51 protein-coding genes and 1 tRNA gene (1 of these 52 cut by a window edge) are annotated in these 56485 nt (G+C 68.8%); 22 read left to right on the forward strand and 30 right to left on the reverse strand.

What is annotated here, in order from left to right; genetic code table 11:
• Positions 1 to 129: 129 nt before the first annotated feature.
• The 4 genes from AB1L88_RS24000 to AB1L88_RS24015 form a co-directional block, all read right to left on the reverse strand.
• The gene (locus AB1L88_RS24000) at positions 130 to 555 is read right to left on the reverse strand and encodes a hypothetical protein (RefSeq protein ID WP_367099237.1); all 426 of its coding nucleotides are present in this window, start codon (positions 553 to 555) and stop codon (positions 130 to 132) included.
• Positions 556 to 718: 163 nt separating this feature from the next.
• Positions 719 to 1984, reverse strand: a complete 1266-nt coding sequence (locus AB1L88_RS24005) for a VCBS repeat-containing protein (protein ID WP_367099238.1) — start codon at positions 1982 to 1984, stop codon at positions 719 to 721.
• 5 nt (positions 1985 to 1989) lie between these two features.
• On the reverse strand, positions 1990 to 2895 hold the full coding sequence (locus tag AB1L88_RS24010; protein WP_367099239.1) for a hypothetical protein: 906 nt from the start codon (positions 2893 to 2895) through the stop codon (positions 1990 to 1992).
• Between the two features lie 99 nt (positions 2896 to 2994).
• A complete protein-coding gene (locus AB1L88_RS24015) occupies positions 2995 to 3705 on the reverse strand; it encodes an HAD-IA family hydrolase (RefSeq protein WP_367099240.1) in 711 nt (236 codons plus the stop codon).
• Between the two features lie 239 nt (positions 3706 to 3944).
• Here AB1L88_RS24015 and AB1L88_RS24020 point away from each other — a divergent pair, with 239 nt between their 5' ends.
• Positions 3945 to 5078, forward strand: a complete 1134-nt coding sequence (locus AB1L88_RS24020) for an aminotransferase class I/II-fold pyridoxal phosphate-dependent enzyme (protein WP_367099241.1) — start codon at positions 3945 to 3947, stop codon at positions 5076 to 5078.
• A 15-nt stretch (positions 5079 to 5093) separates the two neighbouring features.
• Here the strand turns inward: AB1L88_RS24020 and AB1L88_RS24025 are convergent, their stop codons facing one another.
• The 5 genes from AB1L88_RS24025 to AB1L88_RS24045 all read right to left on the reverse strand — a co-directional run bounded on the left by AB1L88_RS24025 (position 5094) and on the right by AB1L88_RS24045 (position 10397).
• Complete coding sequence (locus AB1L88_RS24025; protein ID WP_367099242.1) at positions 5094 to 5483, reverse strand: hypothetical protein; 390 nt, start codon at positions 5481 to 5483, stop codon at positions 5094 to 5096.
• A gap of 149 nt (positions 5484 to 5632) precedes the next feature.
• On the reverse strand, positions 5633 to 6415 hold the full coding sequence (locus tag AB1L88_RS24030) for a ThuA domain-containing protein (protein ID WP_367099243.1): 783 nt from the start codon (positions 6413 to 6415) through the stop codon (positions 5633 to 5635).
• 179 nt (positions 6416 to 6594) lie between these two features.
• Entirely contained in the window at positions 6595 to 8322 is a 1728-nt protein-coding gene (locus AB1L88_RS24035) for a serine/threonine-protein kinase (protein WP_367099244.1), read from the reverse strand.
• 65 nt (positions 8323 to 8387) lie between these two features.
• Positions 8388 to 9047: an ECF-type sigma factor gene (locus AB1L88_RS24040; RefSeq protein ID WP_367099245.1), complete on the reverse strand. Its 660-nt coding sequence runs from the start codon at positions 9045 to 9047 to the stop codon at positions 8388 to 8390.
• A gap of 117 nt (positions 9048 to 9164) precedes the next feature.
• Positions 9165 to 10397, reverse strand: a complete 1233-nt coding sequence (locus AB1L88_RS24045) for an A/G-specific adenine glycosylase (RefSeq protein ID WP_367099246.1) — start codon at positions 10395 to 10397, stop codon at positions 9165 to 9167.
• A 480-nt stretch (positions 10398 to 10877) separates the two neighbouring features.
• On the opposite strand from AB1L88_RS24045, the gene AB1L88_RS24050 reads away from it, so the two are divergent.
• The 3 genes from AB1L88_RS24050 (at position 10878) to AB1L88_RS24060 (ending at position 12427) form a co-directional block, all read left to right on the forward strand.
• Entirely contained in the window at positions 10878 to 11243 is a 366-nt protein-coding gene (locus AB1L88_RS24050) for a hypothetical protein (RefSeq protein WP_367099247.1), read from the forward strand.
• Positions 11244 to 11304: 61 nt separating this feature from the next.
• On the forward strand, positions 11305 to 11925 hold the full coding sequence (locus AB1L88_RS24055; RefSeq protein ID WP_367099248.1) for a sigma-70 family RNA polymerase sigma factor: 621 nt from the start codon (positions 11305 to 11307) through the stop codon (positions 11923 to 11925).
• A 163-nt stretch (positions 11926 to 12088) separates the two neighbouring features.
• Positions 12089 to 12427 carry a hypothetical protein gene (locus AB1L88_RS24060; protein ID WP_367099249.1) on the forward strand — a complete coding sequence of 113 codons (339 nt, stop codon included), beginning with the start codon at positions 12089 to 12091 and terminating at the stop codon, positions 12425 to 12427.
• A 148-nt stretch (positions 12428 to 12575) separates the two neighbouring features.
• Here AB1L88_RS24060 and AB1L88_RS24065 read toward each other — a convergent pair whose 3' ends face one another.
• The 3 genes from AB1L88_RS24065 to AB1L88_RS24075 form a co-directional block, all read right to left on the reverse strand.
• Positions 12576 to 14096, reverse strand: coding sequence for a sulfatase (locus AB1L88_RS24065; protein WP_367099250.1), 1521 nt, complete (start codon positions 14094 to 14096; stop codon positions 12576 to 12578).
• A gap of 82 nt (positions 14097 to 14178) precedes the next feature.
• The gene (locus AB1L88_RS24070; protein WP_367099251.1) at positions 14179 to 15300 is read right to left on the reverse strand and encodes a hypothetical protein; all 1122 of its coding nucleotides are present in this window, start codon (positions 15298 to 15300) and stop codon (positions 14179 to 14181) included.
• Positions 15301 to 15506: 206 nt separating this feature from the next.
• Entirely contained in the window at positions 15507 to 16271 is a 765-nt protein-coding gene (locus AB1L88_RS24075; RefSeq protein ID WP_367099252.1) for a 1-acyl-sn-glycerol-3-phosphate acyltransferase, read from the reverse strand.
• 550 nt (positions 16272 to 16821) lie between these two features.
• On the opposite strand from AB1L88_RS24075, the gene clpX reads away from it, so the two are divergent.
• A complete protein-coding gene (gene clpX, locus AB1L88_RS24080) occupies positions 16822 to 18264 on the forward strand; it encodes an ATP-dependent Clp protease ATP-binding subunit ClpX (RefSeq protein WP_367099253.1) in 1443 nt (480 codons plus the stop codon).
• Positions 18265 to 18365: 101 nt separating this feature from the next.
• Here clpX and AB1L88_RS24085 read toward each other — a convergent pair whose 3' ends face one another.
• From AB1L88_RS24085 to AB1L88_RS24095, 3 genes are all read right to left on the reverse strand, one after another.
• Positions 18366 to 19058 (reverse strand): TrkA family potassium uptake protein, encoded by a 693-nt coding sequence (locus tag AB1L88_RS24085; protein ID WP_367099254.1) that lies wholly within the window; start codon positions 19056 to 19058, stop codon positions 18366 to 18368.
• Between the two features lie 44 nt (positions 19059 to 19102).
• The gene (locus AB1L88_RS24090) at positions 19103 to 20536 is read right to left on the reverse strand and encodes a potassium transporter TrkG (protein ID WP_367099255.1); all 1434 of its coding nucleotides are present in this window, start codon (positions 20534 to 20536) and stop codon (positions 19103 to 19105) included.
• A 153-nt stretch (positions 20537 to 20689) separates the two neighbouring features.
• The gene (locus AB1L88_RS24095; protein WP_367099256.1) at positions 20690 to 21718 is read right to left on the reverse strand and encodes an isocitrate/isopropylmalate family dehydrogenase; all 1029 of its coding nucleotides are present in this window, start codon (positions 21716 to 21718) and stop codon (positions 20690 to 20692) included.
• 412 nt (positions 21719 to 22130) lie between these two features.
• Here AB1L88_RS24095 and AB1L88_RS24100 point away from each other — a divergent pair, with 412 nt between their 5' ends.
• Positions 22131 to 22709 (forward strand): hypothetical protein, encoded by a 579-nt coding sequence (locus AB1L88_RS24100; RefSeq protein ID WP_367099257.1) that lies wholly within the window; start codon positions 22131 to 22133, stop codon positions 22707 to 22709.
• On the opposite strand, the gene AB1L88_RS24105 is transcribed toward AB1L88_RS24100, so the two are convergent.
• A complete protein-coding gene (locus tag AB1L88_RS24105; RefSeq protein ID WP_367099258.1) occupies positions 22631 to 22990 on the reverse strand; it encodes a PAS domain-containing protein in 360 nt (119 codons plus the stop codon). The two genes, AB1L88_RS24100 and AB1L88_RS24105, sit on opposite strands and share 79 nt — an antisense overlap.
• Here AB1L88_RS24105 and AB1L88_RS24110 point away from each other — a divergent pair.
• Complete coding sequence (locus tag AB1L88_RS24110; RefSeq protein WP_367099259.1) at positions 22924 to 23967, forward strand: diacylglycerol kinase family protein; 1044 nt, start codon at positions 22924 to 22926, stop codon at positions 23965 to 23967. The two genes, AB1L88_RS24105 and AB1L88_RS24110, sit on opposite strands and share 67 nt — an antisense overlap.
• 67 nt (positions 23968 to 24034) lie before the next feature.
• Here the strand turns inward: AB1L88_RS24110 and AB1L88_RS24115 are convergent, their stop codons facing one another.
• The 4 genes from AB1L88_RS24115 to kdsA all read right to left on the reverse strand — a co-directional run bounded on the left by AB1L88_RS24115 (position 24035) and on the right by kdsA (position 29129).
• The gene (locus tag AB1L88_RS24115) at positions 24035 to 25075 is read right to left on the reverse strand and encodes a hypothetical protein (RefSeq protein WP_367099260.1); all 1041 of its coding nucleotides are present in this window, start codon (positions 25073 to 25075) and stop codon (positions 24035 to 24037) included.
• A gap of 169 nt (positions 25076 to 25244) precedes the next feature.
• Positions 25245 to 26051, reverse strand: coding sequence for an ATP-binding protein (locus AB1L88_RS24120; protein WP_367099261.1), 807 nt, complete (start codon positions 26049 to 26051; stop codon positions 25245 to 25247).
• Positions 26052 to 26235: 184 nt separating this feature from the next.
• Entirely contained in the window at positions 26236 to 28038 is a 1803-nt protein-coding gene (locus tag AB1L88_RS24125) for a hypothetical protein (protein ID WP_367099262.1), read from the reverse strand.
• A 254-nt stretch (positions 28039 to 28292) separates the two neighbouring features.
• Entirely contained in the window at positions 28293 to 29129 is an 837-nt protein-coding gene (gene kdsA, locus AB1L88_RS24130) for a 3-deoxy-8-phosphooctulonate synthase (protein WP_367099263.1), read from the reverse strand.
• A gap of 275 nt (positions 29130 to 29404) precedes the next feature.
• On the opposite strand from kdsA, the gene AB1L88_RS24135 reads away from it, so the two are divergent.
• Positions 29405 to 30268 carry a fumarylacetoacetate hydrolase family protein gene (locus AB1L88_RS24135; protein WP_367099264.1) on the forward strand — a complete coding sequence of 288 codons (864 nt, stop codon included), beginning with the start codon at positions 29405 to 29407 and terminating at the stop codon, positions 30266 to 30268.
• Positions 30269 to 30279: 11 nt separating this feature from the next.
• On the opposite strand, the gene AB1L88_RS24140 is transcribed toward AB1L88_RS24135, so the two are convergent.
• A complete protein-coding gene (locus tag AB1L88_RS24140; RefSeq protein WP_367099265.1) occupies positions 30280 to 31050 on the reverse strand; it encodes a DUF4058 family protein in 771 nt (256 codons plus the stop codon).
• A 185-nt stretch (positions 31051 to 31235) separates the two neighbouring features.
• Between AB1L88_RS24140 and AB1L88_RS24145 the strand changes: the two genes are divergently transcribed.
• From AB1L88_RS24145 to AB1L88_RS24160, 4 genes are all read left to right on the forward strand, one after another.
• Entirely contained in the window at positions 31236 to 31715 is a 480-nt protein-coding gene (locus AB1L88_RS24145; RefSeq protein WP_367099266.1) for a TIGR03067 domain-containing protein, read from the forward strand.
• Between the two features lie 257 nt (positions 31716 to 31972).
• Complete coding sequence (locus AB1L88_RS24150; RefSeq protein WP_367099267.1) at positions 31973 to 33259, forward strand: 3-dehydroquinate synthase; 1287 nt, start codon at positions 31973 to 31975, stop codon at positions 33257 to 33259.
• Positions 33260 to 33350: 91 nt separating this feature from the next.
• Complete coding sequence (gene trmB, locus AB1L88_RS24155; RefSeq protein WP_367099268.1) at positions 33351 to 33989, forward strand: tRNA (guanosine(46)-N7)-methyltransferase TrmB; 639 nt, start codon at positions 33351 to 33353, stop codon at positions 33987 to 33989.
• An 87-nt stretch (positions 33990 to 34076) separates the two neighbouring features.
• Positions 34077 to 34742, forward strand: coding sequence for a lysophospholipid acyltransferase family protein (locus AB1L88_RS24160; RefSeq protein WP_367099269.1), 666 nt, complete (start codon positions 34077 to 34079; stop codon positions 34740 to 34742).
• Positions 34743 to 34767: 25 nt separating this feature from the next.
• Here AB1L88_RS24160 and AB1L88_RS24165 read toward each other — a convergent pair whose 3' ends face one another.
• On the reverse strand, positions 34768 to 35328 hold the full coding sequence (locus AB1L88_RS24165) for a Uma2 family endonuclease (RefSeq protein ID WP_367099270.1): 561 nt from the start codon (positions 35326 to 35328) through the stop codon (positions 34768 to 34770).
• A gap of 314 nt (positions 35329 to 35642) precedes the next feature.
• Between AB1L88_RS24165 and AB1L88_RS24170 the strand changes: the two genes are divergently transcribed.
• Both AB1L88_RS24170 and AB1L88_RS24175 read left to right on the forward strand, forming a co-directional pair.
• On the forward strand, positions 35643 to 36593 hold the full coding sequence (locus tag AB1L88_RS24170; protein WP_367099271.1) for a PIG-L family deacetylase: 951 nt from the start codon (positions 35643 to 35645) through the stop codon (positions 36591 to 36593).
• Positions 36594 to 36710: 117 nt separating this feature from the next.
• Positions 36711 to 37520 carry a glucosamine-6-phosphate deaminase gene (locus tag AB1L88_RS24175; protein WP_367099272.1) on the forward strand — a complete coding sequence of 270 codons (810 nt, stop codon included), beginning with the start codon at positions 36711 to 36713 and terminating at the stop codon, positions 37518 to 37520.
• On the opposite strand, the gene AB1L88_RS24180 is transcribed toward AB1L88_RS24175, so the two are convergent.
• The 3 genes from AB1L88_RS24180 to AB1L88_RS24190 form a co-directional block, all read right to left on the reverse strand.
• Positions 37517 to 37726 carry a hypothetical protein gene (locus tag AB1L88_RS24180; protein WP_367099273.1) on the reverse strand — a complete coding sequence of 70 codons (210 nt, stop codon included), beginning with the start codon at positions 37724 to 37726 and terminating at the stop codon, positions 37517 to 37519. The two genes, AB1L88_RS24175 and AB1L88_RS24180, sit on opposite strands and share 4 nt — an antisense overlap.
• Positions 37727 to 37923: 197 nt before the next feature.
• Complete coding sequence (locus tag AB1L88_RS24185) at positions 37924 to 38331, reverse strand: hypothetical protein (RefSeq protein WP_367099274.1); 408 nt, start codon at positions 38329 to 38331, stop codon at positions 37924 to 37926.
• Positions 38332 to 38431: 100 nt separating this feature from the next.
• A tRNA-Glu gene (locus AB1L88_RS24190) sits at positions 38432 to 38504 on the reverse strand.
• Positions 38505 to 38822: 318 nt separating this feature from the next.
• Between AB1L88_RS24190 and AB1L88_RS24195 the strand changes: the two genes are divergently transcribed.
• From AB1L88_RS24195 to malQ, 4 genes are all read left to right on the forward strand, one after another.
• Positions 38823 to 39623 carry an alpha/beta fold hydrolase gene (locus AB1L88_RS24195; protein WP_367099275.1) on the forward strand — a complete coding sequence of 267 codons (801 nt, stop codon included), beginning with the start codon at positions 38823 to 38825 and terminating at the stop codon, positions 39621 to 39623.
• Between the two features lie 84 nt (positions 39624 to 39707).
• Complete coding sequence (locus AB1L88_RS24200; RefSeq protein ID WP_367099276.1) at positions 39708 to 40616, forward strand: CHAD domain-containing protein; 909 nt, start codon at positions 39708 to 39710, stop codon at positions 40614 to 40616.
• A complete protein-coding gene (locus tag AB1L88_RS24205; protein WP_367099277.1) occupies positions 40609 to 41853 on the forward strand; it encodes a hypothetical protein in 1245 nt (414 codons plus the stop codon). Before AB1L88_RS24200 ends, AB1L88_RS24205 begins: the two co-directional genes overlap by 8 nt.
• 338 nt (positions 41854 to 42191) lie before the next feature.
• Entirely contained in the window at positions 42192 to 43793 is a 1602-nt protein-coding gene (malQ, locus tag AB1L88_RS24210) for a 4-alpha-glucanotransferase (protein WP_367099278.1), read from the forward strand.
• A 97-nt stretch (positions 43794 to 43890) separates the two neighbouring features.
• On the opposite strand, the gene treY is transcribed toward malQ, so the two are convergent.
• On the reverse strand, positions 43891 to 46995 hold the full coding sequence (treY, locus tag AB1L88_RS24215) for a malto-oligosyltrehalose synthase (protein ID WP_367099279.1): 3105 nt from the start codon (positions 46993 to 46995) through the stop codon (positions 43891 to 43893).
• 238 nt (positions 46996 to 47233) lie between these two features.
• Between treY and glgX the strand changes: the two genes are divergently transcribed.
• Positions 47234 to 49411, forward strand: coding sequence for a glycogen debranching protein GlgX (gene glgX / locus AB1L88_RS24220; RefSeq protein WP_367099280.1), 2178 nt, complete (start codon positions 47234 to 47236; stop codon positions 49409 to 49411).
• A 349-nt stretch (positions 49412 to 49760) separates the two neighbouring features.
• Positions 49761 to 49958: a CsbD family protein gene (locus AB1L88_RS24225; RefSeq protein WP_367099281.1), complete on the forward strand. Its 198-nt coding sequence runs from the start codon at positions 49761 to 49763 to the stop codon at positions 49956 to 49958.
• Positions 49959 to 50052: 94 nt separating this feature from the next.
• Here the strand turns inward: AB1L88_RS24225 and AB1L88_RS24230 are convergent, their stop codons facing one another.
• Both AB1L88_RS24230 and AB1L88_RS24235 read right to left on the reverse strand, forming a co-directional pair.
• Positions 50053 to 50442 (reverse strand): hypothetical protein, encoded by a 390-nt coding sequence (locus AB1L88_RS24230; RefSeq protein ID WP_367099282.1) that lies wholly within the window; start codon positions 50440 to 50442, stop codon positions 50053 to 50055.
• A gap of 174 nt (positions 50443 to 50616) precedes the next feature.
• Positions 50617 to 51642, reverse strand: a complete 1026-nt coding sequence (locus tag AB1L88_RS24235; protein WP_367099283.1) for a DUF1559 domain-containing protein — start codon at positions 51640 to 51642, stop codon at positions 50617 to 50619.
• Between the two features lie 722 nt (positions 51643 to 52364).
• Between AB1L88_RS24235 and AB1L88_RS24240 the strand changes: the two genes are divergently transcribed.
• A complete protein-coding gene (locus AB1L88_RS24240; protein WP_367099284.1) occupies positions 52365 to 53375 on the forward strand; it encodes an ABC transporter substrate binding protein in 1011 nt (336 codons plus the stop codon).
• A 521-nt stretch (positions 53376 to 53896) separates the two neighbouring features.
• Here the strand turns inward: AB1L88_RS24240 and AB1L88_RS24245 are convergent.
• Together AB1L88_RS24245 and AB1L88_RS24250 are read right to left on the reverse strand one after the other, a co-directional pair.
• Complete coding sequence (locus AB1L88_RS24245) at positions 53897 to 54364, reverse strand: hypothetical protein (RefSeq protein WP_367099285.1); 468 nt, start codon at positions 54362 to 54364, stop codon at positions 53897 to 53899.
• A 106-nt stretch (positions 54365 to 54470) separates the two neighbouring features.
• Positions 54471 to 55415, reverse strand: a complete 945-nt coding sequence (locus AB1L88_RS24250) for a DUF1559 domain-containing protein (protein WP_367099286.1) — start codon at positions 55413 to 55415, stop codon at positions 54471 to 54473.
• Between the two features lie 480 nt (positions 55416 to 55895).
• On the opposite strand from AB1L88_RS24250, the gene AB1L88_RS24255 reads away from it, so the two are divergent.
• On the forward strand, positions 55896 to 56485 hold the 5' end (the start) of the coding sequence (locus AB1L88_RS24255; protein ID WP_367099287.1) for a sigma-70 family RNA polymerase sigma factor. It continues 1240 nt past the right edge of the window; 590 of the gene's 1830 nt are visible here — the first part of the coding sequence; its start codon is at positions 55896 to 55898; the stop codon falls past the right edge of the window.

Raw genomic sequence — 56485 nt, forward strand, 5'->3', positions numbered from 1 at the left:
AACATGATTCTCGGGCGACTGGTGTCCGAGTTTCGCAGACCAGAGGAAGTCGCATCCCGGAGCGAGACGCCTGTGAGGCGTCCGTCCGGGATAATGGCTGGACTTGATCAATTGTCATCCTGGACTTGATCAATTGTCGTCGCTGCCACCGCTTCCCAGGAGAGCAGGGCGGCTCGCGGCTCGGATCTGGTCGAGTAGTTTGCGCTGGGCTTCAGTCAAGACGCTGACGCACTCGTCCATCTCCTTGCGTGACAGCTCTTCGATCCGGGCTTTTAGCTCGGCGATTTCCGACTGGTAACGCCCTCGGATGATGTAGATGTCTTGTTTTTGCTGGTTCGAAAGGCCGACCTTCCCGAAGTTGCTCGGGACGCGGCGATAAGGCGGATAGGTCTTCGGAGCGACCGGGGTCGGCTGATCGTCGATCGCACCTGGTGGAGGTGTTGCAACAGGTGCGGACGGTTTAGGGTCGTTTTCCTGAGCATGGCTCGTCGCGGTGACAAACGCGGCTGCACAGGTCAGGCAGAAGAGGGGGACGATTGAGCGGCTTCGCAACATCGTTCAGGGTCCTCAAAATCTACGAGGATTACGGAGGGTCTATGAGGCCCCTGGTGCTCAACGTCATTCTTCAGCATCGAAAATGATGATCGACATGAGGCATCCATGAGCCATTCCCGAATATAGTCGTGGCGTGATTGCATTGCAACGTGTGGGATTGGTTTCAACGACTCGGTTGCAGGGGTAGGGCGTCGGGGTCGGTCGGTCGCGGGCGGTACCAGATCAGATTCTGGGTCGTCCCACCGATGGCGACAACATCGGGGAGCCCATCGCGATTGAGGTCGCCGCCGCGTAGGTCCTGCGCGGCGATCGCGGCGTCGAGGATGGTTCGATTCCAGGCCTCGCCATCGAAGTGGTAGGCCGAGACGCGGTGATCTGCCCCGCGGTGGCCTGCGAAGACCTCGTCAATCCCGTCGTTGTTGACGTCGGCAAGCCAAAGGGCGTGACCGTCGTCGAGGGTCTCGTCCAGGATCGTCCGGGGGCCGATCCGGTCGGGTTCAATGGCTCCCGGCGTCAACGCGTCGAGGGGAATGGTCGCAACGGCCACGGTGGATCCGTGCCAGGGCTCGATGGTCGCGAGCAGGGCATGCTTCGGCCCGAACCGTCCGAGGTGGACCTCGCTGGCACCTCGCGCGGGGGGAGGACTGTCCGCGCCTGGCGTGAGTGTGAGGTTCCGCGATGTGTCTGGCGCACTGGGATGACGGGTGTCGAGACGACGATGGAGTGAGACGCCGAGATTGCTGGCCGACAGGATGGAGTCGCGGTCATCATCCGGAAGGCGGACGACGGCGATGGCGTGCGTGACGGGAGCGAGGGCGAGGGGGATGGCCTCTGGGCGGTCGGCCTCGATCGAAACCGAGGGGAAGACGACGAGCTGGGCCGAGTCTTCCTGGAAGGCGGGAGGTGTGGACCTGGGGCCGAAGATGGGGGCCACGATCAGGTCGGTGTGGCCATTGCCGAGGGTGTCAGCCCATCGAAGGCGATGAATGCTCGGTACATCGACGATCGTCCGGAATGACCATTCGTCGTCGGAAGAGCCGCCTGGTACGGCAAGCCCGAGCTTACCTCGACGGGGCTCACGCATGGCGAAGTCATAGGCGATGGCGACCTCGGCGCGGCCATCGCCGTTCAGGTCGGTGGTGGCCGAGGAAATGATGCCGGGGGTCCGATCGGGACCCGTGATGATGCGTTTCTTCCACGATGGGTTCTCGTACCAGGCGCAGGTGCCGCCGCCAACGGCGATGACGTCCGGCCGTGCGTCGCCGTTCACGTCGGCGACTTCGACCTGATAGCCCCCCGGGAACGCATCATCGATCACGATGCGATCGAATGCGGGAAGGGGGAGCGGGGGCGGCAAGCGGGGCTCGTCCGCGAAGCAGCAGCGAGGCGGGAGCACGAGCAGGAGCGCGAGCAGGGTGAGGGGTCGCATCGGGGTTAGCCTTCCAGGTCGGAGGGGGAATCGTCCAGGTCGGAGGCCTTGAGGCCCCAGTGGTCGGGGATCCCGGCGGTGTCCTCGGGACGCACTCGCAATTGATTCACGTCGATCTCGCCCTTGAGATCGACCTCAACGAGCTTGAGCCGGTTTTCGAGCAACTTGACCTGCTGCTCCAACAGGTTGAGGCGTGTCTCGGCCTCGTCCACCCGTTTCGGCCGGGGGACCTCGGGGTAGTTCAGCTGGCGCTGAAGGGCGGAGAAGAGGTAGAGGGGATCGCGGCCGTGGTTCGCCCGGGCGATCTTGCCCTCCTTCTCGCCGAAGAGGATGGGAAACTTGGGGGTGAAGCCGGGGTCGCGGCGACGCATCTGGGCGACGAGGAACTCGGATCGCGAGTAGATCAGGTCGGCAAAATCAACATCACCCAGGCGAGCGTTCAAGAGAAGGATATAATCACTCCAGGATTCGTCGTAAAACGGGTCGGCGGCCATGGCGTCGAGGCCGCCGGAATAGCCGAGGCGATTGCGGCTGATGGCCTCGAACTGATAGACGAACAATCCAGCTGGGGTGGGCTCGGAGGCGCGGTAGTTGGCTTCGCGTTCGAGGACGAGGAGGGCCTGGTCCATGGGGAAGCGGTTGTACGCTTCTTCTTCCGCCTTGCTGATGACATACGTCTGGAACGGCGAGAAGTAGTGGGCCAGCTGCTTCATGGCCGGCCCCATCAGGCCGCTGACCTTCACCTCGGAGTACATGAAGCCGACGGCCAGGGGGAGCCGAGTGGTCGAGAGCAATTCCTCGCCGATCCGAGAGAGGACGTCCTGAGACGGGATGCCGTCGAGCACCCGCTCCCGGAAGGCTCGGAAGAAATAGGCCTGCTCGATGTATTCCTCGCGGTCGAGCACGGGCATGTCAGGAGCCTCGGGAGGATGGAGGGGGGCCGGAACTCGCCTCAGGAGTCGCGTCCCGGGTCAACGTGCTGACGGTGGAATCGTTCACGGATCCCTTCGTCATTGTCCGTTCATGGTTCGAGCCGGAGCGGTGGGAGCGTCCTGGCCGTCCTGGTGCAGGGTGTCGAGCAGCGCGAGGAAGTCGGCGACGCGGGAGCAGGAGTAGTGGGGCGCCTCGGCCAGCAGGCGATCGGGCCGGAAGGCCGCCCAGGTGACGGCGCAGGTCAGGGCGCCCGCGGCCCGGCCGGCCCGAACGTCGGCGGGGCTGTCGCCGACCATGAGGATCCGCCGAGGTTCGACATCGAGCAAGCGGGCGGCCCGGAAAAGCCCGTCGGGGTCGGGTTTCGGGCGTTCGACGTCGTCTCCGGAGACCAGGCAGTCGATCCGGTCGACCAGTCCGAGCGCGGTCATCGAGAACTGGGCGGCCCGACGACCCTTGCCGGTGAAGACGCCGACCTTCCAGCCGAGGCCGCGGGCCCGGTCGATGACGGCGGGGATGCCGTCGAAGAGGCGGACCATACGCTCGTGTTCCTGTTCATAATGGAAGAAGAAGCGATCGAGGGCCTCGTCGAGGCGTGCTTCAGGGGCGAAGAGGCCCAGGCAGGCCCGCTCGGCGGGGCCGAAGCTGGCCTCGACTTGGTCGTCGGTCGGGAGGGGATCGATCCAGGGGGAGAGGGCGTGGCGGAAGGCGTCGAAGATCAACGGGAGCGTGTCGGCCATCGTGCCGTCGAAGTCGAGCAGCAGGGCTCGGGGCGACTGCGGGGAGCTCATGGAGGTGTCCGGCTGGAATGCGTGTTGGCGAGTGTTCGCGGAAATCACCATTGTATCGAACGACCAGGCGATTGCCGATGCCGGTGAACTCGCACGACGGGGCGGTGTCCGATAGAGTCGGTGGAGAGCGAGGGCCCGCGATTGACCGGGGCCAGGTCATACTATCAGGCAAAGCGGCTCGGGATGGCATCGAGGCTCGATGATCCGGGGGCCGGGGCCTAAGGGGGAGGATCGGAATCGTGAACGACGGCTGGATCGCGGACCGGATGACGAGGATCGAGGCATCGGGCATTCGCAAGGCCTTCGAGATGGCCAGGCAGATGACCGGCCCGATCAACCTGTCGATCGGTCTGCCGGACTTCGACGTGCCGGAGGTCATCAAGGACGCTGCCTGCGAGGCGATCCGGGGAGGACGCAACGCCTACACCGTGACCATGGGTGATCCCGGGTTGCGGGGCGAGCTGCAACAGAGGGTTGATGAGACGTATGGGCATGCCGACCGCCAGGTCATGGTGACCTCTGGGACGGCGGGGGGACTCTTGCTGGCCATCTGCTGCGCCGTGAATCCGGGGGACGAGGTGATCGTCTTCGATCCCTACTTTGTTATGTATCCAAATCTCGTTGCCCTGGCGGGCGGTACGACGGTGCTGGTCGAGACGTATCCGAGCTTCGGCGTGCCGATTGATCGCGTCGAGGCGGCCATCACGGCGAAGACGAAGGCGATCATCGTCAATAGCCCCGGGAACCCGAGCGGCGTGGTCGTGCCGCCGGCCGATCTGGAGGCGCTGGCCGAGCTGTGCAAGGATCGGGGGGTCTTGCTCATCAGCGACGAGGTGTACAAGGCCTTCTGCTATGACGAATCGTTCCATTCGCCCGCAGAATGGAATGAGGATGTGCTGGTGGTCGACGGCTTCAGCAAGACGTATGGGATGACCGGATGGCGGCTCGGGTTCGCGCACGGGCCAGGCCGACTGATGCAGGAAATGGCCAAGCTGCAACAGTTCTCGTTCGTCTGCGCCCCGACCCCGTTGCAGCACGCGGTGGTGGGGGCATCGAAACTCGACCTGACAGGTCAGATCGACGCCTACCGTCGCAAGCGGGACCGGGTGATTGAGGCACTCTCGGGACGGTACGAGCTGGCGAGGCCGACGGGGGCCTTCTATGCGTTCCCGAAGGTGCCGGAGGGTTGGCCGTCGGCAACCGTGTTCGTCGAGGAAGCCATCCGGCGGAATCTGCTTGTCATTCCGGGGAACGTCTTCAGCAAGACCGATTCACACGTCCGCATTTCCTATGCGGTCGATGATGCCGTCCTGGAGCGAGGGCTTGAGGTCTTGCGATCGCTGGCCGAAGCACCCGGGGGGGCGACCGCCTGAGCGGTCCGGACAGGTTCAGTCATCGATGAGGGGGTCGTCTGCGGCGTCTGGACGACCTTCCTGCAACCGTCGGAGCATCCGGCCGCGTTTGCGGGGCAATCGGACCCGCCCGAACTCGGCCAGGCGAGGCTCGAAGAGGGGCCAGGTGAGGACGGTCAGGCAGGCCGAGTCCTGCAGGATGGCCACGAGCATCCGGCCCCGGTGGAGCGCGAGGACGGCCACCGCGCCGTTCTCGGGGTTGCGGCCGAGTCGCCGGGTGCGGGCGAGGGCGTTCCGGAGCGAGCCTTCGGCCTCCGGTTCGGGGACGTGGAATCGCTCGATGAAGCGTCCGACCGCGTGCCGGGTCAGGCGAGCCTGGCTGTAGTCGCGCTGACCCTTGGGAGGAGGGGGAGGAGCATCGCTCATCGCCGTGTGTGTCCTCCCGAGAGGTCGCGATCCGATGGGTCGAAGGTCCGTTCGGCAGGCCACCCGAGCCGAGGGTAAGACCGCACGGGTGGCCATCTGGCCGAATCAAGTCTTCAATTGATTCTGATTCGATAAGGTGGGGTCGTGGGTCAGTCCTGGACCTCGCCGGTCGCGGCCCACTCGACGCCGCGTCGCATCCATTCCTGGTAGTTCGGGTTCGAGATGGCTTCGGGGTCGTGGCCGAGCACGTTGTTGTAGACACGGCCTTCGCCGAAGGTGTTCACCCAGACGACCGGCTCATCCTTGCCCGTCCCACGCGGCAGGTCGGGGTCGGAATAGGCGGTGGCGAGGACGACGTTGCCGTCGACCATGAGCGAGTTCTGATACAGTTCGTCGATCGTGTGATCGAACGATGCGGCGAGGCCTCGCGTGATCGGGTGGTCGACGTCGGTCTTCTTGACGGTGAACTCGTGCTTGGGGCCGTGGAAGCCCTGGGTGCGCCAGCCGCCGGCGATCATGCGCTCATATTCCTCCCAGTTGGGATCGGCGAAGGCGCTGGAGGCGAAGTGATAGACGACCAGGCCGGTGCCGTTCTTGACGACGTCGACCAGGGCGGCCTTGTTCTCGTCGGACCATTCGGTCTCGGCGGTGGCGCCGTCGGTCTGGCGGTAATTGAGGAGCAGGACGTCATACCTGGAGAGGTTTTCCTCGGTCAGGTCGCTGGCCGGGGTGGTGGTCACGTCGACCTTGATCCGGCCGCCTTCTTCGAGGAATCCCTTGATGATGGGGGTGGTTTCCTGCCAGGCGTGGCCGCGGTGGTCGCCCGTGATGATCAGGCACGAGATCTCGTCGTCCTGGGCGAGGGCAAGGGCGGGGCTGGACCCGGCGAGGGCGAGCAGACCGAGGCAGGAGAGGGCGAAGCGTCGAGTCATGGTTGAGCAACTCCGGTTTCGATCGATCGAGCGTTCGGTGGTCTGGGAAACGCGTGTCGGCCGACCCCCGGCCGAAGGCCCTTTGCCCGAACGCGATCGTCGCCCCCCAGCCTATCGCTTGATCGGCCGCGATGCGACGGGGATGCGAAGGTCCTGGCCATGAAGGCCGACGCGAGGGCTCAACGAAGATCGGGCCGACGTTCGTAGAATCGGCTCAGGGACCAGAGGCGGCGGACCTGATGCGAGACGATCAATGCCGTCACCAGCACCGACGCCACCACGATGTTGAGATAGGTGTTCGGTTGCGGACCCTTGGCGAACAGGCTCTCGAGCCAGATCAACGCATAGCTGAGAGAGCCCAGGCCCGCCGCGAGCCAGACGAGCCAATGGCGGGACCAGAGGCCCGAGGCGACGACCAGCATCGGATAGCCGATCACCAGGCCGCTGTCGGCGGCATCGAGCAGGCGGAGCGCGGCCGTGAGCGCCAGGACGTCGACGACGATCCATGCGGGCCAGAGGCGCTCGGGCCGGTCGGATCGACGGGCGATCATTTGAATGACGATGGCCGAGGCCATCCAGAGCAGTTCCAGGCCGGTGATTTGCAGGTGCAGCGTGTGGTGGCGGTCGGCCGGCTCATGGGCCAGGTAATTGGCCTGGGTGAGCAGGGTGATGCAGCCGATGGCGACCAGGCGGAAGGCCAGTTCCGGCTCGCGGCGGGCCCAGCGTCGGAGCCGGCCGAGCGGGCCGATCCGGCTGGCCGAGATCGGGTCGTTGCGGAGGAAGCGTTCCAGGTCGTCGGCCACCGCCTCGGCCGAGGGATAACGCCGCTGGGGATCGATTTCGAGGCAGCGGAGACAGATCGCCTCCAGTGCCCGGGGGACTCCGGGATTGAGCCGCCGGGGAGGATCGGGTTCACGTTCGCCGATTTGAACAAGCGTTTCCATCGGCGAGCCGGCCTTGTGGGGAGGGCGGCCGGTGAGCATGGCGTAGAGGACCGCCCCCAGGCCGTAGACGTCGGTCCGGGCGTCGATGGACCCGGCCCGGGCCTGTTCGGGGGCCATGTATTCCAGGGTGCCGACGATCGCCTCGGGACGGGTGATCCCCTGGTCCGACCCGGGGCCGATGCACTTGACCAGCCCGAAATCGGTGACGAAGGGGGTTCGGTGTTCGATCGGAGTTTCGGCGTCGCCATCGAGGAGAATATTGGCCGGCTTCAGGTCGCGGTGGACGAACCCGAGTTGGTGGGCGTGGTCGACGGCCCTGGCGATCTGAAGCAACAGATCGGCCACGACCCGAGGCTTCTCGCGCAGGGCGGGGACGACCCGAGAAAGCGTGCCGCCCTCGATCAGCTCCATGCTGAAGAAGTGTTCGCCCTGCGAGCAGCCGACGTCGAAGATCCGCACGATGTTCGCGTGCCGCAGGCCGGCCACCGCCTCGGCCTCGATCCGGAACCGGCGGGCCTCCTCGTCGGTCGCCAGTCGACCGACCCTCATCACCTTCAAGGCCACCAGCCGGTTCAGCCCCTCCTGCCGGGCCCGGTAGATGACTCCCATGCCCCCGCGGCCGAGTTCGCCGAGCAGCTCATAGCCGGCGATCGTCCTGGGCCTGGTCGCGCAGAAGATCTCGTCGACGAGGGGGGCGTCGTCCGGGAACCGGGCCAGGTATTCCGCCTCGGCCGGCTCCTCGCCGGATTCGCGGCGCAGCTCCAGCTCCAGGGCGATCAGCTCGTGGAGCAAGACCCGGCGCTCGATGCCCCGGGTCGCCGCCAGGAACGACTCGATCGAGGGGCGACGTCCGGACCGCCAGTCCGCCTCGAAGCGGTCGCAGGCGTCGTTGACGAACCGGGCGCGATCGATCGAGAGGGTGGGTTCAGGATGGAGCTGGGTTTCCGCGTTGCTCATCATCATCGGTCCCCAAGATCTTCGAGCGAGGCATCCCTGCCGGAGCTGCGGCAAATCGTCACATGCGGCGATTACTCGGGGTCATCTTCGTCGTCCGGGGCCGCCGATCGGTGCGCCTCCCAGATCTTGCGGATCAGGTCGAGCCGACGGGCGACGGTCCGGCGGGCGCAGCCGAGTCGGTCGGCGATCTCGTCGTTGGTCAGGCCCTCCAGCCGCCAGATGGCGACGCGACGCAGGTCGTCGTCGCCGAGCTGTTCGAGCAGGCGTTCATACGATTCGGCGACCATGACCGCGAACTCGGGAGACGGCTCGGTGCCGGCGATCTGGTCGAGGAGCATGCGGTCGTCGTCGGCCTCGGGGCCCTGGACGGTGTCGATCCGAAGGTGATCTCCCCCGCGTTTCTGGGCCCGACGGCGCTGGGCCTGGGCGCCGGCCTTGCGCGCGGTGATGACGACCAGGAGCCTCCAGAGGTCGTCTCGGTCGCCGAGCAGGGGGAAGCGGCCCCGGGCGGCTCCGGCGCAGAAGCTGTCGAAGGCGCTGAGGGCGGCGTCCTCCTCGTCCTCGTCGGCCCCTCGTCGTCGGCTGGAGGCGAGTTTCTGCCGGGCCAGGCGGACCAGGCGGTCGAAGTAGCGTTCCCAGAGGGGTTGCGCGGCCTCGGGGTCGCCGGCCTTCAGCTGGCCGATCCACCGGGAGACCGACCCGTGGTCGTCGCCGGGGGGGGGAGAAGTCATGAGCCTCGCCTCTGGGTTCGGTCCGATCGGCAAGCGATCCGCGCGGCGGTTGCGAACGGGTGTGATCCACGTATTCTCGTCCGAGAACGCGGACGGGTCCAGGACGATTTTTTTCCGTCAGGCGGAGGAGGGGTGGTCGGTCGCAGGCCCGGCGAGTGCCTCGGGATGCGAGGAGGCCCAGAGCGACAGCCGGCGCGTCGCCCCCGTGCGGGGCAGGGCATCGAGCTCGGCCATCGGGCGCCAGGCGACGGCCGAGAGGCCCGGCCCGGGTGTCGGGGCGCCGCCGATCGGGGTCGCGGCGATCGCCGAGAGGGTCACGCGGTGCTTGGTCACGGCATAGCGGAGGGTATGGACCGGCGGCCCAATCGCCAGCGAGACGCCGGTCAGGGCCCGGAAGCGGTGGTCGAGCGGATCGGCAAGCCCCTCGCCGGAGCCCCGGCCGGCGGGATCGACCCCCGACAGATGGATTGTCGGGAACTCCCAGAAGCCTTCCCAGAGCCGGCCGACGCCGCGCCTGACGACCAGGAAGCGCCGTCGGTCATCCACCGCCAGGAGACACGACTCGGACACCTCGAGCGGGGGGATCGGCGCCGACCGCTTCGGCAAGTCATCCTGCAGCCCGTCGCGGCGGGCGAGGCAGTCCTCGGCGACCGGGCAGGCCAGGCATCGGGGCGATCGAGCGGTGCAGACGGTCGCTCCCAGGTCCATGATGGCCTGATTCAACCTCCCGGGGTCTTCCGGCGAGACGACCCGGGTCGCGGCCTGCCAGAGCCGGGCCTGGGAGGCCGGGGAGCGGACGTCTTCGGCCCACCGGAGCCACCGGGCGAGGACGCGCTGGCTGTTCGCCTCGAGGATCGGCTCGGGCAGGTCGAAGGCGATCGAGGCGACCGCCCCGGCGATGTAGCGTCCGACTCCGGGCAGGCTCCGCAGCGCGTCGGGGTCGCCGGGGACCCGGCCGTCGTGCCGTTCGACGATCGCCCGGGCCGCCTGGTGGAGCAATCGGGCCCTTCGGTAGTATCCCAGCCCTTCCCAGGCCTTCAGGACGTCGGCCTCGTCGGCCGAGGCGAGCGCCTCGGGGGTCGGGAATCGGGCGAGGAACCGCTCGAAGAAGGGGCCGGCGGCGGCGACGGTGGTTTGAACGAGCATGACCTCGGAGACGAGGACCTTGTAGGGATCGCGGTCGCGCCTCCAGGGGAGCTCGGCCCGGCCCTCGCGGTCGTACCAGTCGAGCAGGGCGCGGCGGACGGTCGCGAGCCAGGAGGGGTCGAGGTCGGGCGACGGGTCGGCCGGGCTGCCCGGCTGGGGCTGGGGCCCGGGCTCGGGCCGTTGCAGTCGCTTTGATCGGCGCATGAAGACGATTCCTTGTATTCAGGACGAGACGTCAGCCGGTCCTCACCCGACGTCGAGTGGCCCTGGGGCCGCGCGTCCGGCGGCCTGAGTCGAGCGAAGTCGGACGTGTCTCGCGTGAGCAAGGCAGGGAACGAACAGGTCCAGATGCGGAGATGGCAGAATTTTCCGATCGGCGGGAGTTTTCCGGAGACGCCGGGCGATTCATGTCGTAAATCTCAGGTACAGGACGTGATAAGTCATCGTGGGAAGAGCTAAAAAAAGACGAGAGTTGGAATTTCGACCAGATTCCGGCAATAAAAAGCGGACATTCGGCAAACTTTCCCTTGACGGCCCAAATTACGGGTGCATACTTGGGGTGCAGGGAGGTGAGTGTTCGGGCGGGCAGCCAAAGCGGACTCGATGACGAGCGCACGAGTGAGCTGCCATGACCCGAGGGAGTTTGCCGAAGCTGGCAACACGTTCTCACCGGAACATTCCACGATGGTATCCTCGCTATTCGAATCGCTCGCCGGCAATGCGACTGCCGGCGACGCGGAGCACGTGATTGGCCTCGATGTCGAGGTGCGATCCGATCGCGCTCCCGTGACGGACTTCCGGCGGCTGGTCCGCCTGGTCCACGAGAATGAACGGCTCCTGGCGGAGCTGGAGACAGTCCGGACGAAGATCCGGCAGGCCTGGGCGTACGTGTCGGAACCGGGGAGCAATCCGGCCCTGGGGATGGCGCACCTGGAACGGCTTCGGATGAAGCGTTCGGCATTGCTGGCGCACCTGAGATCCAATCGCATCGAAGCGAGGATCTTGCTGGGCAAGGCGCTGCCGAACGATGAATCCATCGAATTAAATTAATCGCAACATGTCGCTCGTCTTGAGACCTCACCTTGGCACGAACACCTGACGGAGAGACGCCGTGTACCAGGAAAAGTCCCGCAAGCAGCGCCCGCCGCTGACGGAAGATCAGCAGCGGTTGGCCGTGAAATACCTGCCGATGGCCCGATCGCTGGCCAAGCCGTTCAAGGAACAATTCCCGGACATCTGGGAGGAGTTCGAGTCGGCGGCCTGCCTGGCCTTGGTCGAGGCGGCCCGAGCCTTCGAGCCGAACCGCGAGGTGAAGTTCTCGACCTTCGCCCGCCAGCGGATCTCGGGGGGGTTGCGCGACGTTCGCCGCGACCGCATCCTCCGCAGCCGGAACGAATGCCAGCTGGCCGACGGCGCCGAGAGCGGCTATTCGATGATCTCCGAGTACCCGGGGCAGGGGCCGGCGATCGGAGCCGACCTTGAAGCCGTCGAGGCGGTCGAGACCTGGCTGAAGAAGCTGCCCCGCCAGCACGCCGAGACCTGCCGCTTGATCTATCTGGAGGAGAAGACCCACGCCGAGGTCGCCCAGAGGCTCGGGTTCTCCCCGTCCCGGATCACCTACATCCACCTCGAGGCCCTGGCCATGCTCGGTGGCACGTGGACCCCGGGAATCCGCCCGCTCCCCCCCGCCCCCCGACGCCGCGGACGACCCCGCCGGGCGATCGTCGCCTGAGGATCGCAGGCTCATTTCCTCGGATCGGCCGCCACTCCCGACGGCCTGGATCGCTGTCCGTGCATGATTTCGGTTGTTCAAAAGCACGCTCGAACGAACGACAGACGTACCTGGATTCGCAGACTTGGTTTCGTGCATCGCGAAAGAAACAAAGGACAAAACCATGTTGGTCTTGAAGCGCAAAGAGGGTCAGTGGGTCGAGATCATTCACCGCTCCGGAGACGTGATTCGACTTCGCGTTTACGACATTCAGGCCGCCGCGGGGGTGCCGAGCCGCACCAATCTCGCCTTCGACGACGCCGCGAGGAACTTCGAGATTCGACGCCCCGAACGACGGGTGACCCCTCCGAAACCCGAGTCGCCTGCCCTCCCGGGGGCCGAGATTGAGGCCGAGATCGAGATCCCGCAGGTCCTCGTCGCCGAAGCCGCCCTCGCCATCGACCCGGAACCCGGTTTCGGCGGCGACGCAGCCATCCAGGAGGCATTGACCGAAGCCCTCTGACGACCGGCCGGTCTCCCGGCCGTGCCCGATCCCGAGCCGGACCCCATAGGCCCCCGCACCGCCCCGAGACCGGGCGGTGCGGGGGCTGATCGTTGGTTGAGTCAATGAGAATGTGCGAGTATGTGAAGGAAATGTGCCCTGCGGCCGATCAGGCCGGGGGGGGGAACAGGGCGACGTCGCGGAGCGGGAGGACCTGGGAGAAATCGTCGCGCTCGACGGCCGCCACGAAGCGGCGGAGGACAAGCTCCAGGTGCTCGGTCAATTCCGGATGACGCTCGGAGACGTCGTTCTGGTCCCAGCGGTCCTCGGGCTTCCGGTACAGCTCGACGGCGCGAGGGGGGTCGTCGGGGTCGGCCTCGATCGGCACGATCAGGTGCCAGTAGTGGGAGCGGAGGGCGAATTCCTCGACGTCCATGCCCATGCAGGCGAAGTCGCGGAGCTTGGTCACGCGCCCCCGGATCAGGGCGAGCAGGTCCTGGCCATGGATCGGCGGTTGCTCGGCCTCGAACGGCGAGTTCTCGGCGTCGACGGCCGCGAGGATCGTCGGCAGCAGGTCGACCGATTGCACAATCGCCTGATGCCGAGACCCGCCGCGATCGCCCCCCGGCAGGCGGACGATCAAAGGCGTGTGCACCAGTTCCTCATAGAGCCAGGGGCGGAAGCGGCGGACGAAGCCGTGCTCGCCGAGCGGTTCCCCCTGGTCGGAGGTGAAGATGACGAGCGTGTCGTCGAGCCGGCCGAGGCGTCCCAGGTGGTCGAGCAGCCGGCCGACCTGGCGGTCGAGCGCGGTGACGGCCCCGGCGTAGGTCCGGCGGAGGCGGTAGAGCTCCTCCTCGGAGATCACCTCGCCGACCGGCCCCGGGGGCACGTCGAGCAGGGTGGCGACCTCGTCGAGGAACAGGTCCTCGCCGTCGTCTTCCCCCTCCGGCTCGTCGTCGACCAGGTCCCCCTCGTCCCCGGCCTCGAAGTCGTCCGGCTCGACGCTGACGTAGCGATCGCGGTCGGTCGGCGGGGGGTCCCAGGGGCCGTGGGGGCTGAACAGGTCGAGCCAGAGCACGAAGGGGGCGGGGGATGGTTCGCCGGCCGAGCGGTCGAGCCAGTCGATCGCCGCCCGGACGGCGCGGCCGGAGCCGGCGTTCTCCTCGCTGTTGAGCTTCAACGCCGTTCGATTGCGGAGGTACTGCTCCCAGCGGAGGGTCCAGAGTTCCCGGTCGGGGTCGTCGTCGTCGGGCAGGCGGAGCCCCGGCTCGTCGGCGATCGAGACGCCGGCGGCGCGCGGGTCGTCGGGAAGGATGTACGGGTCGTACCCCTCGCCCCGGATCCAGACGACCTCGTCGAACCCGCGGCCGAAGCCGTGCCCGGCCTGGCGGAGCATCGGGACGTCGGAGATCAAGGCCGACCGGACGCCGCGATCAAACAGCAGGTCGGGCAGGATCGGCTCGTCGGCGCGGAGGGGGGTCCACCCCTGGTCGGGGTCGGGGAAGCCGTAGCGGCCGGTCCACCAGCTCCGACGGGTCGGCAGGGTGGTGAGGTTTTCGGGGTAGTGGTGATCGAAGACCACCCCCTCGCTCGCCAGGCGGTCGAGGTTCGGCGTCTCGATCCAGGGGTTCCCATACGGGCCGAGGAACCCGAGGTGCAGGCCGTTGCAGGCGATGACGATGACGTTCATGCCGACGATTGTAGCGTCTGACCCCTTTGCGAGCGAAGGGGGCTCGGCCGGTCGGGGGCGATCGTCGCCGGGGGAGGCCCGGTCAGCGTTCCCAGATCACGCGGAAGCCGAGCTCGGGGAAGGTCTCGAGGCCGGTGTCGCGCACCCCGACGCCGAACTGGACCCGGTAGTGCTCGCCGATGTCCCAGTGGACCTGGGGCATGATCAGGATGTCGCCCGAGCCGACGAAATTGCGGGCGATGTTCGTCTCGACGCCGACGAGGAACTGCTCGGTCAGGTCGTAGAAGACGCTCAGGTTGACCAGCATGTCGAGCCCCCGGCGGGGGGCGAGGTCGTCGAACGGGAAGACCAGTTCCCCGGCGTTGAAGCCGAACATGCCGAAGAGGCTCCATTTCTGGTCGAGCCGGATCCCGGCCAGGTAGAGGACCGCGGTCGACACCCGATTGTCGTTGAAGTCGTGTTGCAGGAGTCCCTGGATGCCGTGGATGAACGCGTCGTCGAAGGCCGTGCCGAAGGTGTACTGCGCGCCGTACTTCGCCGCCTCGATCTGGGTGTTGAAGATCGGCAGCTCGAATTCGAGGGCGAAGCCGTCGAACAGGGCGTATTCGATCTCCGGGGCCCACTCGTAGCGGGTCCGGCCGTCTCCCCGGAAGGGGACGAGGTTCAGGACGTTGACCTCCAGCTCCCCCCGGCGGGCGCCGAGGCCGCGGACCAGGTCGAAGACCATCGGCTCGGGGATCCGGGGCCCGTCCCGGTAGTCGATGTCCTCGACCCCTCGGGGAGATGGGGACGACAGGTAGGTCATCGGCGGGTCGGACACCGTGCCCGGCGTCGGGACCGAGCCGGGGGGCAGGACACCGAGATCGGCCTCGGCGAACGCCGGGGCGGCGACCAGCGCGGGCCGGTCGAAGAACAGGCCGGGCGCGGTCGGCGGCGGCAGGGCGGTGTCGTACGGCAGGACGGGATCGGGGGTCGGGGGCAAGGCGTCCGGCACGACGCCGCCGACCTGCGCGGGGGCGACCAGCGGGTCGATCCCCGGGGCGATCACCGAAGGGGGCAGCGGGACCCGCTCGTCCCCCAGGTCATCGGCCGGGGCGGGCGAGGAGACGGCCGGGAGGATCAGCAGGATCGTCCCCAGACGGGCGATCCCTCGGCCCGGCCCCGAACGGTCAGCGCCCGGTCGGCGCCCGGTGATGGTTTCCAACGGCCCAGTCTCCTTCCCGCCAACCCTGGAAGAACGCGACGGCCGAGGCAAGCGGCCGGTGTGTGGTGCGCCGACGGAGAGGGGGTCCCCGGGGGATCGGCCGGCTCGACGCGGGCGGAGCATAGAGGGGCCGGCCGTTGCTGTCAATTCCATCGCGACCCCGGCCCCGGCCCGGACCGCGCCCGGTCCCGAGACCGGGGGGGCGCTCAGGCGCCCTCCTCGATCCGCTCGGTCGGCAGCTCCGCGAGGTCGACGGGGGGGAAGGACTCTCCCCGGGCGATGGCGTCGAGGACGGGGCGGGGGGCATCGTTGACCCGGTCGCCGAGCGCCTGCTGCAGGTCGGCCGTCAGCGCGGCGATGGCCTCCTTGCGGGGCAAGCCACGGTAGTCGGAAACCTCGATCGGCGGCCGGATCTCGATGTCGGCCCGCGAGCCGAACTTCAGCAGGCGATCCGAGTAATTCAGGCGGATCGGCACGACGGTCAGGCGATTGTCGCCGAGCTTTTCCTGCACCTGGAGCGAGATCCAGGCGGCACCGGGCTTCAGGGGGTGAATCTCGCCGGGGGCCAGGCGGAAGATGTTCCCCTCGGGGAAGATGACGAGTGACTGGCCCGATTCCAAAATCTCGCGGCAATGCTTCAGGGCCCCGGGGGTCGGGCGATTCGTGTTGATCGGGAAGGCCCCCAGGCGGCGGACGAACCAGCCTTGCAGGCCGTGGGCCACCTCGTTGTGCGAGGTCAGGAAGCGGAGCGATCGGAATTTCGAGGCCTTCCGCATCACCTGATAGAGCATCAAGGTGTCCGACCTCGTGCGGTGCGTCGGGGCGAGGATCAACGGCCCGGTCGACGGCAAATGCTCGACATGATGCACGCGGACCCGGAAATAACACCGCAAGAAGAGCCAGTGAATCGGCCAGAGCACCAGGAGCAACCAGGGCGCAACATAAGATCGGGGCGCATCGGCAGCGCTCATCGGCGGTCGGCTCCGTGGCCCGTCCGCATCCCGAAGCGAGGGGATCCGAGGGCCAATGAGAAAGGGGGGGACGACGATCAACCTCAGCCAGATACCTTACTCTGAGGATCGCCCGGCCGTCAGTGCCAATCGAATCGCGCCCCGGGGCCCCGGTCCCGGCCGAGAACCCCCGAGGGGCCCCCGCGAGGGTCCGACGGCTGACGCCGGAAGATCCGATGGCGAGGGGGGATGACCGTCGCCTTCGCTTGCTTCGCCCCCGACCATGCTCTAGAATGGCTGAGTGATTCAACGGCGGAAGCCGCGTCGGGATTGCCGGCCAGACGCGGCGTCGAGCGGACACCTTACTGATGGAGCGACCACCGCAGCCGTACTGAGAAGAACGAGACGGTGGCACATCATTCGACCGGACATCACCCGAATTCGGATCGGGTCCCCGGCCGGCATTCGCCGGCTCGAGGTCCCGAGCGTGCTCTGCCCGCCGGACGCGACGGCGGACTGGTCGCGTGTTCGTACCCTCTTTCCCTGACGCGATGCGACGAAAGGATCATGTATGCCCACGGGTAAGGACAGCAGCGGCGGCTCGGGGGGCAACGGCGGCGGGCGTCGCGGCGGCGGGACCGGAGGGGGCCCCACCGGGCCGGGCGGCGGCAGCAACGGCGGAACCAACCGGCGCAATGCCTACTGCTCGTTCTGCCGGAAGAGCTACCGAGACGTCGGGCCGCTCGTCGAAGGCCCCGGAGACGTCTACATCTGCGGCGAATGCATCGAGCTTTGCCAGTCGATCCTCGACCAGGAACGCAAGCGACGCGGGGTGCCCAAGGCCCTCTTCACCGACATCCCGGCCCCCCGGGAGATCAAGGAACAGCTCGACCAGTACGTCATCGGCCAGGACCGCGCCAAGAAGGTCCTCTCGGTCGCCGTGCACAACCACTACAAGCGGCTCGTGCTGGGCGAGGAGGGGGGCAGCGAGGTCGAGCTCGACAAGTCGAACATCCTCCTGATCGGCCCGACCGGCTGCGGCAAGACCCTGCTGGCCCGGACCCTCGCCCGCATCCTCAACGTGCCGTTCGCCATCGGCGACGCCACCACCCTGACCGAGGCCGGCTACGTCGGCGAGGACGTCGAGAACATCCTCCTGAAGCTCCTGCACGCGGCCGACTTCGACCTCGAGGCCGCCCAGCGCGGCATCATCTACATCGACGAGATCGACAAGATCGGCAAGACCTCGCACAACGTCTCGATCACCCGGGACGTCTCCGGCGAAGGCGTGCAGCAGGCCCTCCTGAAGATGCTCGAGGGGACGATCGCCAACGTCCCGCCCCAGGGGGGCCGCAAGCACCCCGAGCAGCAGTACATCCAGATGGACACGTCGAACATCCTGTTCATCTGCGGCGGCACGTTCGTCGGCCTCGACAACCTGATCGCCCGCCGCGTCGGCCGCAAGACGATCGGCTTCGGCGGCCAGACCAAGAGCGAGCACGACGACGAGATCGGCTCGCTGCTCGACAAGGTCACCAGCGACGACATCCTCGAATTCGGCATGATCCCCGAGTTCGTCGGCCGGCTGCCGGTCATCTGCCCCTTGCAGCCGCTCGACGTCAGCGCCCTGGTCCAGATCCTCACCGAGCCGCGCAACGCCCTGGTCAAGCAGTACCAGAAGCTCTTCGAGATGGAAGGGGCCGAGGTCGAGTTCACCGAGCCCGCCCTGGCCGAGATCGCCAGGCGGGCCAAGGAGAAGGACACCGGCGCCCGAGGCCTCCGCTCGATCGTCGAGGAGATCATGCTCGACATCATGTTCGACCTGCCCGACATCGAGGAGAAGGCCCGCTACGTCGTCACCCCCGAGGTCGTCCGCAAGGAACAGCACCTGTTCGACCGGTCGGCCCCCCTGAGCTCGTCGAAGGCCCCGGCCCCGGCCTCGAACACCTCGGATGACGAATCGGACGCCGAGGACGACGCGGCCGACTCCGAGCGGAAGAAGGAAAGCGCCTGAGCGATCCGGGCGCGTTCACGCCTTGAATCGAATCGAATCGAATCCGCTGGGGACGCGGTAGGCCGGCCCGACTCGCGTCCCCTTTCTTTTCGCGTCGCCGATCAGCGCCGGCCGGGGGGCAGGTGGTCGCGCTCGATCTCCTTCTCGACGTGGGCGAGGTCCTCGTCCTTGCCGGCGATGAGGATGGTGTCGGAGTCCTTCAGGGGGGCGTCGGGGTCGGGGATCGGGATCATCTCGTCGCGCAGCATGTCGTGCACGGCGATGACCGAGAGGCGGTACTTGCGGGGCAATTCCAGTTGCCGCAACGACCGCCCGATCCAGCTCGTCGGCACGGCCAGCTCCTGGATGCTCAGGGTGGTCCCCATCCGGATGTAGTTGAGGATCCCCCGGCTGGCGATCCGGGTCGCCAGCCGGAGCGCGCTCTCGCGCTCGGGGAAGATCGACTCGGTCACGCCGATCTTGTCCATGACCCGGGCGTGGTTGATCGAGATGACCTTGACGAAAATATCCTCGACCTTCAGATCCTTCATGGCCATCGTGGCGAGGATGCTGGCCGTGATGTCGTCCCCGGTGGAGACGACCCCGACGTCCGCCTTCTCGGTCCCGAGGCGCTTGAGGGTCTCGATCTGACGGCCGTCCCCCACGGCGGCCGTGTTGACGTAGGGGGCGATCCGGTCGACCGCGGCCTCGTCGGTGTCGACGGCGACGACCTCGTGCCCCTGCTCGTGCAGCTTCGCGGCGATCGTGTGGCCGAAGTTCCCCAGGCCGACGACGACGAAACGCTTCTTCTCCATCGCGGGCAAGCTCTCTCGTTGGGGGGGCGGCTCGGATCGGGGCGTCAGCCGATGACGACGTCTTCCTGAGCGTATCGAAAATCGCCGAGCGGCCGATAGGCGGCCACGGTCAGGGCCGAGGCGATCGTCGGCAGGCCGACGCGGCCGAGGAACATCAGGACCACCATCGTCAGCCTGCCGAAGCCGCCCAGGTCGCCCGTCATGCTGCGGCTCAGGCCGACCGTGTCGAACGCGCTGACGCATTCGAACATCACGTCGAGGAACCGCTCCGGCGGGCTCCCCTCGCTGATGACGGTCAGGAGGATGGAGCCGGTCACGAGGGCGAAGCCGAGCACGATCAGGCCGACGGCCCGCTGGATCGTCTCCTCCGGCACGGTCCGCTTGAGGAATCCGGTCACCCGCTGCCCCCGGATGCGGGACCAGGCCAGCAGGGCCGGCAGGGCGACCGTCGTGACCTTCAGGCCGCCGGCCGTCGAGCCGGGGGCGCCGCCGACGAACATCAGGAGGATCGTCAGGAAGCTCGCGCCCGCCGACATCTCGGCATAATCGATATTATTGAATCCTGCCGTCCTCGGCGTCACGCTCAGGAACAGGGCGTTGATCGGCCGGGCCCATCCGGGGATCGCGTCGAGGGTGTTGTCCCACTCCAGGATGCCGAAGCCGATCCAGCCGCCGACCAGCAGCAAGCCGGTCATCAGCAGCACGATCTTCGAGTGCAGGGACATGCGAAAGCCCCGCCGCGATCGCCAGGCCCGGACGTTCATCCACAATTCTTCGAGCGTCAAGAATCCGAGCCCGCCGACGACGATCAGGACCATCAGCAGGCCCAGCGTGATCGGCCAGGTCTGGAAACCCATCACCGAGTCGGTGAAGGTCGAAAACCCGGCATTGCAGAAGGCGCTGATCGAGTGGAAGACCGCGTGGCCGACCCCCGCGACCAGCCCGAACCGCGGGACCCAGACCAGGGCCAGCAGGAACGCCCCGATCGCCTCGAAGGCCAGGGTGAACAGGACGACGTGCCGGGTCAGGCCCCGGTAATCGACCGTGGGGACCGCCTCGCGAGAGCTGGCGGTGATCGCCTCCTGCCGGAGCGACGGGCGGCCGCCGAGCGAGGCGATCAGGACCGTCGTGAACGTGATCATCCCCAGGCCGCCGAACTGGATCAGGAGCAGGATCCAGAGCTTCCCCCAGGTCGAGAAGTAGGTCGCCGTGTCCTCGACGATCAGGCCCGTCACGCAGACGGCGCTGGTGGCCGTGAACAGCGCATCGATCCACCCCAGCCCCGTCGCCCCCGGGGCGTAGAAGAACGGGACCGCCCGCAGGCCGATCGTCCCGATGGCGATGAGGGCCAGGAAGCTGATGAGGAAGAGCCACTCGGGGGTGATCTGCTCCCAGGCGATGCCGACCGAGGCGCGCCGGGTCCGGGCGGTGGCGTCGAGCTCCCACTTGTAGATGCGGCGACGGCGGGCCGGACTCACGGGGGGCGATCCTCCGGCCTTCTGCCGGATTTCGGAAAGGGACGGGCGGATCGGATCGGGTCGGGTCGGACCGCTCGCCCTGGTCGGATCAGGCGGGACGCCGGGTCGAGCGGGGACCGGGTCCGAGGCGAGACGACGGCCCCGACGCTCGGGTCAGGGCGTGGCGAGTCGCGCGGCCACCTCGGCGGCGACGGCGGCGGTGAAGCTCTGGGTCGATTCCTTGCCGCCGAGGTCCCCGGTGCGGACCCCGCGGCGGAGCAGGTCGAGCGTGCCGTCCTTGACGGCCTTGCCGACCCGGATCTCGCCCAGTTGATACAGCAGGAGGGAGAAGGCGAGGAAGATGGCCGTCGGGTTGGCCAGCCCCTTGCCCGCGATGTCGGGCGCCGTGCCGTGGGCCGCGTCGAAGAGGGCGACCCGGACCACGGCCGAGGCGTCGAACGCGAGGTTGGCGCTGGCCCCGATCCCGAGCGACCCGGCCAGGCCGCAGGCCATGTCCGAGAGGAAGTCGCCGTACTCGTTCAGGACCAGGATCACCTGGAACGGCTCGGGCTTCATGATGAGCTTCGCCAGCAGGGCGTCGAACAGCTCCGAGCGGTGGGGGACCTCCGGATACTCGGCGGCCACCGACTCGGCGACGGCCTGGAAGAGCCCGTCGGTGGCCTTCTGGATCGTGTATTTCGAGGCGCTGGTGACGCTCTTGCCGGTCTTCCGGGCGAGGTTGAAGGCATACCGGGCGGCCTCGAGCACCGGCTGGCGCTCGACGATCCGGAGGCTGACGGCGCCGCTGTCGCCGATCATCCGGCCGGGGTCGTCGTAGGTCCCGCCGGTGGCGATCCGGATGATGTCCACGTCCAGCTCGCGGCGGAAGTTGCTGGGGACGCCGGGCAGGGTGTACACCGGCCGGTGGATGACCGACAGGTCGAGCCGGCGGCGGAGGATCTGGTTCGGGCTCTCCTCGGCCGTGATCGTCGGGTGCTTCAGGGCGACCCGGTTCTTTTCGATCGAGGCGATCGCCTCGTCGTAGATCGCCCCCTTGCGCGCCCTCCGGTTCTCCAGCGACAGGTCGACCGCCTCGAAGTGCAGGTCGATCGGGAGCGCCTCGGCCAGGGCGTGCACGGCCTCCGAGAGTTCGGGGCCGATACCGTCTCCCAGCAATTCGGTGACCGTGTACGCCGCTCGCATCAGTCGACGAATCCCCATCCGGTCCGAGCATTGCGACGGGCGTACGCCCCCCGACCGCGACACCGCCAGGACGCGATTGATCCGAGGATTGTAGAGGAGCGCAGGGAGGCCGTCAAACGGTTCGCCGCGGCCAGGGGCCTGACGATTCGGGATCGGCCGACCCGGATCGCCGGCCGTCGGCGGGGGCGCGGAGGCGCCGCCTGCGACGGTCACGCCGGGCGGGATGCCGCCGGCCGCGACCCCGGCGACTTGGCATGTGCCGGACCGTGGGGGTATAATCGAGGGTCATCTCGCGTCGATGGGCGATTCGGCACTGCCGGGGCCGCTCTCGGCCCGGCCGTCGGCGGCGAGTCTCCCCATTCTGAACAGTCCTCGAACATCGGTCGCCCATCGACCCACACGGAGAGGTCCGATGTCCACCGCCGGGAAAGTCCTGTCGGTCCTGGTTGCCCTGATGATGCTGGTCTCGATCTACCTGCTCGCGATGGTCTCGCAGCTCAACCGGGGCTGGGGCCGCGGCATCGAGACGGTCTCGACCCAGATCGAGGAGACCGAGCAGCAGGTCCGCCAGGCCAAGGCCGACACCTACGCGATCAAGAAACAGGTCGTCACCCAACGACAGACCACCGACTCGCAGCTCCGTTCCCTCAAGCTCCGCGTCGAGGATCTGGAGAACCGCGTCAGCGTCCTCAAAGAAGACCAGCTGCGGCTCGAGCTCCGCCTCGACGCCGAAGAAAGCCTGCTCGCCCGGACCAACGAGACGATCGCGGGCCGGGAGCAGGAGCAGGCCGAGCTGCTCGCCGGCGTCAACGACCTGAACAGCCTCCGCGACCGGCTCGCCTCCGAGAACGCCGAACGCATGGAACGGCTAGGAAGCCTCCAGGATCAGCTCACCATGCTCCTGGCCGAGAATCAGGATCTGTTGCAGCAGGTGGCCAGCCGGGGCTCGGACGCCGGCTCCGAGGCCGACGCCACCGAAACGACCGAGTGATTCGCCCCCGGATCGAGGACGGAGCCGAGTCCGTTCATCCGCCCGTACTCCGCTTGAACCTGTCCTGAGGTCAACCCCTTCGGCGTCGCGGTCCGGGCCGACCACCATCGCGGCCGGCCCGCCCGTCGCGATTGAGGGCTCGTCCTCAGTGCAGGTTCGACCCGTTTGTTGCCGACCAAACACCGCCGCATTCCCCGAGATGGACCCTTGATCGATGGACGAGGATGGACCTCGCCCAGCCTCGGCTGACGACCTCGCCAACGACCCCGATCCGGGTTCAACGTCTCGGCCTCCCCCGGTCGGCCCCCGCCCCAAGGTGTCGGGCTGGGTCGGGTTGATCGCCAACGCCAACTCGGGCGTCGGGGCGGGCCGGGATCGCGTGGCACGGCTGGTCCGGGCCCTGGGTCGCAGGGGCCTGGAGGCCCGGGTCGCCTGGTCGCCGGCCGATCGCCTGGCGATGGTCGAGCAGGCGGCCGGCTCGTCGTCGTGCCGATGCCTCGTCGCCGTCGGCGGCGACGGCACCGTCTCGGCCCTGATCAACGAGCGCCCGAGCGTGCCGATCTGCGTCCTGCCCGCCGGGACCGAGAACCTCTTCGCCCGGCACTTCGGCCTCTCTCGCCAGCCCGAGGCCGCGGCCGAGACCATCGCCCTCGGCCGGTCGATCACCCTGGATCTCGGCGAGGCCGACGGCCGGCGCTTCGCCCTGATGGCGGGCCTCGGCTTCGACGCCGAGGTCGTGACCCGGCACCACCTGGCCCGGATCGGTCATTCCCAGCGGGTCCGCCCGACCAGCCGGGTGGCCTACGTCGAGCCGGTCCTGCGCGCCAGCTTCGAATACGAATTCCCGAGCCTGACGGTCCGGGTCGAGGACCCCGGCCCCCCCGAGGTCTTCTCCGGCGCGATCGCCTTCGTCTTCAACCTGCCCAGCTATGCCCTCGGCCTGCCGATCGCCCCGACGGCCCGGGAGGACGACGGCCTGCTCGACCTGGTCGTCTTCCGCGACCCCGGCCCTCTGGCGGCCCTGCACTATCTCTGGCTGGTCTTCCGCGGCCTGCACCTCGATCGCCCGGGCGTCTGGCACCGCCGGATTCGACGGCTCACGGTCTCGTCCGACGTCTCGGTCCCGGTCCAGCTCGACGGCGACCCCGGCGGCACGATCGACCCCCGATCGCCGCATCCCTGGGCCGCCCAGGTCCTGCCGAGCGCCGTCTCGCTGCTCGTGCCCGAGGCGTATTCCAACGCCAGGCTCATCTCCTGACCCCGATCGCCCGCCCGCTCGCCTCCCCAATCGCCGCCGGGCGCCCCGCCGTCTCGCTGCGATGTCGTCACGGGGCGTCGGATTCGGGCGTCGGGTGCCGGGGAGTCGGCGGAGGCACGAGGGGGACGGGCGGCGGGGGCAGGTAGGCCCGGAACAGCCGTTTCAGCCCTCGGTATTGCGGCGGTTGCGGGTGCTGGATCGGCCTGACGGGGCCGCCCCCCCCCCGTGGATGAAGGCCGGCAGGCTGGAGCCCGTCAGGCGGTGTCGAGGGCTCCGGCTCGATCGACGGCTCGGGGAGGATCTCGGGGGCGGTGGAGATGTCGGAATCGACCCGGGGGACGGCAGGAGGCTCGGGGGCCTGGTCCCCCCGATCGACCACCCCTGCGGTCGGCTCGACGCCCGAGGCGACGACCGTCGCCGTCCTCTCCGAGCGCCCGTCGCCCCGGTAGCGGTCGAGCAGAGGCCCCGGGTCGAACGCCTCGGGCAGGTCTCCCATCGGCCGCGCGATCAGGGCCCCGGCCGGGGCATCACCGTCGCGGTCGAACAGCGGCGCATCGGGGACCGACTCCGGGATCAAGGGCGAGAGGACCGCCGGGTCGAAGGCGGGCGGCGGCCCCGGGATGGGAGGAGGGACCACCGGCTCCATGACCTCGGCGGCTCGGGCCCGGAGGATCTCCGAGTCTCGGGGGGCCGGTCGTCGTTGCGAGCCCGCTCCGGCCCTCGGCTCGGGTCGCGACTCCGGGGCGATCGCCTCGGTTGATTCGCGGTCGGACGCGGTGACGACGGCCGATCCCGTCAATCCGCCCGGGAATTCGATCGTCAGGCGGATCGGGCCCGATTCCGAGGCCGACCGCTCCCCGATGATGGCCGAGACGGTCGGCCGGGCCGTCGCGCGGGGCCCGGGCCGGGCCGGTGGTGGGGCCGCGTCGCCCCGGTCGGCCCGGGGACCTCCTGGGGCGTCGGCCGAGGCCGGCACGGCGGGCGATCGAGCCGGGAGGTATCCGCCGAGCAGCAACCCCCAGCCTCCCAGCACGAACAGGGTCGGGAGCACGAGCGGGTGCTGGAGGAGCCGGGTCGTCCCGGATCGGGCCTGGGAAGTCTCTGGCATCAGCGCTCGTCCTTGTGTCTCTCGGGCCGTCCGGATCTGGCATTCCATCGGGCATCCCGCGGGCGGGGCGGTCGAAACCGATCGCGGACCCGTTCCCAATCCTGGGCGATCGGCCCCGAACCGGTCCGATCCGGTCTGGTCACGGCCGGGCAGGAACGTCCGGGCCGGCTCAGGCCGCCCCTTGCTTGGCCGCGGCGGGGCAGGTGGGGAGGATGAGGGTGAAGGTCGACCCCTTGCCGGGCCGGCTCTCGGCCCGGAGCCGGCCGTGATGGGCCTCGACGATCTCCCGGCAGACGGGCAGGCCGAGGCCCGTCCCGCCGAGCCCCGAGGCGTCGGGGCCGGTCTTGGTCGTGAAGAACGGCTCGAAGATGCGCCGGAGGTCGCCCGGGGCGATGCCGGTCCCGGTGTCGGCCACCGAGAGCTCGGCCCGGCGGCCGGACGTGTCGGTGCCGACCCGGAGGCTGAGGGTCCCCCCCTCGGGCATCGCCTGGCGGGCGTTGATGACCAGGTTGAGCAGGACCTGCTGGATCTGGGCCGGGTTGGTCCGGGCGTGGGGGCGGCCTTCGGCGTGGTAGTCGAGCGCGATCCGGTGCTTCTGCAGGTCCTTGGTCACCAGCAGCAGGACCTCGTCGGTCAGGCGGACCAGGTCTGTGATGCTCTTGCGGTCGGCCCGGGGGCGGGCCAGGCCGAGGATGCCGCCGGCGATCGCGGTCGCCCGGTTGGCCCCGTCCAGGATCTTCTGGAAGGCCCGGTCGCGGTACTCCGGGTCCTTGCTCCGCTGGCCGAGCTTCGCGTAATTGAGCACCGGCATCAGGGCGTTGTTCAGCTCGTGGCAAACGCTCCCGGCCAGCACTCCCAGCGCGCTGACGCGCTGCAGCTCGACCACCTGTCGGCGGAGGGCCTCGACCTCCTCCCGCAGCGCAGCCGGATCGTCCGACGGCCCTGGAGACCGGTTCGATGGCGATGGCGACGGCATGGCGCGTTCCCCTTCCGCTGGCCGACGAGTCCCCTCGACACTGCAAGACGCCTGAGGGGTTCTATCGGCAACGGATGGGGCGATTGTTCAGCCGGGTCCGATCGCCCGGGCCGATTGGCCCCCGGCCCCCCTTCGCCCGTCGCCCCCCGATCGGCCGGGCGGGCGATCGGGGGACGATCCTGAATCAAGGGGTTTCCGAGGCCCCTTCGTCTTCGTCCTCTACCGCGTCGGCGTCGCCTTCGACTCCGGACTCGGGAGCCGAATCCGGCTCGTCCGATTCGGCGGCCGTCGGGTCGAAGGGCGGGGGAGGGGGGCCGAACGGGTCGTCGAAGACCAGGGCGTTGGCCCGCAGCAGGTTGCTCACCGATTGCGGCGTGGTGTTGCTCCGGGAGTAGGCGAAGACGGCCTTCTCGTCCTCCCCCTTGGCCTCGTAGAGGGTGCCGAGGTTGGCGTCGGCGCCGAGGCGGAGCAGGGTCGCCGGGCGCCCTCGGATGGCCCGGGCCTCGGTCGGCGGGAGCCTCAGGGCCTGCTCGAACAGGTTGATGGCCTGGTCGGGCATCGCGTCGTCAAGCTGGGCGAGGCCGAGGAAGTAGGTCGCGAACAGGTCGATCGACTCCTGGATGTCCTGGCGAAGCTCGGCGGGGATCTGGGCGGCCTCGGCCATGGCGGCCATCCGGCGGAACCGGGCCCGGGTGAAGTCCTGCTTGGCGTCGGCCAGGTCGCCCCGAAGCTGGCGGAGCCGGGCGCCCAGGAGCGGGAAGTCGGGGCTGAAGTAGAAGTTGACGAACTGGATGGCCCGGACGTACGCCGGGTCGTTGAACAGGGCGTACTCGACGTCCAGGGGAAGTTCCCACAGCTCGACCGCGTCGAGCCGGTCGCCCAGGGCCGCGGCCCAGGCGTCCCGCTGCTCGACCGGGTCGCGGTGCAGGACCATCCGGTTCGCCCCGGCCAGGTCGTTCTGCAGGAGCCGCATCTTGGGGGCGAAGTAGCCCCGGCTCGAGTCGATCGAGACGCGGACCCTGGCCAGGTCGGCCGCCTCGGTCGCGTACGGGATCGGGGGGGCGGGCAGGTCGAGCCGATCGAGCACGATCGGATCGGTCGCGGCCTGTTCGAGCGTGGCGATCCCCCGGCCGTCGGGCCCGGGGATCGCCATGCCGATCCGGGTGTCGAACAGGTACGGGGTGCCGTCGATCAGGGCGGCGCAGGTCCAGTAGTACGGCTCCTCGGCATCGGCGACCGGGTAGCCGAGCATCGCCACGTCCACGCCGATCTGCCGGCAGAGGGCCATGAACGTCCACGACCGGTCGGCCCACAGGTCTCCCGGGATTTCCGACCCGAAGCCCCGGATGATCACGTCGTACGGGCGGGCGGGGACCGGGTTGATGCCGTTGGCCACCAATGCCTCGGGCATCGGGCCTTCGGGGGGCACGAGCTGGACGTTGGCGACCGTCCAGTCGAAGATCCGGCCGACCCGGTCCAGCACCGCCCCCGGCCCGGCGACCCGGGAGGCGATGTTGTGGTACAGCAGGCAGTCTTCGATGTGCCTCGCGTCCTTCTGCTCGAAGGCCCGGATCTCGAAGTCGCTCGTCCGGAAGGGGAACTCGGCCAGTTGCTCCTCGAGATACGCCCGGGTGGCGTCCGGGAGCTGGAAGTCGCTGTCGGGATTGGCCTTGAAGTAAGTGTTCAGGTTCTCGGTGGCGATCTTGACGTTCTGGCCGCCGGGGGTCAGCGCGGCCCGTTCCAGCAGGGTCACGACGCTCTGGAGCAGGATCTCACGCATCTCCGGATCCATGCCGACCCCCCGGAAGGCGTTCGCCCCCCGGTCGGCCCGCGCGCCGGACGGGTCGCCGGCCTTCCCCGGATCGCGAGCCCCCCCGGTCGAGGGCCGGGGGGGCGCCTCCTTGCCGCCACAGCCGGAGGTCACTGCGCCGAGGATCAGGGCCAGCCCGATCGGAAGCCATTGCCAGCGGGATGATCGCCTTCGCACGGGGGTCGCTCTCCGGGTGCGTCGTCGCGTGGTGCGGACGGGGAGGGAACGGTTTGATTCGATCGACGGGGCCCAGACCGCCGCCGCCGGGCGGCGACCATCCGAGCGAGGCCCTTCCATTGTGACCGATTTCCGGCCGGTCGGCGAGTTGTGCCTTTGTTCGGGGAGGAAACCGGTCGGCTCGCCCCGCTCGGACGGCGCTCAATCTCGCTACGCGACCCGAGGGCCGAAGGTTCGATCCCCCTCGTCCCGGCTCAGCCGTCGGCTTCGATGGCCGATCGGATCCGCAGGCAGGTGCGGATCAAGGGCTCCAGGTCGTCGAGCCGGAGCGCGTTCGGGCCGTCCGAGAGCGCCTCCTCGGGCCTCGGGTGCACCTCCAGGAAGAGGGCGTCGCACCCGGCGGCCACCGCGGCCCTGGCCAGGAAGGGGACCATCTCCCGCTCCCCGCTCGTGACCCCCTGGCCGGCGCCCGGCAACTGGACCGAGTGCGTGGCGTCGAAGACGACCGGCGCGCCTGTACGCTGCATGATCGGGATCGCCCGGAAGTCGTTGACCAGCCGGCCGTAGCCGAAGGTCGTCCCCCGCTCGGTCAGCAGGACGGCGGCCGCCCCGGCCGCCCGGAGCTTGGCGACGACGTGCTCCATGTCCCACGGGGCCATGAACTGCCCCTTCTTGACGTTGACCGCCCGCCCCGTCTCGGCGCAGGCGATCAAGAGGTCGGTTTGCCTCGCCAGGAAGGCCGGGATCTGGAGCAGGTCGACGACCGAGGCGACCGGCCCGGCCTGGATCGACTCGTGCACGTCGGTCGTCACCGTCAATCCGGTCGCGCCCTTGATCCGCTCGAAGGTCCGCAGGCCCTCGTCGACCCCCGGCCCGCGGAAGCTCCCCTTCGACGTGCGGTTGGCCTTGTCGAACGAGGCCTTGAAGACGACCGGGATGCCCAGGTCGTCCCGGAGTTTCGCCAGCCGATCGGCGATCCGGTCGGTCAGGTCGCCCGGCTCCATCACGCAAGGGCCGGCGATCAACGCCAGCGGCTGCCCCCGGCCGATCCGGCTCGGGCCGACGGCCGCGGGATTTTCAGGGGGGCTCACGGGTCGTGTCCTTTCTCGTCGCGATCCGGCGATCGGGCGCGGCCCTCGGTCAGGGTCGCCTGCGTCTCGCGAAGATCTTACCAGGCCGGGCGGAACCGGCCAGCCCGGTTCGCGGCCCGGGGCGGCCGCCGCGCCGCGGGGGGCCGATCGCCCCCTGGTCCCGCCGGGCCGATCGGTGTAGCTTACGGCAAGGACCGACCGGGACGGGACGAAATGATGAGCCCGATCCGGTCGCCTCGTCTGATCCCGCCTCCCTGCCTAAGGACCACCCCCCGATGCGCCTGCTGACCGTCGCCACCGACCGTGGCCCGAGGGCGTGCGCCGAGCTTGACGGCCGCCTCGTCGACCTCAACGCCGCCGACCCCACCCTGCCGGCCTCCGTCCGAGACCTCCTCGCCCTCGGCCCCGAGGGCATCGCCCGGGCCCGCCAGGCCGCCTCGACCGGCACCGCCTCGATCGCACCCGGCTCGGCCCCGTTGCTCGCCCCGGTCCCCGACCCCCGCAAGATCATCTGCCTGGGCCTCAACTACCGCGACCACGCCATCGAGACCGGCGCGAAGATCCCCGAGGAGCCGATCCTCTTCAGCAAGTACCCGTCGTCGCTCATCGGCCACGAGGCCCCGATCCAGTTGCCGAAGGTCAGCCACGAGGTCGATTACGAGGCCGAGTTGGTCATCGTCGTCGGCCTCCCCGGCCGCGACATCCCCGCCGCACGGGCGATGGAGCACGTCGCCGGCTACGCCGTCGGCCACGACGTCTCGGCCCGGGACTGGCAGCTCCGCAAGCCCGGCGGCCAGTGGATGTCGGGCAAGACCTTCGACACCTTCGCCCCGGTCGGCCCCTACCTCGTCACCGCCGACGAGGTGCCCGACCCACACGCCCTGGGCATCCGGCTCCGGCTCAACGGCCGCCTGATGCAGGATTCGAGCACCTCGCAGCTGATCTTCCGCGTGCCCGAGACGATCGCCTACCTCTCGCAGATCATGACCCTCGAGCCGGGCGACTTGATCTTCACCGGCACCCCCCCCGGCGTCGGCATGGCCCGCAAGCCCCCCGTCTGGCTCAAGCCCGGCGACGTCGTCGAGGTCGAGATCGACGGCCTCGGCACCCTCCGCAACCCGGTCGAAGCCCGGCCTTGACGGTCGATCCTTCACGCCCGGAAGGCCCGCGCCGTCTCCTCGGCCCACGAGCGGTCTTCCGGGCAGAAGGGCAGATCCAGCGGTGCCCGGTAATCGATCGACCGGGCGTAACGACCCCGATCGAAGGCGGTCGTATAGACCTCGGCCAGGTCGATCGAGAGATCCGGGTCGGGGGCCTTCAGGGGGATGAGGATCTTCGGCAGCCGGTGGCGGAGGGTCCAGGAATAGACCTGGCAATTGGGCCGTTGCTCCCACCGGGCGATGACCGCGAAGAAGTCGCCCGGCGGCAGCGGACGCTCCATCGGCAGCCGACGCCCGCCGATCAGCAGGTCCAGCTCGACCAGGTGCACCTGCTGCCAGAGGATCGCGTTGCGTCGCGAGAGGTAATCCCGGTATCCCGGCTCGACCTTGTTCGTCGGCGAGAGCAGCTCCAGGACCGTGATCAGCTTCCGGTCGGGCCGGTGGACGATCTTCAGAAACACCTCGCGGTCCTCGTCGTAGATCGTCGTCGGGATCGTCTCCGGTTCCAGGATCGCGGCCCCTCCCGGCGTCGCGGGGCCTTGTTTCGGCGCGTGGATGATGGCCACGTCGGGACGGATGAGGGCGCTCTCCTCGGCTTCGAGATCGACCAGCCGGACATGCTCCTCGACCCGGACCTCGTACTCATCGGGGAGCCGGTCTCCAATGGCCTCCCGCCAGTAATTCAGGAATGTCATGTGGAAGTCGGGCCAGTAATGCTGGGCTTCCACGAACGGGTCGATACCAGGGAACGGTCCGGGCATTGAGGAACCCTCCGTCGAGGAAACCGTGATCGGGTCGACTCGCCCCGTTCGTGTATCATACCGATGCCGATGGTCCCGGTCGCGGGGAACCGGGATCAAGCCCGTCGGTCGTCCCGGGCGGCGGACTGCCGGGGACGGCGGAGAGAGCCTTGTCGATTTTCAATGCCTCCGGAGCCCTGGATCCCATGATCGGATTGCATCGACTCGTCGCCGTGCTTCTCGTGCTCCCGGTCGGGGACGACGCTCCCACTCCGACCGACGACCAGGCCCGCCACCAGGGGACCTGGGCCGTCGAGCGATCGGTCCGCGACGGCAAGGACGGGCCGATCGAGGTGATGAAGGAGATCGTCCGGGAGGTGGAGGGGGGCCGGATCGTCTGGAAACGCTCGGGCAAAGCCTTCGCCGCGACGACGTTCGAACTGGACCCGGAGGCCGACCCGAAGACGATCGACCTGATCCCCGAAGGGGGGCGGAACCGGGGGGATCGGGTGCTCGGGATTTACCGGTTCGACGAGGATCGCCTGGTCCTCTGCACGGCCGACCCCGGCGAGCCTCGGCCGACGGCTTTCGCCGCGGAACCGGGGGACGGCCGGACCCTGATGACCTTCCGTCGGGCGGATGCGGGCGCGGGGAATCCCGGGCAAGCCCCCCGCCCTCGGCCATGATCGGCGGGAGCCGTTCCCGGGCGGGGACTTGCTCCGAGGCCGATCGGGGGGGACAATGTTCAACGTCGGTCCTCAAGCTCGGGCCACCCTGTTGCAGAAGCAGACACCCGGCCCGACGTGACCGATCCGACCCGATCCCGCCTTGGTGCCTGGTCCTTCCGGGTCGAGGCCCGTCCCCCCATTGACCACCCGAACGCCCGATCCGATCCGCGTCGCTCGACGCGGAGGCGACCCGGGCCGCAGGAGTGCGCCGCGCAATGACGACCCCGATCGACCCCTCGGAACGGCTCGACGTGCCGTTCGCGGCCCCGTTCGTGCATCGCTTGCGGATGACCCGAGACGTCCTCGGCGCCGAGTCCGACGTGCTCGCCGAGTTGCTGGAGCCGTCCGGCGACCGACTCGCCCGCGTCCAGTTCTGGGTCGACGGCCCGGTCGCAGCAGCCCGCCCGGGATTGCTCGACGCGCTCGGTTCCTTCGCCGAGCGGTATTCCGACCGACTCCGGGTCGTCGGCGATCCGATCGTCGTGTCCGGCGGCGAAGCGATCAAGAACGACATCCAGGGGCTGGAGGAGATGCTCCGCGCCTTCAACGAGGCCGACCTCGACCGCCGCAGCTATGTCGTCGTCATCGGCGGCGGCGCCGTGCTCGATGCGGTCGGCTTCGCCGCGGCGATCGCCCACCGGGGCATTCGGCTCGTCCGGTTGCCCACCACCACGCTCGCCCAGGCCGATTCGGGCGTTGGCGTGAAGAACGCCGTCAACCTGTTCGGCAAGAAGAACTGGCTCGGCGCCTTCGCCGTCCCCTGGGCCGTGGTGAACGACGAGGCCCTGCTCGCCTCCCTGCCCGACCGCGACTACGTCTCCGGCTTCTCCGAGGCGGTCAAGGTCTCCCTGCTCAAGGACCCCGACGCCTTCGACCGCCTGTGCCGAGATGCGTCCCTCATCCGCCGCCGCGACCCCGACGCCTCCCGATCCGCCATCCGCGACTCGGTCCGGATGCACCTGAACCACATCACCCGGGGGGGCGACCCCTTCGAGGCGCTCGAAGCCCGGCCGCTCGACTTCGGCCACTGGTCGGCCCACAAGCTCGAACCGCTGAGCGGGTTCTCCCTCCGGCACGGCGAGGCGGTCGGCATCGGCGTGGCGATCGACACGGTCTACTCGTCGATCGCCCTGGGCCTCGATCCTGGTGTCGCCGACCGCGTCCTCTGCTGCCTGGCCGACCTGGGCCTGCCGCTCGACGACCCGGCCCTCGACGAGACGGACCACCTGTTCCTCGGCCTCGAAGAGTTCCGCCAGCACCTCGGCGGCCGGCTCACCCTGACGATGATCCCCGCCGTCGGCCGGCCGATCGACGTGCACGAGGTCGACGGCGACGCCATGCGCTCCGCCATCGCCCGGGTCCGCGACCGCGCCCGAGCCCTCGGCACCCCCCGCGTCGAGCGCACCGGGGCCCCGGTCCACCCCGGCGGCTGTGCCGGGCAGGCGAAGGAGGCGCGCCGCGAGGCCGATCGGCAGGGGGCCTTGCTCTGGTCGAGGCGTTGACGTTGAAGCGGCTTCGTGGTTTCGGCTACGATCGCCCCCTTCCGCTCGGTTTCCAACGGTCCCAACGAGCCTTGACGGTCCCCGACTCGCCATGCCCCGACGCCGATCTCCCGTCGACACGACGGGGACGTTCTTCCTGCTCGATCAGTTGCAGCCCCCCCTGGACTGGGCCGCGTTCTTCGGCAACGACGGCCCGGTCGAGGTGGAGGTCGGGCCGGGCAAGGGGGTCTATCTGGCCTTCGCCGGGGCGGAGCAGCCGGGGTCGAACTTCGTCGGAGTCGAGCTGGCGAGGAAGTACGCGGGCCTCGCCGCCCAGCGCGTGGTGAAGGCCGGGTTGGGGAACGTCCGGGTCGTGGCCGGCGATGCGCAGAAGTTCCTCGACGAGTTCGTCCCCGAGCGGTCGATCGCGGTCCTGCACGTCTACTTCCCCGACCCGTGGTGGAAGAAGCGGCACCGCAAGCGACGGGTGGTCAACGAGCGATTCGTCGATCGGGCGTCGAAGGTGGTGAAGGTCGGCGGCGAGCTTCGCCTGATGACCGACGTCGAGGAGTATTTCCGGGAGAGCGTGGACCTCATCACCGCGCACCCGGGGTTCGAGCCGATCGACGAGTCCCGGGTCGAGGCCGGCGACGCCTGGCAGATCCAGACGAACTTCGCCAACAAGTTCCGGGTCGAGGGGCGGCCTTTTTTCGGCGAGCGCTACCGGGTCCTGGCCGGCGTCGAGGCTTGATCTGTTCGGGAACGGCCGGGTCGTGTAGGCTCCCGGTCGGTGCGGTGACAGGTCTTGGATCGACGAACCGGCATGGAGGCCGAAGCGATGAAGATTCAGCACCCCTTGCTGTTCTCGGCCGTCGGGACGGCCGGCGCCTGGGGCATCCGTCGCCTGGTCGGGTCGAATCACTTCCACTTCCGCTACGACGACCCGAACGCCAACCCCGAGGTCGCCCGACGGCTCGGCCACCGCTACATCTACGCTTTCTTCCACGAGGTCATGCTCTTCCCGGCCTACTTCTGGGCCTGGCCCGAGATGCAGATCCTCATCAGCGACCACCGGGACGGTGAGTACATCACCCGGGTCGTCCGCAAGCTCGGCTTCGGCGTCGTCCGGGGCTCGACGACCCGGGGCGGCGCCCGGGCCTTGAAGGAGATGATCGCTCGGATCGACCGCGGCCACCTCTGCGTCACCCCCGACGGCCCCCGGGGCCCCCGTCGGCACGTCCACCAGGGGTTGATCTACCTCTCCGCCAAGACCGGCTGGCCGATCGTCGGCGCGGGGATGGCCTTCCATCGCCCCTGGCGGGCGAACAGCTGGGACCGTTTCGCCGTCCCCCGGCCGTTCCGGGCCGCCTGCTGCGTGACCCCGGCCCCCGTCGCCGTGCCGGGCGACATCGACCGCGAGGGGATCGAGCACTACCGCCTCGAAGTCGAGGCCCGCATGAACCGCGCGACCGACGAGGCCGAGGCCTGGGTCGAGCACCTCTGAGGATTTGTCCGCCTGGTCTTTAGCGTTACTCCGCCCCGATCGGGGGGAAGCACGACCCGACCGGGCATCGGAACCCGGGCAGGACGGAACCGCCGTCCAGGTCGTCCCCCTTGCGCAGCACCCGGATCGACGCGGTCCCATCATACAGGTAGACCTGCCTCAGCTTCGGCAGGACGAGCCAGACGAGGGCCGATCCGGCGTCGAGGAAATCGTGGACCCGGTCGAGCACGTCCTCGAACGGGTCGGACGGGCTGACGACCTCGACGGCCAGGTCGGGGACGACCTCCCAGCCGTTGTCACGGGGAATCGGGCGGTCGAGCGGCCACCGCCCCGACGAGACGAACGCGACATCAGGCCGACGGCGGAGCAGGGGGGCCTCTCGCAGCGTGAAGAGCATTTCCGAGACGACCGTTCCGTTGGCCTCCTGATCGACGAACGCGGCAAGGCGGAAGCCGATCCGATTAACGATCCAGACCGATTCCGTCCCCATCGGCGGCTGCTCCACGAGTTGATCGTCAATCACCTCGAAGAATCCGTCGGGGTCCGCCGATCGGAACTCGACGTCGGTCGATGCGAAGCTCGCCATCGGTCAGCCTCCCGGGACCTCCGCCGGCGAGGGTCGTCCTGGGCCGGCCAATCCTAGTTTACCAGGAGACCGAACGGTCGGCCACCGCGGGCGCGGCGCCCCCTTGTGTCTAAAGGTCGAATCCCGCGTTGACTCTGAGGCTTGCGGGCCGCACAATGGAGGGGCCGGCGAGGTTTCGCCCGCCCGTTCTCCTCTCATGTGAACAGTTGATGAATCGGTTGGCTTCCGTCCCCCCCCGCCCCGGCGCCGGTCGTCGCGCCGGACGAAGGCTGATCGAGGAGCGACCCCCGTCGCGCCGGAGCTTTGGCGAGCCCATGCAACCCCTCTCCCATCTCTCGACCGAAAGTTCTCGCTGGAAGCCCGTGTATGAGGATCTCCTCCGGATCGTCCTCTCCAGCGGGGCGCACGGGCAGATTGTGGACGTGCGCGACGCCTTGCGCGGCGTCGTCAAGGCCGACCGCCCCCTCGTCATGATGTGCCCGCACCCCGACGACGGGGCCATTACCGCCGCCTGCATGCTCCACGAGTTCGCCGTCGAGCGCGGCCTGCCGGTCATCGAGGTCCTCGTCTTCGCCGGGGAGCGGAACGTCGATGCCCCCTGGCTGAACAACCAGAAGAAGGTCACCGTCCGCGAGAAGGAATTCCGGCTCGAATGCGACGTCCTCGGGGCCGAGCCGGTCTGCTGGGACCTCGACGCCTACCGGAGCCCCGGCTATCGGCCCACTGCCGCCGACCTCGACAAGATCGTCGGCTGGTTCGATCAGCGTAAGCCCGGCGCCCTGATCATCCCCCCGGCGACCGACGCCCACATGGCCCACCGCATGACCCGCTGCTTCGCCGCCATCGGCCTGATCGGCTCCGGCCTGGCCGACACGATGGTCATGAGCGGCTGGACCCCCTGGGGCCCCTTGCCCCAGCCGAACGCCTTCTTCACCTACGACGAGCAGGCCGAACGCACCAAGGAATGGGCGATCAACTGCCACGCCTCGCAGGTCAAGCTGACCGACTACACCGAGTTCTGCAACCACCTCGGCCGGGCCTACGCCGCCTTGACCCGCGAGTGGTCCGAGGGGCACAGCCTCTCCGGCGGCCGACCCTCCCGGTCCGACGTCAACGCCGTCGGCGTCGAGCTGTTCCGCATCGAACGCTTCGACCCCACCCGCGCCGACCTGCTCGCCAGCGACCCCATCCAGATCGCCCTCGGCATCCTCGGCGGCCACCTCGACCCCTCAAGCCTCCACGACCTCGTCCCCGCGACAGCCTAAGGCCGGGCGAGCGGCAATCAACGGCTGCTCCGGATCGCTCCCGACCGCCCTCGGTCCGACGAATTCATCGCGACCGACTCTTGATCCTCCGCACGTGGAAAAAAAGGCCCACCAGACATGCCCGCCCCGTCCCCGTCCCGATCGCTCGACCTCGACGGCACCCCTGTCCTGATCTTCGACGACTCGGCCGCCGCCTGCCTGGCCGCCGCAGAGCAGATCGCCGAACTCGTCCGATCGGCCGTCGCCCGGCGGGGGAAGGCCGTGCTCGGCCTGGCGACCGGGGGGACCCCCGTGCCGGTCTACAAGGGGCTGGTCGAGGAGCATCAGGGCGGCCGCCTCTCGTTCGCCGAGGTCTCGACCTACAACCTCGACGAATACTACCCCATGTCGCCGCTCGACCCGCAGAGCTACCGGACCTACATGGACCGGCACCTCTTCTCCCTCGTCGACCTCGCCCCGAACCGCGCCCACGTGCCCGATGGCACCGTGCCCGAGTCGGACCTGGAGGCGTACGGCGCCTCGTACGATCGCTGGATCGAGGCCGAGGGGGGGCTCGACCTGCAACTGCTCGGCCTCGGCCGCAACGGTCACATCGGCTTCAACGAGCCGGCCGACCTCGACCTCGACACCGCCCTGAAGCTCCCCACCCGCCCCGTCTCGCTCCACCCGACGACCATCGCCGACGCCGCCGGCGATTTCGGCGGCGAGGCACATGTCCCCCGCCGCGCCCTGACGATGGGGACCGCATCGATCCTCTCCGCCCGACGCATCCTCGTCCTCGCCTTCGGCGCCAAGAAGGCCGAGGCCGTCTCCCGGTCCCTCACCGGCCCGATGACCGCGCAGGTCCCCGGCTCCCTCCTGCGATCCGCCGGCAGTCGCGTCACCTGGATGCTCGATCCCGCCGCCGCCGCCCAGCTCCCCGGCTAATCCGATTCGCGCTTGCGGGTCTCGTTCGGGCCATGCCTCGCAGCCGCCCTGCGCCTCCGAACCGCCAATCCCGCCCTGAGCATGGCCTGGACGAGGATTGCCAGGGCCGCGGCACCGCTGACCACGAGGGCCGCCTCGGCCTTGGTCGCCCCGCAATCCCCTTTGGAGGCGCTGATCGTCCAGGCGGGATGCAGCACCAGGAGCATTCCGAGAACTCCGGGGACGATCCATCGGCGACGGCCGGCGCCCAGCGCGAGTCCAAGCGAGATCACGCCGAGGCCACCGACGATCAGCGCCTGATCGCAGGCGAACTCGATGTTCTGCCTGATTGCCTCAAACGCTCCGGGGCCGCTACACGCGAAGAGGATCATCGGGAGGTCCCATCACGTCGCGTTCGCTCGGATCACACCTCGTTCCAAAGGGCGCCGGCCTTCACCCGGTTCGGTGACTCACCGCATCGGAGGGCCGCCCAGACGAGTACCCCTGTCGCCAGTCCGAGCCCGAACGTCACCACCGGAGCGTGCCAGAGTACGAGGTACGAGACCGGAGGCAGCAGCAAGAGCCCGCCGAGCAGCGGAGAGACCAGCCCCATAGCAGCCCAGATCACCAGGCGGTTCGGCCCCAGCACCGCGGCGAGGGTCGTCCAGAGCAAGATCGACGTGCCCATCACCATCACGGCCATCACGCCGAATGTCAGCCTTGCCTCGAAGGCTTCGGACGCCGTGCCACCCGAGACCAGGGCCCAGCCGACCCCTCCCATGATCGCGGCAATCACGATCACGGACGCGAAAACCTTGAAGCGTTGGGGCATTGCCGACCTCCCGCGGTGAATCACCTGGGCATCGCGAGCACTCGCAAAAAAAAAGGCCACGCAACCGCGTGGCCAGATCAAAACCAAATAAAACTCAGAGCACCCCCACGGGGATTCGAACCCCGGTCCCATGGCTGAGAACCATGTATCCTAGGCCTCTAGACGATGGGGGCATTGGCGGCCAGGGGTTCGGGAAGATCGAAAACGCCTTCTCATCCCCGTGACCTCCGAATTTTACCCGGTCTGTCCAACCTCGGCAAGTCGCTGGCCCCGGAAATTCGAGGGCGAGCCCCGAGCCCCCGGTCCCGATCCCTCGTCGTTGCGTGGGCGGGCCGATAGAATCATTCGAGGCAGGACGCAGGGCGATCGGGCGTCGATCGATTGCCAATGCCGGTGCCGGGGCGGTCATCGGCCGGGCCGCCCTCGCCCCGCCCCGCCGCACGACCCCGCGGACCACCTCCTTGCAACGACGACCGGACCCAGAGCCCGCCATGCCTGAGCTTCTCCTGGACGGCAGGAATCTCTATCACGACGACCAAGGGGCCCGCGACGGCGCACCCCTGGTCTTCCTGCCGGGCCTCGGCGGCGACCACCGGGCCTTCGCCGTGGCGATCCGGCACTTCGCGAAACGGTTCCGGGTCCTCGGCCTCGATCACCGCGACGCCGGCCGGAGCGATCGCGACCCCGGCGGCTACTCCGTCGCCAACCTGGCCGACGACGCCGCGGCGGTCCTCTCCGCCCTCGACCTGGGGCCGGCCATCGTCGTCGGGCAGTCGATGGGGGGCCTGATCGCCCAGGAGCTGGCCCTGCGCCACCCCGAGCGCGTCCGGGCCCTCGTCCTCGCCTCGTCCCACGCCGGGACCGACACCTGGCGACGGGTCCTGCTCCAGTCCTGGATCGACCTCCGCCGCAAGTGCGAGCCGGCCGAGTTCACCCGCCTGGTCATGCCCTGGCTCGTCGGCCCCGCCTTCCTCGAACACGCGGCGCAGGTCGACGGCCTGATCCGATTCGCCGAGCGGAACGAGTTCCCCCAGGACGCCGACGCCTACGCCCGGCAGGCCCGGGCCGCCCTCGAGCACGAGGCCCGCGACCGCCTCGGCCGGATCCAGGTGCCGACGCTCGTCCTCGTCGGCGATCGCGACCTGGTCAACCCGCCCGAGAAATCGGCCGAGCTGGCCCGCCTGATCCCCGGCGCCCGGCTCGTCGAGCTGCCCGAGGCCGGCCACCTGCCCCACATCGAGGCCGGATTGACCTTCCGGAAATCGATCGAGGCGTTCGTCGAATCGCTCTGAGACACCCCAGACCCTCGTCGCGTCGGTGCGATCGCCCGGGATTGGCCCGATCCCGGGCCGAACCGTTTCCCCCGGGTACCTCCGATGAAAGCGCGATCACTCAAAGCCCTGAAGCACCATGCCCGCCGAGGCCGGTCGGCCCGGTCGTCGATCGGCCTGGTCGTGCGGGCCGCCCTCGGCGACGACGCCCTGCGCATGCTCTCGCACGAGCCGGGGGCCCGCCGGTCCCTCCCCGAGGACGTGCACCAGATGCGGACCTCGGTCCGCCGCCTCCGCTCCGACCTCCGCTTCTTCAAGCCCCTGATGGACGGCCCGGGCCTCCGCCCGCTCCGCGACGAGTTGCGATGGCTCGCCGGGGTCCTGGGAGACGTCCGCGACCTCGACGTGCTCGAAGATCGCCTGCGCCGGGCGGTCGTCGCGCTCGACTGCGTCGCGCCGAGCGACCCCATCTTCGAGGAGATCGACCGTCGGCGCGATCGGCACCGATCGACCCTCCGCGACACCCTCGACGGCGACCGCTACGCCGCGCTCCGCGCCGCCCTCATCGCCGAGGCGAGGTCCCCCAGCCTCGCCGGAGGCCACGACCGGCCCGCCGGGGCGGTCCTGGTCGATCGCCTCGGCCGCGACTGGCGGCGCCTGCTCGACGCGCTCGAAGCCACGCCGCCCGACGCCCCGGCCGAGGCCCTCCACGCCTTCCGCAAGCAGGCCAAGCGCACCCGATACGCCGCCGAGTCGGTGGCCGACCGGCTGGGCCGACCGGCCGGGAAGGGGGCGAAGCGGCTCGGTCGGCAGGCGAAGCAGATCCAGGAGATCCTCGGCATCGCGCAGGATGCCCACGTCGCCGAGGCCTTCATCCGGGACCTGATGCAGGGGCTTCCCCCCGACGGGCCGGGCCGCCATGCCGCCGCCTTGCTCCTCGATCATCAGGCCAGGGAGGCCGAGGACGCGTTGATTCAGTACCAATCGCTCCGGGATCAAATGCTCGATGATTGATCCGCCCGCGAACGATCTCGCCCGTCGCCGTGTTCTGGTCTTCCGCGCGGCGATTGGCGTGGCCACCCTCACGATGCTCGCCCTCTCCTGGCCGCTCTGGATCGGCTCGGGGGGCCTCTTCCCTCGCGTCCCGTTTCTGCCGAGTCTGCCGGAACCCGCCTGGCTCCGCGTCGTGCTGTTCGGGGCTTTGGTCGGCTCGATCGTCTGCGGGATCGTCCGCAGGCGTTGCCTGCTCATCGGCCTGCTCCCGCTGGCGTACCTGGTCGCCGGCGACCAGCACCGCTTCCAGCCGTGGGCGTATCAGTATGCCCTCATGGCCCTGGCGCTCGGGGCCTTGCCGGACGCCCGGGCCCTGGGACTCTGCCGGGCCCTGCTCATCGCCCTGTACGTCTACTCCGGGCTGTCCAAGCTGGACACGACCTTCCCCGGAGAAGTCGGGGCCGCCTTCCTGATCCAGTTGACCTCTCCTCTGGGAACCGACGTGCTGGGCTGGCCCGGCCCGGTCCGGGCGGCCGCCGCCCTGTTGATGCCGATGGCCGAGCTGCTCATCGGCGTCGGCCTGGCGTTCCGTCGTTCGCGGCCGTTCGCGCTGGCGGGGGCGGTCGGCATGCACGCGACCCTCATCACCCTGCTCGGCCCCTGGGGCCTCGATCACAGCACGATCGTCGTCGTCTGGAACGGTGCCTTGATTGTTGAAGGGTTGATTCTGTTCGCCCGGACCGGCTCGACGCGTCCCGTCGCCCCGATGGAGCCGTTGCCGCGCGCCGGCTGGCCCGTCGTCGCGGCCTTCGCCCTGGCCATCACGATGCCCGCCTTCGAACGCCGGGGGGCCTGGGATTCCTGGCCGTCGTTCGCCCTCTATGCCAGCCATGCCGAACGGGTTTACGTCTTCCTTCATGAGGACGATCTCGCCCGGCTCCCCGACGAGGTCCGGCGTCATCTCCGCCCGCCGAGCCTGGGCGACCCCTGGCATCGGCTCGACCTGACCTCCTGGAGCCGGGCCGGGCGCGGGACCCCGCCCTATCCCCAGGCCCGCGCCGCCGTCGGCGTGGCCGAGGCCCTGGCCCGTCGGCTCGGCCCCGATCACCCGGTCCGCGTCGTCGTCTGGGGCCGGGCCGCGCGCCTCTCCGGGCGTCGGGTGCGCCGCGAGGCCGTCGGCCCGGACGCCATCCGTCGCCTGGCCGGCGACTTCTCCCTCAACGCCCACCCGGCGGAGAGCGTCGGGAAAGGAACTTGAGCCACGGATGAAACACGGATGGAGAAACGAGCGTGCCAGGAGTTGAGACCCACAGGGCGACCGAAGCGAAGCGTTGAAAGAAACACTCAACGAGGATCCTCCGAGTCTCACTCGATAATGTTTTCCTATCCGTGTTTCATCCGTGTTTCATCCGTGGCTTCCTTACCCTCTCTGTTCTCCTCGGTCCGCTTCAGGCACGTCACTTGCCTTCTTGCTCCTCCGTCCTTGCGGGTTCCACGGAGCATTTCCGTCTTCCGGCACGCTCGACGCCAAGTTAGGGTGTCGTCAGGCGACGGCCCGCGCTACGATTCAACGATTTGCCTGGGAGCGACCCGGAGATGGACTTGCAACGAGCCGGTGGCATCCTGCTGCACCTGACCTCGCTCCCCGGCCGATTCGGGATCGGCGACCTCGGACGGGGTTCCGACTGGTTCCTCGACGTCATGGCCGACACCGGCCAGCGCTGGTGGCAGATGCTCCCGGTCGGGCCGATCGGGGCGGGGAATTCCCCCTACGCCTCTCCCTCGTCCTTCGCGGGCAGCCCCTTGCTCATCGCCCCCGAGCCGATGGTCGAGCAGGGACTTCTGACAGCGTCTGAGCTGGACGACCTGCCCGAGTTCCCCGCCGATCGGGTCGATTTCGCCGCCGTCAACGCCTTCAAGACGCGGCTGCTCCGCCTCGCCTTCTCCCGGTTCCGGCCCGACGACGGCTTCCTCGCCTTCCGCCGCCGCGCGGCCGACTGGCTCGAAGACTACTGCCGCTACAACGCCCTGAAGCAACACTTCGGCAACCGCCCCTGGAACGAATGGGACCGCGACCTGGCCGATCGCGCCCCCGAGGCCCTGCAACGCATCGACCGCGACCTGGCCGACGAGATCGCCTTCGGCCGCTTCGAGCAATACCTCTTCGACCAGCAATGGCGCGACTTCCGCGCCCGTTGCCGCGACCGGGGCATCGGCCTCATCGGCGACCTGCCCATCTTCGTCGCCTTCGACGGGGCCGACGTCTGGGCCCACCGCGACCTCTTCCGGCTCGACGCGAACAACAACCCCACCCACACCGCCGGCGTCCCCCCCGACTACTTCAACGAGCTCGGCCAGGACTGGGGCAACCCGCTCTATCGCTGGGGGGCGCACCTGAAGGACGAGTTCGCCTGGTGGTCCCGCCGGATCGCCGCCGCGCTCGGCCGGTTCGACCTGCTCCGCTTCGACCACTTCCGCGGCCTTGAGGCTTGCTACGCCATCCCCGCGAAGGCCGAGAACGCCGCCGACGACCGCTGCGAGTGGGAGCCTGCGCCGGGAGACGAGCTGCTCGACGCCGTCCGCAAGGCCCTCGGCGGCCGCTTGCCGCTCATCGCCGAGGACCTCGGCGTCATCACCCCCGAGGTCGAGGCGCTCCGCGACCGCTTCGGCCTGCCCGGCATGCGGGTCCTGCAGTTCGCCTTCGGCAACGACCCGCTGGCCGACGTGTACTTGCCCCACTGCTACATCCCGAACTGCGTCGCCTACACCGGCACGCACGACAACGACACGACGCTCGGCTGGTTCGAGGCCGAAGCGGGCAAGACCACCCAGCCCCCCGAGGAGATGGAGGCCGAGCGCCGCTTCGTCCGCCGCTACCTCGGCCCCGGCCAGGCCGACGACATCCCGCTCGGCCTGATCCGCCTCGCCTGGGCCTCGGTGGCCAACACGGCGATCGCCCCGCTGCAGGACGTCCTCGGCCTCGGCACCGAGGCCCGCATGAACGTGCCCGGCGTCGGTCATGGGAACTGGACCTGGCGGTTCCAGACCGACCAGTTGACCCCCGAGCGCCGATCGTGGCTCGCCGAGCAGACCGCCCTGTTCGGGCGCTGGAACGGCCAGGTCCCCGAGCCCTACCGCACACGCCTTGGCATCGATCCCCCGGCCGACTCGATCGCCCCGGAACCCCTGGATCCGTGACCCGATCCCGAACCGGGTCCCCGGAGCCTCCGCCGGCAAGGCGGAATCCCCGGGGACCTCGGTCGGGATTCGGGGCGACAGGCCAGGGGCCGACCGGTCACTCCTGCTCGACCAGCAGGCCGAACGGGATCGTCCGGAAGATCTCGGTGATCGGCAAGACGGGCCGGCCGTCGCCGTCCCGGAGTTCGACCACCTCGTCGGTCAGCAGGTTCCGCCATCGCGAGGGGAGTCCCGAGTCGGGCAAGGTGAGGACCGTATCCCCCCACGCCTCCGGCCCGACGGGCAGCCGCGAGCTGTCCTCCCCCATCATCCCGGCCGCGAGACGGGGCACCACCACCGCGGCATATCGCCCGTCCCGGTAGCGGCCGAACGACAGCACGTTCCCCTTGCGCTCCCCCTCGGCCTCGAGCGGGCGATAGACCCCGTGCGAGTAGACCTCGGGGTGCTCCTTCCGGTGGCCGAGGGCCGTCCAGAGCAGATAGAGCTTGATCAGGCCGTCGTCCGGGGCATTGAGCAGGCGGGCGGCCAGTCGATCGCGCGGCGTCCCCGAGGCGATCTCCTGCCGGAGCGCGGCCAGTGCCCGACGCCGGTGGTCGTAATCGACCGGCCGCCGGTTGTCGGGATCGACGAGCGCCAGGTCCCACAGGTCGCACCCCTGGTACACGTCCGGCACCCCCGGCGAGGCGACCTTGAGCAAGACCTGGCCGAGCGACCCGATCACGCCGATCCGGGCGACCCGCCGCTGGAACGGCAGGAAATCCTTGAGGAAGACGTCGGCCCCTTCCCCTTGGAGCACGTCGGCCACGAACTTCGAGACGGCGTCGCCGTACGACGGGTCGGGGTCGGTCCAGGTGGTGTTGAGCTTCGCCTCGCGCAGGGCCTTCAGCATGTATTGCTGCACCCGCTCGACCAGCCCCCCCGGCACCTCGACCGAATCGCCGAAGGGCCAGGCGCCGATGAGCGTCTGATAGAAGAGGTACTCTTCCCGGGCGTCCGGCGCCGGTGCGCCGTGCACCTCGGTCTTCTTCGTCTTGTTCCAGTAGCCCCATCGGGTCAGGTGGGTCTGCCACTCGCCGCTCAGTTCCGAGAGGACGTTGATCCGCATCCTCGTGTCCTCGCCCCGCTTGTTGTCGTGCGTGGCGGTGGTCGAGAAGCCTCCCGGCCAGAGGTTCAGGCGGTGGGCGTTGATCGCGTGGAACGACGACGGCGAGTGCCCGAACCGGGCCGGCTCGCCCCCCACCTCGTTGAGCGAGGCGAGCTTGATCTGCCGGTAGAAGGCCGTGTCCTCGACCCCCTTGGCCGTCACCGGCCCGGTCGTCTGCTGGAATCGGATGACGAACGCCTCGCGCTGCTCGATGTCGTGGGCCGAGACCCCCTCCGGGTGCTCCAGCAACAGCGCCGCCCGGATGAACTCGAAGACCGACGGGTCGATCGTCGGGTTCCGCCTCCTGGCCCGGTAGACGGCCTGGTCGATGTACGCGCGGTCGCGCTCGGTCATCGGCTCGCCGGGCTTCAGGTACGTCCGGTAGACCGGGAAGCAGGCGATCACCTCGCGCAGGGCCCTCCTCAGGTCGTTGAGCGTGAAGTCCCGGCTGCGGCGGTCGTGCTCGCTCACCCGGTTCAGTTGCCGGGCGAGCATGTTCAGCTCGCTGGCGAGCGAGGCCCGGCAGATCAACTGCTTCGCGTCGTAGACGACCTCGTGCCAGGGCTCGGCGTCCCCCGTGAATTCGGCGTACGAGCCCTCAATCGTCGCCTGGCCGTCGGGGTCGACGAACAACCCGTTGATCGCGTTCAGATATTCGTAACCGACCGTCCCGTCGATCGTCCAGCGCTCGGGCAGGTCCTCCCCCCGGCTGAGGATCTTCTCGACGACGATCGGGTACCGCCTGGCCAGCGGCCCGTCCGGCTCGGCGTCGAGGGCCGACCGGAACCGATCGCGCAAGCCCTGCTCGATCTCCGATCGCTCCGCGTCCTCCACCCCTCCGTCCAGCCGACTCAGGCACGACCGGACGAACAGCGTCTCCTGCAACCGGGAGAAGTAGCCCGCCGGGTCGGCCAGGCCGTCCGGGTGGTCGATCCGGAGCGCCGAGACGCCCCCCCGGTCCACCCAGTCGAAGATCAGGCGATGGGTCGTCTCCAGCACCTCCGGGTCCTCGATCCGCACCCCGGCCAGGTCGTTGATGTCGAAGAATCGCCGATAGTTGATCTCTTCCACCGCCACCCGCCAGTAGGCCAGGCGGTAGACCTGGTGTTCGAGCAGCTCGTGCAAGAGGTCGAAGCTGCGCGGGTCGCCCGCTTCCCCGCGGAACAGGGCCACGTTCTCGTCGATGAAGGCGGCCAGCCTGGGCGATTCCTCGCAGAGCCGGGCGATCCGGTGCTTGATCACCTCCTTCTCGGCGCGGTATCGGGCGACCGATTCCTCGTCGTCGGCGTCGCGAGGGGGCAGGTTCTCGATCGCCGCGATCACGCTCCGGAATTCGAGCAAGAGCACGTCGTCCGGGGCGAGCAGGCCGTCGAGCACCTCGGGACGCTGCCCGAGGATCAGGCCATACGACCGGGGCGAGAGGGGGAAATGATGGTCGAAATAGTCGAGATGAAACGACCCGTCCTTGCGGCCGACGACCAGTTGGCCGTCCTCGAGCACCTTGCCGTACTGGTCCCCCAGCACCGGCAGCAGGACCCGTCCCTCCAGCTCCTCCTTGACCGGATACCAGTCGACGTCGAAATACCGGGCCGAGGCCGCCTGCTTGCCGTTCTCGAGCAGGTCGGCCCAGAACGGGTTGCCGCCGGTGATCCCCATGTGATTCGGCACGACGTCGATCACCCGGCCCATGCCCCGGTCGAGCATCCGGGCGACGAGCCGCTCGTGCGCCTCCTCGTCGCCGATCTCGGGGTTGATCCGGCCGTGGTCGAACACGTCGTAGCCGTGCGTGCTGCCGGGTCTCGCGGCAAGGTAGGGGGAAAAATAGGCATCCGAGATGCCCAGGTCGTCCAGATAGTCGAGAATCGCCTCGACATCGGTCAGGCGGAAGTCCCGGTGCAGTTGCAGCCGATAGGTGGCCCGGGGCCTCCGCAGCGGGGCAGTGCTGACGGCCTCGGCCTCGGCGTCGAACAGGGACCGGGCGCGGGCCTCGGCGGGGCGGGGCGTCTGGGGCTCGTCCGGTGATGCCAGCGGCTCGGTGTCGTCGGGTCGTGGTGGCATGATCGGTTGCTTTCACCTGGGGGATTGGGCCGGAGCCGGACGCGTCTTGAGGCGGCAGCCCTGCACAAAGGGACCGAAACTTGCTAGATTGGGCCACCGGACACCCCACGTCGCGTCCCCGAGGGCCTGGCCCAGGGAACTCGCCGTGGGGATTTGCGTCGCGATTGAAGTCACGTGACGTCTCGTTCGGACAACGATCTTACCTTGGGGCGGGCGCTTCGTCGCCCGGTCGCCGCCGATGCCGACGATCAAGGACATTCACCCGGGAGAACCGGAACCGCTGGGGCCGACCGTCCGATCCGACGGGATCAACTTCGCGGTCCATTCCCAGGGTGCGACCCGGATGGAACTGCTCCTGTTCGACAATATCGCCGATGACACGCCGGCGGTCGTCATCCCCTTCTCCAGGGACGCCCACAAGACCGGCGACATCTGGCACATGTTCGTCGAGGGCTTGCCCAATGGCACCCTCTACAACTATCGTGCCGACGGCCCCTACCGCCCCGACAAGGACGGCTCCCGCTTCAACCCCCACAAACTCCTGCTCGACCCCTACGCCCCGGCCATCTCCGGCGACTTCGACTGGAACGACGGCGACCCGCTTGGTTACGACAACACCAGGCCCGACGACCCCAACCGCCACCTCCGCCCCAGCAGGGTCTCGAACCTCGGCGGCGCCCCGCGCTGCGTCGCCTACCGCTCCGACTTCGACTGGCAAGGGGACAAGCATCCCGACATCCCGATCGAAGAGTCGATCATCTACGAGGTCAACGTCCGCGGCTTCACCCGCCACCACTCCTCCGAGACCGACTTCGAGGGCACCTACCGCGGCTTCATGGAGAAGATCCCCTACCTGAAGGACCTGGGGGTCACCGCCGTCGAGCTGCTCCCCGTCTTCGAGTTCGACCGCTTCGACGGCCCCTTCCGCGACCCCGTCACCGGCGAGCGCCTGGCCAACGCCTGGGGCTACAACACCGTCGCCTTCTTCGCCCCCGAGAGCCACTACAGCTACTACGGCAAGCTCGGCGCCCAGGTCGACGAGTTCAAGATGCTCGTCCGCGAGCTGCACAAGGCCAACATCGAGGTCATCCTCGACGTCGTCTTCAACCACTCGCGAGAGGGCAACCACTACGGCCCGACCGTCAGCTTCAAGGGGTTAGATAACAACATCTACTACATGCTGATGCCCGGCCAGCCGCAGTTCTACAACGACTTCACCGGCTGCGGCAACACCCTGAACTGCAACCACCCGGTCGTCCGCAGGTTCATCCTCGACTGCCTCCGCTACTGGGTCGAGGAGATGCACGTCGACGGCTTCCGCTTCGACCTCGCCGCCGTCTTCGCCATCGACGTCGACGGCCAGGAGAAGGGGAAGACCCCGATCATTGAGGAGATCGAGACCGACCCGGTCCTCTCCCGGATCAAGCTCATCGCCGAGCCCTGGTCGATCCGCCAGTACCGCCTCGGCTCCTTCTCCGACCGCCGCTGGGCCGAGTGGAACGGCAAGTTCCGCGACGCCGTCCGCAAGTTCATCAAGGGGGACATGGGGATCGCCGGCGAGCTGGCCACCCGCGTCGCCGGCTCCTACGACCTGTTCGCCCCGACCGACGACAGCGAACGCTCCCCCTATCACTCGATCAACTTCGTCACCTGCCACGACGGCTTCACGCTCAACGACCTCGTCTCCTACAACGAGAAGCACAACATCCGCAACGGCGAGGGGAACCGCGACGGCCACAACGAGAACGAGTCGTGGAACTGCGGCGTCGAGGGCCCGGTCGAGGACGCCGAGGACCTCGACGAGGAGCAGAAGGAGACGATCGAACGCCTCCGCGTCACCCAGATCAAGAACTTCCTCACCCTGCTCTTCCTCTCGCAGGGCACCCCCATGCTCCTCTACGGCGACGAGATGCGCCGCTCGGCCCTGGGCAACAACAACACCGTCTACCAGGACAACAAGCTCAACTGGCTCAACTGGGAGCTGCTCAAGCAGCACCGCGAGATCTACCGCTTCACCAAACACATCATCGAATTCCGCAAGAAGCACTCGATCATCCGCCGCTGGCGCTACATGACCTCCGAGGAGGACGAGACCCCCATCCTCCGCAACATCACCTGGCACGGCGTCAAGCCCGAGAAGCCCGACTTCTCCGGCACCTCCCGCTTCCTCGCCTGGACCCTCGAAGCCTTCGAGACCGAGGAGCGTTGGGACGTCCCCATCTACGTCGCCAGCAACGCCTTCTGGGAACCCATCGAGGTCGAGCTCCCCGAGCAGGACGACCGCCGCTGGTACCGCGTCGTCGACACCTCGCTGCCCGAGGGCGAGGACATCGTCCCCCAGGAAGAGGCCGCCTTCCTCCCCGACGACTCCTACGAGGTCCCCCCCCGCAGCACCATCATCCTCATCGCCCGCTAGCGCGATCCTCCGTCCCATTCTCTTGCCGATCGTCCCCGCCCCCCTCTCCCCGCCCTCGGGGAGAGGGCCGGGGTGAGGGGCCCTCTGCGCCGGCCCCGAGCCCGGCGCATCGATCGTGCCGGCCTCCGCTCCCCACCCTCCCCCGCGTCCGCCCGGGCAGCGGACCCTTCGAGTGCCAGGGGCTCTCCCCGAGGGATCACGGGGCAATCCCCCCCGCCTCCCTCCCAGGGATCATCGCTCCCACAAAAATTGATCCGGCACCGGAGTTGCCTGTTCCCGAGTCGTTGCCTCCTTCCAATTCCGGGGAGGCACCACTCAACCCCTCCATCCCGCAACGAGGAGCGACGCCATGAATTGGGACCAGATCGAGGGCAACTGGAAGCAGTTCAAGGGGAAGGTCAAGGAGAAGTGGGGCGACCTGACCGACGACGAACTCGACCAGGTCGCCGGCAAGCGCGACCAGCTCATCGGCAAGCTCCAGGCCCGCTACGGCTACGCCCGCGACCAGGCCGAGAAGGAGATCGACGAGGTCACCCGCTCCTGGTGAGGCCCCGTCCGTGATCCCCCTCCCCGCGTCTCGGCCCGCCCACGACCCCGTGGGCGGGCCGACTCGCCTCGGCCGGATTCGGCGGCATTCCCGCTCATTGAACCGGGAGGACGATGTCCCACGAGTTTTCGCCTTCCTCGACGGTGTACCCCTGAACGAGGCCGTCGAGTTCCCGGTCCCCCGACACCGCGGGGCCTTCATACCGGACCGAATTCTCGCCGATCAGCGTCGTAATCTCGTACGACCCCTCCTTGGTCACGTCGGTGCTGACCGCCACGGCGTTCTTCCGGCGATAGTTCGCCGGATCGAACCAGACGGTCCCCCCCGACGCCGGCTTCCCATGCACGATGACCCGGCCCCGGACCGTCGCCTCGGTCGTCGAGGTCGAGACGGCGGGCGTCTTGCTCCCGCACCCGGCCAGCACGATCGGCCCCAGCCCCGCCAGGACCGGAAGCACCCACACGAAAACGGACCTGCGGTTCATCGCTCGCTCGCTCCTCGGGATTCCTGGCTCAACCGGCCGGATCGCTCGTCCCTGCGACCGACCCGCGCGGACGGCCCTCGCTCTCGCAACGATCCGAGCCCTCCGACAAGCCCGACATCGCCCGCCTGTCGAAGGACACGAATGCCTGAATGCTCGACGCTCGATCGGTTGAGATCAGAGCTGATCGCTCGAGACCACTTCACCACCATTCCGGCTGCCGATCGCCCACCAGACCTCGGGCGCGATCGTATTCTTGATCGGCCGCACCGAGCCGTCGGCCATGCCCACCACCACGATCCCCGGGTGACGGCTGCTCGGCGGCGTCGCCCCGTTCGAGTTGCCGCCGACCTCCATGCAGGCCCACGTGTTCGGGGTCATCACGTGGTTGTATCGGCCGCTGTTCGGGTTCCCCATGTGCCAGACCGCCCCCACCGGGCGGCAGCAGGCCAGGGCCACGCCCGGCTGCCTCGGGTCTCCCCGCTCCATGCAGGCCTGGCGGAACGCCTGCGAGGTCAGCGGGAGCACCGCGCCGATGCTCGAATAATTCGTCGGCGGCGAGGTGAAGTCGCGGAACGGCCGCTGGTCGTACTGGCCGATCCCCATGTTCCGCTCGCTGATCGCCGCCGTGTTGCTCGTGCCGTCCCGGATCGAGCTGATCCGGATCGGGCCCGTCTCCGGGACCGAGGCGAACAGGCCGTTCGGCTTCTCGTTCGCGGTCGTGGTGAATTGCACCGGCGTCGACCCGGTGTTCCCGTAGTAGCTCAGCCGGCCGTCGGGGCTCGTCAGCCCGTCCCCCGAGTCCGACGGGCACACCAGCGAGGCGATCGACGATCGGGTCGCCGTCGTATTGACGGCGTGCCCCGCGCACGCGAATCCGTTCACCCCGTTGGTCGTGCCGAAATTCAGGGCATTGAAGATCGACACCTGTTCCAGGTGGGGCAGCATCAACGACACATAATTCCAGTCATTGCACCCGAGCGGCCCCTGTCCCCAGGGGAACGAACCGGTCGTGTCGTGATAATTGTGCAGCGCCAGCGCGATCTGCTTCACGTTGTTCACGCACTGCGCCCGCCGGGCCGCCTCGCGGGCGCTCTGCACGGCCGGCAGCAGCAGGGCGATCAGGACGCCGATGATCGCAATGACCACCAGCAACTCGATCAGCGTAAATCCGAGCCGCTTCCGCGGATGATGGAATCGCATCAAACCGACCCTCCTTCGATGGAGATCGGGGAAGCACGGTTGGCACGCCGGCCGATCGACCCGCGACGCCAACGCCTACCTCCCGGGCACCCCCGGCCCCGTGCGGCGAGCGGTTGCGGCATCCGAGGCCGGGTTCAACCCGTGTTCTACGGCGTCTCGAAACGCCGGTCAATCAAGAATTGGTGCTCCGAAGAATGCTTGAATGGGCGATTCTCCGAAAATCGCCCGGTTTCTCTGGTTTTCTCCGAGATCCGCCGTTCATGTTTTTTTACGCGACGTGTCGGATTATGCCAGAGTCCCTCACGCCCCGACCCCTCGTCGCCCCTCATCCGCCCGCCCATCCCTCGACCCCGTCCCCGACGACGATCTCACCACGACCCCGTCACCATCCCCGGCGTCCCCGGCCGAACACCTCCGCCTCGCCCTCCGACCGCGGGCACCGGGGCCGGGATGGCGGATCCGCGCACCCCTCGCCGATCCTCCGCTGCTGAATCGAGACCTCCTCAGGATCGCCTCCCGGGGGGATCGCGACGGCCCCCGACCGCCGGCGACCGGCCCGGAGTCGCCCCCTCCGCCCCCGGGAGTGCAAATCCATCCCGGCCCCACGGCCAATCCTTGATCTCGTCCCGATCGCGATGCACCATGGCGACCATCGAGCACCCCATGCCGGGGAACGCAAGCCCGTCCCTTCAACCTCCCGCTCCCCTCGGAGGCGCCGTCCCATGTCAATCAGGCATCCCGCCCGAGCGCTCACCCTGATCGTGGCCTCGTGCGCCTCGGCGGCGTTCCCCGGCTGCGGCTCGGGCTCTTCCCAACCGGGGCCGCCGCCCCCCCCCGCCGTGCCCGACCAGCCGCATCGGATCGCCGTGCTCCGCCTCGGCGGATCGACCGAACCGGCCGAAATCCCCCCGAACGGGGTGAAGGACGGCCTGGAACTCTTCCAGTTCGAGGAAGGTGTCCACTTCTCGATCGACGTCATCGACCTCGGCGGCGACCCCGACACCACCCCCGACGCCCTGGAGCAGGCAGCTCAGGACGGCGCCGATGTGATCGTGCTCACCCATCCGCTCGTGCTCGCCGCGGCGACCTCCCACACGACCGGCGGGCCCCCGATCGCCTTCGGGATCCTCGGCAACCCCCTCGCCCTCGGTGCGGGCGAGTCCGACGACCGCCACCTCCCCGGCCTGACCGGCGCGTACCACCCGATGCCCTCCGGATCCCTGCTCACCCTCGTCCGCTTCTACCTCCCCGAGGCCGCCCGCGTCGGCATCCTCTTCGACCCCGCCGACCCCCTCTCCGTGGCCCACAAGGACGCCCTCGTCGGCGCCTCCGCCGAAACCGAGCTTGAAGTCATCGCCGCCGAAGACCTCGGACCCCTCCAGGAGCCTCCGGTCGATGCCATCTGCCTGACCCTCGGGTCGTCCCCCGACCTGGTCGCCGCGGCCACCGCCACCGAGATCCCCGCCTTCGGCGTCAGCGAGGCCCAGGTCCGCTCCGGGGCCGTCGCCGCCGAGGCCCCGCTGCCCGACCGCGTCGGCGTCCAGGTCGGCCGCCTCGCCTACCGCATCCTCTCGGGCGAATCCCCCGACGCCATCCCCTTCGCGCCGATCCTCGACGTGGAGGGCCTCCTCAATCCTCCCGCGCTGGAACGCCTCTCCATCCCCATCCCCTCCGGCGCGCTCCGCATCGCCCGCCCCCTCGGCGGCTCCGGCTCCCCGTCCCCCAGCGACTGACACCCCCACCTCCCCCCGACGCACCGCCCGGGGCCATCCTTGCCCCGGGTGCCCTCGGTGGCGGGCACGGGCGCAATTGCGATCGAAACCTGGAAAAATGAAGAATCGCAGATGGGCGATCGGCACAAGATGGGAGGCAACATGCTGAAGGAGCACCGCCGCGATGACGATTCAATGACCCCGAGGGTTGGAACACGAGACCCGGGCCACTGGAGAGCGCGGCCTGTTCGCATCGCTCGTTGAGGCGATGGCCGAGGCCGCCCGATCGCTCCTCCGCGATCTGGGGCAGGGGCCTCCTCCACGCTTCCCGCCCCTCCGAGCCCCTCCTGGGCCTCCTGCGTCGCGACCTCGGACTCAGGGACGGACGCATACAGCCAGCGGCAAGACGCCCAGTGGCGGGAACTGGAGGCCCCTTTTCGGGATCTCCCTCCCCGCGTCTCGGCCTGACCACGACCCCGTGGGCAGGCCGACGCGCCTCCTCGCCGCCCGGCCCGTGAGGGCCTGCACCTGCCCAACTGCGATCAGGGCGTGGTCACGTCGAACTCGGCGTAGGTGGAGCCCTTCGGCTCGACCACGAGCGTCAGGCTGCTGGTCGTGGGGCTCTGATACCGCTCGGGGACCGGGGTCTTCCCCGGGATGAGGTTGCCGTCGCCGGCGATCGCCGGCTCCACCTCCCAGCACTCGACGGCCACCTGATAGGTGCCCGGATACAGCCCGTCACCCGTCTGGTAGCTGGTCGCGACGAAGTTGCCATTCGTGTCGAAGGGCACGCTCGACGGCCGTAACAGCCCCGTGGGATCCGCGTCACCCACAGGAATCAGGTTGAGATGACCCTCCGCGGGCCAGGGGCCGCCGTCCAGCGTGACCTTCCCCCGGACAGGGACGAGTCCCGGCTCGCCGGACCCACACCCCGGGATGACGGCGAGCAGGGCGAGGAGGCCGGCCGAGGCGGCGACCGCGCGCGGTCGAAGGATTGTCAGTTCGAACATCACTCGCAGGACTCCGAACGGTGCAAGGGATCCGACGATCCGACCGAGCTTGGGGCGGGAGGATGAGGACCCGCCGGGGCCCCCATCCTCGACGGCGATCGCCAACTCAATACTGGTCGGCCGACACGACCTCGCCGCCGGCGCGGGTCCCCAGATGGTTGAACACCTGGAAATTGATCGTCTGCTTCATGAACTTCACGCTGCCGTCGCCCATCAGGAAGTTCGCCCCCCCGGGGTGCCAGCTCTTGAAGCCGCACGTGCGGAACCAGTTCGCGTCGACCGCCGATTCCATGGTGTTGATCGGGATGTTCGTCGAGCTCAGCGGGAAGTTCTGCGAGAAGACCCCCATGAAGGTGCAGTGCCCGGGGATCGTCTCGCCGACCATGATCGTGTTGCTCAGCCCGTCTCGCACGGCCGCGAAGCTGATGCTCTTCCAGGTCCGGCCGAACATCCCGGGGAAGGTCCCGGCGGCGATCCCCAGCCCGGCGTTGCCGTTGGTGCCGAAGTTCCAGCCCTGGCAGCACCAGTTGTTCGGCCCCGGGTTCGGGTCCGGACAGAAGGGGCAGCTATCCATGTGCGTCGGGCCCATGCTCGCCGAATACCAGAGCATGTGCGCCGGCGAGACGTTGTGCGCCGCGAATCGCGTCTGGATCGGCTCCCCCGCGTCGCCGTCGCTCGGGCAGATGAACGTGCCCATCACCGTCGTGGCGCCCGTCAGGTTGGCCGGGTGGTTGTAGCCGAGGTTCTGGTTCAGGGCGTTGTAGACGGTCGTCTGCTCCAGCGTCGGCAGGAGGAACGTCGCCCAGTTGCCCCCGGCGGGCGTGCAGCAACGCCCCGTCCCGTAGGGGAGCGTCGAGTGGATACTCTCATAATTGTGCATCGCCAGGCCGATCTGCTTCATGTTGTTCGTGCACTGGGCGCGGCGGGCCGCCTCTCGCGCGGCCTGGACCGCGGGCAACAACAGCGCGATCAGGACTCCGATGATGGCGATCACCACCAGGAGCTCGATCAACGTGAAGCCGCGACGTACAGAATCCGTGCGATTCCTCATGCGAACACCTCTGCGATTCAATCGCGTGAAGTGACTTCGGGATTGCACAACCGTCTCGCGAATGCCGAGCGAGATCCTCTTGAAGTGATGCCGAGAATAGAAATGCCCGGGAATGGTGTCAACAATCTTTGGAGAATTGATCTCAATAAAAATTTCGCGACCTCCACGGCGAGTGAATTTGGCAAAGATGCCACTGTTGGGCGGTTTGTCCCGGTGGGCGTAGCCTGGCCCGAGATCTCCATCTGCACCAGGCTGAACAAGACCGCTGTACAGACTCCCGACCACGCCTCACAATCGCTGGCCCGCCCGCTCAATCAGCCCCGACATCGCCGGCACCCTCCCGGCCCCGGATGCCCCGAATCCCGCTGCCGTCCCCCGGCCCGGTCCGCGAGCACTTCTGAAAACGAAAAAAAAGTGACGCACCCCGCCCCCCGTCGCGGCACTATGGACGGACGACCGCGACTCGGGGGCCTTTGATTGATGAAGAACCGATCTCCCGCCGCGACTCCGCTGCGCATCCTGTTCACGCTCGGCGCGGCGGGCTCGTTGAGCGATGGCGACCTGCTCCGCCGCTATCTCGACGGCCGGGCCGACGAGGCCGAATGCGCCTTCGCCGTGCTGGTCGAGCGGCACGGCGCGATGGTCCGACACGTCTGCCTCAGCATTCTCGGCAACCCGGACGACGCCGCCGACGCCTACCAGGCCACCTTCCTCGTCCTCGCCCGCCGGGCCGGGGCGATCCGGAAGGCCGGATCGGTCGGCCCCTGGCTCTTCGGCGTGGCCCGCCGCGTGGCCCTCCGGGCCAGGTCCCGCTCCTCCCGCCGCCGACAGGCCGAGCGTTCCCTGGCCGAGCACTCGGCGACGCAACCTACCCAGGCCGCTCCCGACCCTTCCCACCCTGACGACTGGGCCGTCCTCTACGACGAACTCGACCGCCTTCCGCCTCGCTACCGCGACCCGCTCGTCCTCTGCTACCTACAGGGGATGACCCACGACCAGGCGTCGGCCCTGCTCGGCATCCCGACCCCCACCCTCCGCACCCGCCTCTCCCGCGCCCGAGACCGACTCCG

Origin of the sequence: Tautonia sp. JC769 (genome assembly GCF_040717455.1) — a bacterium.
GTDB lineage: Bacteria > Planctomycetota > Planctomycetia > Isosphaerales > Isosphaeraceae > Tautonia.

Coding starts and splice junctions, on each gene's coding strand:
- AB1L88_RS24035 (WP_367099244.1), bottom strand. CDS start 8,322: ATGATGATGAGCAACGCGGAAACCCAGCTCCATCCTGAACCCACCCTC.
- AB1L88_RS24140 (WP_367099265.1), bottom strand. CDS start 31,050: ATGCCCGGACCGTTCCCTGGTATCGACCCGTTCGTGGAAGCCCAGCAT.
- AB1L88_RS24160 (WP_367099269.1), top strand. CDS start 34,077: ATGAAGATTCAGCACCCCTTGCTGTTCTCGGCCGTCGGGACGGCCGGC.
- AB1L88_RS24040 (WP_367099245.1), bottom strand. CDS start 9,047: ATGACTTCTCCCCCCCCCGGCGACGACCACGGGTCGGTCTCCCGGTGG.
- clpX (WP_367099253.1), top strand. CDS start 16,822: ATGCCCACGGGTAAGGACAGCAGCGGCGGCTCGGGGGGCAACGGCGGC.
- AB1L88_RS24225 (WP_367099281.1), top strand. CDS start 49,761: ATGAATTGGGACCAGATCGAGGGCAACTGGAAGCAGTTCAAGGGGAAG.
- AB1L88_RS24085 (WP_367099254.1), bottom strand. CDS start 19,058: ATGGAGAAGAAGCGTTTCGTCGTCGTCGGCCTGGGGAACTTCGGCCAC.
- AB1L88_RS24180 (WP_367099273.1), bottom strand. CDS start 37,726: ATGCTCCTGGTGCTGCATCCCGCCTGGACGATCAGCGCCTCCAAAGGG.
- AB1L88_RS24150 (WP_367099267.1), top strand. CDS start 31,973: ATGACGACCCCGATCGACCCCTCGGAACGGCTCGACGTGCCGTTCGCG.
- AB1L88_RS24015 (WP_367099240.1), bottom strand. CDS start 3,705: ATGAGCTCCCCGCAGTCGCCCCGAGCCCTGCTGCTCGACTTCGACGGC.
- AB1L88_RS24005 (WP_367099238.1), bottom strand. CDS start 1,984: ATGCGACCCCTCACCCTGCTCGCGCTCCTGCTCGTGCTCCCGCCTCGC.
- AB1L88_RS24120 (WP_367099261.1), bottom strand. CDS start 26,051: ATGCCGTCGCCATCGCCATCGAACCGGTCTCCAGGGCCGTCGGACGAT.
- AB1L88_RS24050 (WP_367099247.1), top strand. CDS start 10,878: ATGGTATCCTCGCTATTCGAATCGCTCGCCGGCAATGCGACTGCCGGC.
- AB1L88_RS24230 (WP_367099282.1), bottom strand. CDS start 50,442: ATGAACCGCAGGTCCGTTTTCGTGTGGGTGCTTCCGGTCCTGGCGGGG.
- AB1L88_RS24175 (WP_367099272.1), top strand. CDS start 36,711: ATGCCCGCCCCGTCCCCGTCCCGATCGCTCGACCTCGACGGCACCCCT.
- AB1L88_RS24235 (WP_367099283.1), bottom strand. CDS start 51,642: ATGCGATTCCATCATCCGCGGAAGCGGCTCGGATTTACGCTGATCGAG.
- AB1L88_RS24170 (WP_367099271.1), top strand. CDS start 35,643: ATGCAACCCCTCTCCCATCTCTCGACCGAAAGTTCTCGCTGGAAGCCC.
- AB1L88_RS24095 (WP_367099256.1), bottom strand. CDS start 21,718: ATGCGAGCGGCGTACACGGTCACCGAATTGCTGGGAGACGGTATCGGC.
- malQ (WP_367099278.1), top strand. CDS start 42,192: ATGGACTTGCAACGAGCCGGTGGCATCCTGCTGCACCTGACCTCGCTC.
- glgX (WP_367099280.1), top strand. CDS start 47,234: ATGCCGACGATCAAGGACATTCACCCGGGAGAACCGGAACCGCTGGGG.
- trmB (WP_367099268.1), top strand. CDS start 33,351: ATGCCCCGACGCCGATCTCCCGTCGACACGACGGGGACGTTCTTCCTG.
- AB1L88_RS24100 (WP_367099257.1), top strand. CDS start 22,131: ATGTCCACCGCCGGGAAAGTCCTGTCGGTCCTGGTTGCCCTGATGATG.
- AB1L88_RS24205 (WP_367099277.1), top strand. CDS start 40,609: ATGATTGATCCGCCCGCGAACGATCTCGCCCGTCGCCGTGTTCTGGTC.
- AB1L88_RS24185 (WP_367099274.1), bottom strand. CDS start 38,331: ATGCCCCAACGCTTCAAGGTTTTCGCGTCCGTGATCGTGATTGCCGCG.
- AB1L88_RS24145 (WP_367099266.1), top strand. CDS start 31,236: ATGATCGGATTGCATCGACTCGTCGCCGTGCTTCTCGTGCTCCCGGTC.
- AB1L88_RS24200 (WP_367099276.1), top strand. CDS start 39,708: ATGAAAGCGCGATCACTCAAAGCCCTGAAGCACCATGCCCGCCGAGGC.
- AB1L88_RS24110 (WP_367099259.1), top strand. CDS start 22,924: ATGGACGAGGATGGACCTCGCCCAGCCTCGGCTGACGACCTCGCCAAC.
- treY (WP_367099279.1), bottom strand. CDS start 46,995: ATGCCACCACGACCCGACGACACCGAGCCGCTGGCATCACCGGACGAG.
- AB1L88_RS24030 (WP_367099243.1), bottom strand. CDS start 6,415: ATGACTCGACGCTTCGCCCTCTCCTGCCTCGGTCTGCTCGCCCTCGCC.
- AB1L88_RS24010 (WP_367099239.1), bottom strand. CDS start 2,895: ATGCCCGTGCTCGACCGCGAGGAATACATCGAGCAGGCCTATTTCTTC.
- AB1L88_RS24060 (WP_367099249.1), top strand. CDS start 12,089: ATGTTGGTCTTGAAGCGCAAAGAGGGTCAGTGGGTCGAGATCATTCAC.
- AB1L88_RS24000 (WP_367099237.1), bottom strand. CDS start 555: ATGTTGCGAAGCCGCTCAATCGTCCCCCTCTTCTGCCTGACCTGTGCA.
- AB1L88_RS24250 (WP_367099286.1), bottom strand. CDS start 55,415: ATGAGGAATCGCACGGATTCTGTACGTCGCGGCTTCACGTTGATCGAG.
- AB1L88_RS24075 (WP_367099252.1), bottom strand. CDS start 16,271: ATGAGCGCTGCCGATGCGCCCCGATCTTATGTTGCGCCCTGGTTGCTC.
- AB1L88_RS24245 (WP_367099285.1), bottom strand. CDS start 54,364: ATGTTCGAACTGACAATCCTTCGACCGCGCGCGGTCGCCGCCTCGGCC.
- AB1L88_RS24045 (WP_367099246.1), bottom strand. CDS start 10,397: ATGCGCCGATCAAAGCGACTGCAACGGCCCGAGCCCGGGCCCCAGCCC.
- AB1L88_RS24240 (WP_367099284.1), top strand. CDS start 52,365: ATGTCAATCAGGCATCCCGCCCGAGCGCTCACCCTGATCGTGGCCTCG.
- AB1L88_RS24165 (WP_367099270.1), bottom strand. CDS start 35,328: ATGGCGAGCTTCGCATCGACCGACGTCGAGTTCCGATCGGCGGACCCC.
- AB1L88_RS24065 (WP_367099250.1), bottom strand. CDS start 14,096: ATGAACGTCATCGTCATCGCCTGCAACGGCCTGCACCTCGGGTTCCTC.
- AB1L88_RS24135 (WP_367099264.1), top strand. CDS start 29,405: ATGCGCCTGCTGACCGTCGCCACCGACCGTGGCCCGAGGGCGTGCGCC.
- AB1L88_RS24115 (WP_367099260.1), bottom strand. CDS start 25,075: ATGCCAGAGACTTCCCAGGCCCGATCCGGGACGACCCGGCTCCTCCAG.
- AB1L88_RS24025 (WP_367099242.1), bottom strand. CDS start 5,483: ATGAGCGATGCTCCTCCCCCTCCTCCCAAGGGTCAGCGCGACTACAGC.
- AB1L88_RS24195 (WP_367099275.1), top strand. CDS start 38,823: ATGCCTGAGCTTCTCCTGGACGGCAGGAATCTCTATCACGACGACCAA.